We start from the raw sequence: 47,847 nt of genomic DNA on the forward strand, positions 1-47,847 counted from the left end.
CCCTCGTACCGGCGGGTATATTGTTTACCCACATCATGCAGCAAACAAGCCAATTTGAATACCGGCACTCGAGTGTGTACACGGGTAATGTAACCATTCAGGTAACCGGCGATATGTTCGGCAGGTACACCGGACAAAATCTCTGCCCACAGACCCTCCCCGGCACCTTTTTCATGTGATGGCACTGCGCCGTTGCCGACTGCCAGGCCCTGCTCCGACCATAACACTTCAAACTGCTTCAGTGTTTTCAAGCTGTGTTCCCAGGCGTCCTCCACATGATGCCCACCCTGGACCAGCCCTTTGAGGGGTTTTATTTCCGGTATAATCTGCTCCAAAAGCCCGGTTTCCTGCTCCATCCATCTAAACACAGGAGCAGACCGCAATTCAAGAATTGCGCTGAACTCATCCCACTGCCGTTCTCCGGCACAGCCGGTTACAGGCTGGCGGCAATGCTTAATTAAATCAATAGTCCCCTGCTCAATAACAAACCCCAATTGCGCTGCGAAGCGAAAGGCACGCAGTGCCCGCAGGGGATCACTAGCGATGGCATCCGTACCACAGGCGCGAATTAATCCCGCCCGCAGATCAACTAAGCCGCCCAGGGGATCAACCACCTGCCTTTCGTCAAGCTCTCCGCCCAGACCGGCAGATAAGGGCAAGGCCTGTGCATTAATGGTGAAGTCCCTTTTTTTTAAATTCGCATTCAGAGTACCACCGGCCACCACATCGATATCCACCTGTATTTTACCATCACCTGCAGGCAGCACCAGCCGGTACAGTCCGCGCTGCTCGTCCAAAACCACCAGGGTGCCGTTTAACCTGTGCGCAACTTCCGGCCATTCAGGCTCTGGCACATCCGCCGCCACTTCCACAACCAGGTCCACGTCCCCGGGTGACCGGCCCAGCAGCTTATCCCGCAGCCAGCCGCCGACAATATAACCCCGGCTACCGGCAGCATTAAGAATATCATTAATTAGCTTTAGTTTATTATTCACTCCCGGTCTCCCTACCAAGTTATTGTTATAAGAAGTTTCACCTATTAATCCTTCCAACCCAAAAGCAAAACCTCCCTTATGGGAGGCTCACTATCCAGACTCAGTTATTCTCTGGCCCGTGCTTCGTTGACGGTGATAACTCGTCCTTCGAAATCGGTACCGTTTAATGCTGCAATCATTCCTTCAGCGTCCTCGTCTTTTACCTCCACAAAACCAAAACCGCGTGAACGACCGGTTTCCCTGTCGGTAATAATACGGCTACCCAGAACTTCTCCGTATCTTGAAAAGGCCTCACCTAAATCTTCGGCTTTAGTACCCCATGGTAGATTACCCACATATAATGTGCGCGCCATCAGATCACCTCTTTTCCATTGCTGCTTTCAATTTACCCATGTGTCTGTATTATTAGCAAAAGAAAAATGCCTAATGCAATAATAGCGGGCTAAGATTTTACCAACTTGCAGACAGGTATAAATTATTTTGATAAATAAATTTTTCCACTTCATCAGGAAGTAAATATTTAATGGGTCTGCCTTCACGCACCCGTTGCCTAATATTGGTCGATGATATGGCCAGCGACGGTACTTCAATAGTTTTGATTCTAGCCAGAGCTTCTTTAGATAATCTGCCTAGCTTACATTCGACAGACTCAAGTTTGAAACCAGGCCGGGTAGCCGCAACGAAAAAACACTCCTCAAGCAATCCTTCTACATTTTTCCAAGTTAATATATCCAGTATCGCATCAGCACCGGTGATAAAATAGATTTCCCAATCAGGATTAGCTTGTTTCATGGCCTGTACTGTATCAATAGTATAAGATAGACCTGCTCTTTTTATCTCGATGTCGGAAGTGGTAAAATACGGGTTGGAGCTAACGGCAATTTTAGTCATTTCCAGCCTCTGCTCCGGTGTAGAGATATCATTTCTGGATTTATGCGGTGGTTTGCTGGCCGGGATAAAGATTACTTTTTCCATGGCAAACTGGTAGCGGGCTTCTTCCGCAGCCACTAAATGCCCGTAATGTACCGGGTCAAATGTGCCGCCCATCAACCCAATTCTTTTTTTTTCAGGCTGTTCGAGCCGGATATTCATCCTCAGCCAACTCCATTTCTCCCATGCACTATGGTCACGTACGTGATAGCACAGCTGCTATTCCCTGATTTGGCCGTCACCGAATACAATATATTTGTTGGTGGTCAGTTCTTTTAAGCCCATCGGTCCGCGCGCGTGCAGCTTTTGCGTGCTGATACCGATTTCGGCCCCAAAACCGAACTGCCCGCCATCAGTAAAGCGGGTAGAGGCATTGATATACACCGCCGCAGCATCAACTTCGTTTAAAAAGCGAATGGCCCGAGTGTAATTTTCAGTAATAATCGCCTCGGAATGCCTGGTGCTGTAACGATAAATATGATCCAGAGCTTCATCAAAACCGTCTACCACTTTAACAGAAATAATCAGATCCAAAAACTCGCTGGCATAGTCTTCCTCGGAAGCCGGGTTAACCCAACCGGCTACGTCCCTGGTGCGCTCGCAGCCCCGCACTTCCACTCCGGCGGTCTTTAACGCTTCCAGCGCAACGGGCAAAAATTCAGCTGCTACGGCCTGGTGAACCAGCAGCGATTCCAAGGCATTACAAACCCCTGGGCGCTGGCATTTGGCGTTGAGCACAATGCGCTGCGCCTTCTCTAAATCAGCATAACGGTCAACAAAAACGTGGCAGTTGCCCACACCGGTTTCGATAACCGGAACGGTGGCATTTTGCACAACGGTTTGAATTAAACTGGCTCCGCCCCTGGGTATAATCACGTCAATATAGTCGTTTAATTTGAGCATGAAGTTAACAGCTTCCCGGTCGGTAGTTTCTATCAGGTTGATGGCTCCCTCGGGCATTCCTTCACGGATAGCGGCTTCAGCAATAACATTGGTTATGGCCTTATTGGAGTTAATAGCTTCGGAGCCGCCCCTCAGCAGCACCGCATTGCCTGCTTTCAGACATAATCCCGCCGCATCCACCGTCACATTGGGCCGGGCTTCATATATGATACCCACCACGCCAAGTGGTACGCGGGTGCGCCCGATTCGCAGCCCGTTGGGGCGGGTCCACATACTTTCCACCTCGCCTACCGGGTCGGGTAGCGAGGCGACCATGGCCAGACCGTTCGCCATATCCGCCACCCGTGCCTGGTTTAATAACAAACGGTCAAGGAGTGCCTGGGAAAGGCCATTTTTAGCCCCTTCATGGACATCAAGCGCATTGGCCTCCAATATGTTATAAGTATTCTTTAGCAAGCTGTCCGCCATAGCCAGTAAAGCATCATTCTTAATATCTGTAGATAGGTAAGCCAGCTTACGGGCAGCCTCTCTGGCTTTTTTTGCCTTGGCGATAACCTGTCGTTCCATGGTTTTTACCCCCTTAAAAAGATTCATTACGGTATATGTAGCAGTTTACTCCAGCGCCAGATTATCCCGGTGGATGATCTCATCGTAATCCTTATAGCCGAGTACCCGGGTAATTTCGCTGGTTTGCTTACCCATGATTTGTTGTATTTCAGCGGAGGCATAATTAACAATCCCCCGGGCGATTTCTTTCCCGTCCGGGGCAATTACGCTCACCGTATTACCCATTTCAAAACTGCCCTCCACGCCGGTTATGCCTGAGGGTAGCAGGCTTTTGCCTTTCTCCCGCAGCGCCCGGGCAGCCCCTTCATCAATGTAGATTTGCCCGCAGACCGTGGCGCTAAAGGCAATCCATCTTTTTTTATTAACCAGTTTAATGGAGGGCCAAAATACTGTGCCGGCCGGTTCACCGGCTACCAACCGCCTGATTATATTGGGCTCGGCAGCCCGGGCAATGATCGTAACCAGCCCGGAATGCATGGCTATGCGGGCGGCCTGGATTTTGGTAGCCATGCCGCCGGTGCCCACTGCCGATCCCACGCCACCGGCCAGAGCTTCTACCTCATTGTTAATCTCGTGTATCTCGTGAATGATTCTGGCTCCTGGCTGACCCGGTTTATCACTGTACAACCCGTCTATATCCGAAAGCAGCATCAAAATATCCGCATCCACCAGCGCAGCAACCATAGCGGCCAGGTTGTCATTATCACCCAGCTTTATTTCATCTACCGCTACAGTGTCATTCTCATTGATTACCGGAATGATTTGCATACTCAACATCGTATGCAAGGTATTGCGGGCATTTAAAAACCGCTTGCGATCTGCAAAATCCTCCCGAGTCAAGAGGACCTGTCCCACCACCAGCCCATATTCGGCAAATATTTTTTCGTACATATGCAGAAGCAAACCTTGTCCCACTGCAGCAGCCGCTTGCTTTTCAGGCATGGTGCGGGGCCGCTGTTTTATACCCAGTTTACCCATGCCGGCCCCCACCGCCCCGGAAGTAACCAGTAACACGTCCAGCCCCTGGTTGTGCAGGTCGGATAATTGCCGGACCAGTGCTTCAATTTGGCCGATATTCAGTTTACCGGTCTTGTAAGTAAGCGAACTGGAGCCAACCTTGACCACAATACGCTGCAGGCGGCTGAATTTTCTATTTTCCATTAAAACACTCCGCTTTACTCGACAAATTCAAAGGTCATATCTTTAATGCGCACCAGGTCACCATTTTTGGCGCCATAATCGCGCAGTGCCTTTTCCAGGCCCATCACTTGCATAATTCGCTGCAGACGGTCAACCGCCGCCTCATTATCAAGGTCTGTCATAGCCACGTGTTTTTCAATTTCCCGGCCTGTGACAACCAGTTCATCATCCTCCCGGTGAATGCTAAACCGCGGCTCGGCACGGAACACCGTTTCTGTTGTTTGTTCCCCCGGGAGTTCGGGGACTGGTAATTCCTTCAGCAATACATTAACCCGGCGTATTAATTCCGGCACGCCTGCCCCAGTCACTGCCGAAATAGGGAATATCTCATACTCACCGGCCAGCGTTTCTTTTATACGGACCAGGTTTTCCCCACTGCCGGGCAAATCCATTTTATTGACCGCAATTACCTGAGGCCGCCCCGCCAGTGCCTCGTTATATAGCGCCAGTTCCCGGTTTATAATATGGAAATCATCCAGCGGATCCCTGCCTTCGGTGCCGGCACCGTCCAGCATATGCACCAGCAGCTTGGTTCTTTCCACGTGACGTAAAAAATAATGCCCCAGCCCTGCACCGGTATGGGCTCCTTCAATCAAGCCGGGTATATCGGCCACGACAAAACTTTCACCTTCGCCAAGACTAACAACCCCTAAGTTGGGTGTTAAAGTGGTAAAGGGATAATTAGCTATTTTTGGCCTGGCGGCTGATATCCGGGAAATAAGCGTAGATTTACCGGCATTTGGATAACCGAGCAGTCCCACATCGGCCAACAGTTTCAATTCCAAAATAAGATGGCGCTCTTCACCGGGCTCGCCTTTTTCCGCCAGGGTAGGTGCTTTATTTTGTGAGCTGGCGAACCGGGTATTACCCCTGCCGCCGCGCCCGCCCCGGGCAACCACCACTTCCTGACCATTAGCCGTGATATCCCCAAGCAGTTGGTTACTATTTTCTTCTCGGATTACCGTGCCCAGGGGCACCCTAATCACTAAATCTTCAGCCCCGCGGCCATGCATACCTTTACTCTGCCCGTGCTGGCCCCGATCGGCCTTATAATGGCGCTGGTAGCGAAAGTCAACCAGTGTGCGCAAGCCTTCATCGCCTCGGAAAATCACGTTACCGCCCCTGCCGCCGTCACCGCCCCAGGGACCGCCCTCGGGGACATATTTCTCACGCCGAAAGGCCACACAGCCGTTGCCGCCATCGCCCCCCTTGACATAAATCTTTGCTCTATCGTAAAACATTATATTTCACCTGTGCTTATAGATTAGAAACATTTTGGTATTACTACCATACTGTCTCACCTTTATTATTCTCGGCCATTCCCCTAATTATAATTGGTTATATAAAGGTTAAGCCTGCTCACTTCACTGCTAAAGCCAATCTGCCATTCATCGTCACCAGAAGTGCCGGTAATGCTGACTAATATTTCTCGGTTGGTAATCTCAGGCGCATTTAGGCCGGCGATCATATTGTTTAAAATATCCTCGACTACAATTGCTATTCTATCACCGGGCACGACACAGCCCCTTAGATTATTTTGCACATCGAATTTAATATCAACATTATAGTTTTCTGCCTGCTTATGGGCAATCAGCAATACCGCAGCCACTTCGTGAACTTCTAGATGCACAACCTTGCTTAAACTAATGATAGCAGTGGCAGCAGTGCGAATATATTCCCTGGCCTCGGGTTCTTTTTTCAATTGCAACAGACCGGATATAATCTGCAGGTGGTTGAGGAAGTCATGCCTTTGTATGGAAAGCAATTCTAACATTTTTGCAGTATACAAACAAAACTCTCCCATCTTACCTGGCCTGACAAAAGCCAGTTTGGCTGGTAGCATACCTAATATTATACCATAAAAACAAATTTTGCTGGGATATAATGCTCCATCGGCACTGCAGTTAAGGTCTATCCCATTAATAACAAAAAACAGCCTAAATCAGTAAGGCTGTTTTTTAGTTCAATAAATATTTTTATAGGTTAATTTTTTGCAGCTGCAGCTTCCTGACTGTTATATTAAATAACGGCTTCTTCAGCTTCTTTGATGTTAACAACCTTTTTATCTTTACCCTTGGTTTGGAAAGATACAATACCGTCTACCTTGGCAAACAAAGTATCGTCTCCACCACGACCGACATTTTGACCGGGATGTATCCGGGTACCCCGCTGGCGAACCAGAATACTGCCCGCGGTAACGAATTGACCATCGCCTCGTTTAACACCCAACATTTTGGGATTAGAATCGCGCCCGTTACGTGAACTACCTACACCTTTCTTATGTGCCAACTTATTTCACCTCCGCGGCTAAGCTAATATTTTTTCCACCACGACCCGGGTAAAGGGCTGGCGGTGACCTTTTTTTCGCCTATAATTCTTTTTTGGCTTATATTTAAAAACAATAATCTTCTTATCCTTACCGTGCTTTTCAACTTTTAACACTACCTTGGCACCTTCCACCAAAGGAGTACCAACTTGCAGCTGACCGTCTTTCTCCACAGCCAGTACTTTGTTTACTTCGTATGTTTGTCCGGGCTCAGCGGGCAGTTTTTCAATAAACAAGGTATCTCCTTCACTTACGCGGTACTGTTTACCACCTGTCTCAATAATGGCGTACATAATTTTCCCCCTTGTTTTCAGGACTCGCCGGAAACGGGTAAGGTTATTCAGCCAGCAAAGACTTTAGCCTGTTTAAAACCCTTTCCGAGCGGTATATATTTATGGCCTACAATAAATAATTTTACCACATCGACATCCTTTGTCAAGCTAGACCTGCCATTCCATTATGCCATTGCCGGAAAAACCTTAACCTTTGATTAATTTAGCACGAGCATAGGTGCGGAACACTTTGTTTACTTCCACAGTCACTGTTTCTCCCACCCTCGAACCGCCTTCCTCAATATCTATAATAAAACCATCGACTCGTGCGATACCATTATTCAGGTTGCTGGTATGGGGTTCTTCAACCACAACATCCAGCACCTGACCTAGCTTAACCGGTTGATTATTCGCCTGGATATCAGCCTGGTCATAGATGGGACGCATGGTTACCGACTCAATATGCTGCTCGGCTGAACCCCTAATGTAAAGGGTTTTACCGGTGCGGGCTTCCAAATCTCGCAGGCCGGCCCCCCCACTGCCGATAAGCCTGGCCGCCACCAGCGGGTTGGCTTCAACTAATATTGTATCCGCCCCGGTTTGTTTGGCCATCTGATAAATTTGCTGTTTAATATTAATACCCACTGTTTCTTCAGATAGCACTTTGCCCCGCCCTTCACAGTAGGGGCAAGCTTTTTGCAGCACTTCTGCCAAACTTGGCCGAACTTTTTTTCTGGTCATTTCCACCAGTCCCAGCTGAGTGATGCCAAGTATATTAGTTTTTGTTTTATCTTTGCGAATTTCCTGTTCAAGTTCAGCAAGCACCTGCCGCTGATGTTCCTCACTGTTCATATCTATGAAGTCCACAATAATTATGCCGCCGATATTACGGAGGCGAAGCTGTCGAGCTATTTCAACCGCAGCGTCCAAATTTGTTTTCAAAACCGTGTCCTCAAGATTGGTGCTGCCCACATATTTGCCTGTGTTTACATCTATGGCAGTAAGCGCCTCGGCCTGGTCGATAACTATATAACCGCCGCACTTGAGCCAAACGGTATTTCTTAAGGCCTTTTCGATTTCTAGATCCAAATTGTTATCTTCAAAAAGGTTTTTCCTGTCATCAAGAAGTACTTTGACTTTTAAACGAGGCCCCAGGATATCCAGCAAATCCAATATTTTTTCGTACTCATAGCTGGAATCAATAATAAGCCGATCGACATCCTCGGTAAAAATATCCCTTAAAATACGTTGTACCAACTCCAGATCCCGGTGCAGCAGATTAGGCACCGGCCCGTGGTTGGAGCGATTGACGATTTTACCCCACAGGTTGACCAACATTTCGATGTCCAGACCTAATTCTTCCTCATCAACCCCCTCGGCGACGGTACGTACGATTACCCCCATCCCCTTGGGTTTGACGCGAGCAGCCATTTCACGCAGGCGGTCCCGTTCCTTTTCCTCCTCGATACGCCTGGATATACCGATATAATCCACATTCGGCATGAGTACCAGGTAGCGGCCGGGCAAGGTTATATGAGTGGTCACCCGAGCCCCCTTTGTACCGATTGGTTCTTTGATAATTTGCACAATTACTTCTTGTCCTTGCTTTAAAATATCACATATATTAATGCCCAGGGCTGAATTGCCTGGACCGGCTTCCGGTGTGCGAGCTGGAATGGCATCCTCTACATACAAAAAAGCATTTTTTTCTAAACCAATATCAACAAAAGATGCCTGCATGCCAGGTAGTACGTTTTCCACCTGGCCTTTGAAAATATTGCCCACCAGCCGCTGGTTGGGCGCTCGTTCAATGTACACTTCAACTAGAACTTTGTTCTCCAGTACCGCTACCCGGGTTTCCTCTTCACCTACATTAATAATAATCTCTTTAAACATTTTCTTTCTCCACCATCTTTTCTTTCCGCTTGCCCGGTGAGTTTAAAGCAAGTTCTTATTTCAGAGGGAGATTCAAATCCCCCTGAATTTTAGAACTGCAAAATACATGACTTAGTTGGCGTTGTACTCTTGGGAGACTAACGCCAAGTTAGTCAGTTTAAAAAAGCCCTGTCCGAATTATTTGCAGGTCTGCTTTATCCACCGCCATACCGGCATGGTGGAAAAATGCCTCCACTACGTCTTCAGGGCGTACATTCATGGCACTGCCGGACTTTAATTTCATCTGCATGGTTAAACCACTTACCTGAGATAGCACATCCAGCTTAACTATACCTGGACGTATATCGCGTATTTTTTCCCTGCCGTCCTTGCCCTTACGGGTCACTTCTATATGTTCCTCACTTAGAAAATCACGTGCAGCCCCATCAGGCAGCGGACCGGGCAGATCGTGTTCATCAAGATGCACAATATATCCGGCTTCATCTAATTCTGCCATTGGTGCCGGAGTATTATCCTGTACATCACTCACCTCCAGCACCGCGAGCCCTGGCGGCAGAGCGGCATTTAATCGTTCGGCCAGCTCCTGGTGCGCAATGGGCTCCTGCATCTCTACATCCAATACCTCAGCTAACCCTTCGACTCCGACGGGTAGTGGTGCAGCAAAACTAAACCTGGGATGCGGATTAAAACCTTCGGAATAAGCAATGGGCAAAGCTGCCCGGCGAAAAGCCCGATCCAGTGTGCGCACTAGATCCAAGTGGGATATGTAACTGGCCGGACCCCTTTTACAGTACTGTATTCGATAACGAGGCAACAGTTTCACCTCCCGCAAAATACGGTTTTGCCTCCAGAGTGACACATAAGCCGCATCCCTGACACCGACCGTCGCGGCAATCGGGAGTAATTGCCCCTTCAAGAGAACGGCGGTGTTCGCGCACTAAGAAATTTTTACTCACTCCAGTGCTGATATGATCCCAGGGTAGTGTATCCTCATAACTATACTGCTTGTAGGCGTACCATTCAGGAGCTATGCCTGAACTGGCAAAGGCCCTTGTCCACTTGCTTAAATCAAAAAATTCCGACCAGCCGTCAAAACGGGCACCGTTGCGCCAGGCTGCTTCAATAGCACCGGCCAGTCGCCGGTCGCCGCGCGACAGCACGGCTTCCAAAAAACTGCCTTCCGGATCGTGCCATTTAAAGACCAGGCCCCGGTTACGTAGAAGTTCCCGCAATAAGGCTTGCTTGCGTTTTAATTCAGCTATAGAATTCTGGGGTTCCCATTGGAATACGGTATGGGACTTGGGTACAAATGAAGATACACTTACCGTCACCTTAAGCCGCCCTTTAGCCCTGACCAGCCGGCGTCCTCGCTCCAACACCTTCCGAGCCAAATTAGCAATCCCCTGCAGGTCCTCATCTGTCTCAGTAGGCAAGCCAATCATAAAATATAGTTTAATTGAATGCCAACCAGCCATAAAAGCTGCTTCGACAGCTGCCATCAGGTCATCCTCGGTTACACCCTTATTTATTACATCCCGCAAGCGCTGGGTACCGGCCTCAGGAGCAAAGGTCAGGCTGGAACGACGCACTTGTTGTACTTCCTTGGCCAAATCCACGGAAAAGGCGTCTACACGCAACGATGGAAGCGACACGTTAACACCGGCGGAGCCGTGTTTGTTAATAAGCTCGTGAACAAGGGGAGTCACCTGGGAAAAATCCGAGGTGCTTAGCGAGGTCAGCGATATTTCTTCCCAGCCGGTGGAACCGAGCAGATTGCTCGCCTGATGCAGCAACGTATCCGGTTCCTTTTCCCGCACCGGTCGGTATATTATCCCAGCCTGGCAAAACCTGCAGCCCCGGGTACAGCCCCGCTGCACCTCCAGCATCGCCCTGTCATGCACCGCTTCAATTGCCGGCACCACCATCCGGGTGGGGAAAACAGCGGCGTCCACATTTGTTACTGCTCTTTTTTGTACCCGGGCAGGTACACCTTGACTTAACGGGGTTACCGTGTTAATTGTCCCCAGGCTATTATACTCTACCCGGTACAATGCCGGTATATAAATACCTTCGATACCGGCGAGCCGGAGCAGCATATCCTGCCGGCTCTCGCCGCCGCGCCTCGAAGCCAGATAGGCATCCAATAAATCAGTAAGCAGCTCTTCACCCTCACCAATTGCGAAAACATCGATAAACTCCGCTATCGGCTCAGGGTTAAAGGCACATGGTCCGCCGGCCACAACCAGGGGATAATCCCCCTCCATACGTTCTGCTGAGTGCAGTGGTATACCGCCTAAATCCAACATGTTCACAATATTTGTAAAGCTTAATTCGTATTGCAGGGTAAAGCCTATAATATTAAAATCCCGCAGCGGCCTGCGGGATTCCAGGCTAAATAACGGCAGGCCATTATTACGCATTTGTTGCTCCATGTCCGGCCAGGGCGCAAACACCCTTTCCATCAGAGCATCATCACGGCTGTTGACCATACTATATAAAATCTGTAGTCCCAGGTGGCTCATGCCTACTTCATACACATCGGGAAAAGCAAAAGCCATCTTTACATCTATACTTTTCCAATCCTTACATATAGAGTTCCATTCGCCTCCGGAGTACCGACCGGGCTTTTGCACTCGCCGCAGAATCTTTTCCAGCTGTTTCTCCATATAAACATAGTCCCCCAGAATTTTAATTGCGCCATCGGATCAATAAATATTAAATACCAACAAATACTATTATTTAATATACCACAAAATATAGCCTAATGAAATTAGCGATAAGCGTCACAGCAACACTTACTTAATATTATTTTAACCATATAAAAGCAATAATACAGCTAACTTTCGTCTTTATCTCTCAATTAACTCGCCCACAGGTACATTTGAACCACGGTGCATTAAGCTATCAATTATGCTGGACTCAGTCACTGTGCCCAAATACTGACTTTGCTTATCCAGCACTGTAACCAGATGAAACCGGCGAGGCAGAAAAGACTGCATCAACTGTCCCAGAGGAACATTCTCGATAGCTACCAATTGTTTTACCGGTAGCACTCCTTCTCGGAGCAACTCTTGATGTTTCCGCATTAAGAGCTGCATAAACAGGTATGGCGCTGCACTGCGCTCCCGGGTAGCCGCATAAAAAAGGAACAAAGCAGTAACTAGAATATCCACGCCGCAAGCTCCCCACCATACCCCTAGCACGCTGAAAACTGCGATAATGACTGCAAAAACTTGACCCAGCCTGGCAGCCCGGTAGGTAGCCGGCGTTATACCAATCCGGGCAGCCAGGTAAGAGCGATATATACGCCCGCCATCCAGTGGCAGGGCAGGCAACAGGTTAAAAAAGGCCATTAACAGGTTGCACTGTAAAAAAAACGGACCCAGGTCAGCATGCCAGAGCCCGTAATTTTTTAATGCTATAGCAAAGGCAATCATTGCCAAATTGCTGACAGGCCCGGCCAGTGCAGTATAGGTTTCTCGCACTGGATCCACCTGCAACTCAGTACCCGCCCGAGCAACCCCACCAAAGGGCAGCAGTTCCACTTCATGGGCAGGGATTCCTAAACGGTTGGCCATTAGAGAATGGGCCATTTCATGCACCAGCACTACACCAAAGGCCACCAGCCCCCGGTCTAACACTCCGGCCACAAAAAACAAGGCCAGTAAAGCCAGAAAAAAGGGGTTTAAGTATATATCCACCCCCAGTATACGTCCTAGTCGCATACCGGTATCCTCCGTTATTCACCACTTATTGTCAAACGAGCCAGCGGATCAACCAGCTTTCCATTTTCCCGCAGTTCAAAATGCAGCCCCCCGCCAGCTACATCACCGTTTTCGCCAATCAGGGCAATTTTATGGCCTGCCTGCACTTTTTGGCCTTCCACCACACTCACGTCGGTTACACAGCCATACAATGTGTACCTGCCTTCACCATGATTAATTAAAACATATTGCCCTAGTTCTTTATCTTCGCCTATCCTTTCCACCTTGCCGTCTAGAACAGCAACGACGCCGGTACCAATCGGTGCGCTGATATCAATGCCGGCGTGGTATCTTTCCATGTCGTCAACAGCAGATTGCGTCCAGCCAAACTCCTCCACGACCTTGCCGGAAACCGGTAAAGCAAGCTCTTCATTAGTGAGCCCGCTACCCGTTACCTGCCGGGCATCAATTCCCGTACCCGGACCATGAATCACCGGGTTGTCCCAATTAACTAGTTGAGCAGCCAGTTGTACAGATTTATTCAGTACCGGTCTGAAATCCCACTCCGCTGTAAGCAGATGCCTTAAACTTTCCCGGGCTTGTTCACCCACAGGATGGGGGTATTGGCGCACTACTATAAGTAGGGCCAGTATAACCAGTACGGCAGTAATTCTGTAGAGGCCGTTCCACCTTTTTGAGCGCTGATATGATGATGTAACCGGGCGCCGGCCATTTATGGTCTGGTAATAGTCTGCCCATTCATCAAACCCCCTGCTTTTACGCCCGCCCAGACGCGATAACTTGTCCCACTTCAAAGTCTATTCACCCCCAACCGTTTACCGCTAACTAATGTCGGCGGCTTTATAATATATATATTTGCTGGGGTGGATAAATATGACAATCTTGTCGGCGTTATTTAACATCCATTTACAGTCGGGTCATAATACCTGGCCCGCAGGTAGTACAGGCTGCTTTCGTATACTCTCCGGCATATTTCAGCAGCTGGGGCAATTGTTCCTGCTTGGATAGGATGTTTCCCCATTCATCGTAGATGTAGCTGTTAACGATGTTGCCGGTCTGGTCGATTACCCGGGTTACGTCTCCGTGGCCGTTGTACAGGTAGTAGTAATAGCAGATAATCTATATAGTTTGAGAAACTTCCATTATACTGACTTTTACTAAAATTATACTGACAGTGAGAGCATTAGCAAAAGGTAGGTGACCATTAATGAGCTCTTTGCATTGATACGCAAGTACATCGCGGATATTACAATATAGTTCAACAGGTAACTTAGTATCATTTCACCTGTACTTGTATATTTTTAGCTTCATCAAAACCTGGTCTTAGTAAATAATGCACATTTTCATAATCTAATAGCCGCTTACTACTTTTGAACAGAGTAGCAAGCGGCTTTTGTAGTTCTGTTTTCAAGCATCCCATCTTGCCGATACTTGGCATATGCCTAAGTTGTGGCAATATACTCGTTTAATCAACAAACTTTTAAATTTTAATTAGCAATTTATTAATTAACACATTTTACCTTTTTGCGATTTAGCGATGTTCGTGTTACTGAATGTTTCCTTTATTTCTAGGTTATTATATGCGTTTGCTGTGATTCTTCAGAATAAATAATATCAATAAATACCTGCGCCAACATGGGATCATATAAGGTCCCGGAACACCGTTTAATTTCTTCAATTACTTCAATGGAAGTCATGTTCTTTTTGTAAACACGATTGGATGTCATAGCATCGTAACTGTCAACAATCCTTATGATTCTTGATAGTAACGGGATGTCCTCGGCTTTAATTCCCTCGGGGTATCCCGAACCATCGTAATTTTCATGATGATATAGTATTACCTTTGAAATTGGCTCTAGTTGACTAACCGATTTAACAATATCACTGCCCCACCGTGGATGTTGCTTAAGAACATTCCATTCATTTTCATCAAGACCACCTGGTTTATTTAGGATATCTCCATCTATTTCTATTTTTCCGATATCATGTAAAAATGAAGCATATTTTAGTAGTTGTATGTTAGTGTCCGAGAACTGTAACCTTTTGGCTACTTTTATGGAATAATCAGTAACTCTTTCTGAATGGCCGAATGTGTAGCGATCTTTGGCATTAATTATAGATATCAATGTTCGTATAGAATTAAAGGATTCTTTTTCATTTTCATTGAGCTCAAGATCCTCAAATACCGAGATGTAAAGTTCAACTTTATTCCTATTGAGACTCTTAGCCTTATAAAGTGCATAATCAGCGTATTTGATTAATTCCTTAGGATTAATACCATGAGTAGGACTTGTTGCTATACCACAAGAAACAGTAATTTTGCCTCCGGGTTGATATTCTTCTCCGTAAAATTTCTGTTCTTCTACCATTTTCTTTATATTTTCAGCTAATTGTACCGCAGTGCTACTATCAGAATGCGGAAGTAAAACAACAAATTCTTCACCACCATATCTTGCTGCAATCCCGCTTTTTATATTTTTCTTCAATAAATCACCTATAATTCCCAATACATGATCTCCTTCAAGATGACCAAAACTGTCGTTGTAGTTCTTAAAGTAGTCAATGTCGATAATAATTAAGGATAAAGGGTTTTTATCAGAGACAGACTTAAAATATTCTTTTAATTTTTCTTGAAAATAGCGGTGGTTATATAGACCGGTTAGCATATCAGTATTAGCCATTATGGTCAGGTGTTTCCGGTGTTTTGTTTCCATATCTGTTATTCCGCCGATAAACCAACCAACAACATGCATTAAACTTATGTAAATCAAAACAGATTCTATAGCCTTAAATGTGCTTCCTACAGGTTCTAAAATTACCTCATGAAGTATTAGAAATAAACTGCATATTGAGGCCATAAAAATACCGGTTTTTTTACCCATAACTGATGCGGTAATCAAGATGGGAAGCAAAAGAATTGCTTCAGAATTTGAAAGATCTTTATGAGAGATAAACAAAATTGATACAGATAAAATTAACGGTAAAACCATGTAAGTAAAGTCAATATATGATAAAGATTCTGAAGTTACTGGTGTTAATCGTATTTTAGTAATATATAATATTACAATAATTAGACCTATTAAACAAAACAAAAAGAAAAACTCGATATTGGCAAAAGGGTAAAAATATTTAGGTAATATGTTATGTCCGCTTAGAATCAAAGCAATTACAAAGATAAGAAGACAAAGCATATGTGTAGTTGTAATATATTCGTATAATTCTTTCTGCCTTTCTTCTTCCGTAATCAAAACAATACACCTCATTAAATAAAAGGTGGTATGGCACCACCTTTATTTGTTCTATTTCCTTAGCGATTTGGGGACTTCGGGTTGATAATGCCAGGCAAAACAAGTTGGAGTTACTATGATACTTGCCATAAACAGCATTGTAGTTACTGAAAAATAACATAGCTTATTAATAATCTTTTTCATAATCAATTCACCTCCTTTGTCTTTGGGTTTCTTAACCTGTCAATGTGTGACATTACAAGGTGCCCGAAATGAGTTAAATTAAAACTAGTCCATAATACAGATAAAATTATAGCTACTTGTACTTCCTGAGTATGTAACCACAAACTTTGTCGAAGTAGGACTATGACCACTGATATGAAACCAATAACAATTATCGATAAACATTTTAGTCTCTTCCTTCTATTAGCAGATGTAATAGGTGCAGAAGGTGAATCCACAGGGGCTAATCGGACAGTTAAAAATGTTCCTATAGCTATGGCTACAATTGCCATAATGTCTATATATATTTGTTTGATATGAGCTAGATATGAGGCTGCTATTGATATTGATAGGAAAACTATGGCAGTTATTAAGGCACAGCGCCACGGTGAATTAGAATGTGCTCCACCAGCAGTATGTCTTAACAATGCCACTGTAATTAAGCATGTAATAACTGCCGGCAATACATCAAATAATAGACCAAGAAAAAGTATATTAATAATATTAAACAGGTTAATTAAAGTTACCTCAATAACATAAGTGATAATCTCTTCTTTTTCTGCTGAAAGTCCCGTTTGGAAAGACAAATAACCGGCTATGCGTTTGCTAATTGGCAGGTAACTCATATCTTCCATCCATTCAAAACAGGTTTTTTAATTTTAGAAACTAATAAAGAGAGAATAAAAATTATTATAGCCTGTGGAAGTCCGATTAGGAACCATAATAAAGAATCGGTAGATGCTGCCTCAAGGCTTAGCGTTGTTAGTCTGGAAATAGATAAATGAATAACGATTTCAAAAAATATAAGAATGATTACACTTGAGATAGTCACTATAAAACTTTTGGACGGTGATATGTGAGTTGTTTTAGAAATGAATAAAACACACATTAAAAGCATAGCAACTGAATGAAGGCCTAATGTCAAAGGTAAAAGTTTAATTGCAGATCCAATAATAGATATAATTACCCCTCCCACTACTATGGGGAGCCATCGCAAGGAAATTCTGGCGAATGATAGACTTAAAGCTAGAGTTGCGATAGTCTCTGGTATACCCTGTAATAAAGATATAACTTCACTCATTACCTTTTCTCCTTAAAGACTCATAGTGTTATATGCGTCCTTTATTAGTTAGTTAATTAAACAAGTACATTTAATAAGCATATTATCTAATTTTTTTCATTATTATACCATATTTCTGCAGGAAAGTAGGATATCCTCCATTATTACAACTCTTTTTGTGGTGGGACGGTTTTAATGTTATCTAAACCGGTTTCTTTAATGAAGGATTCAAATTTTTATATACGGAAACTGATTTAGAACTTCAACTATTGGAGTGTTACGATAAAAATACAGTCTGAAATCGCAAGGAAATAATAAAATACATTTCTATAGCTTATGGCCGGTGCAGCATATAGTTACTCCGGACGAAAATCCGATGCTTTTTCCGCCCAGAAGCACATGGCAGTACATGCCGAGCACCAAAAAGACAGACTGCTTTAATTTAAAAACAGCCTGTCCTGGGTTTAGCCTAGATGCGCTTAATTAAAAAATACTTTTCTGCCTACGCATATTGATATTCAACAGTATCCCAATGGCAATCATAGTAGTGATCATACTGCTGCCTCCATAACTGAATAAAGGCAGTGGTATACCGGTGACGGGCATAATAGCTACAGCCATGCCAACGTTGACCAGTATCTGAAAAGTAATCATACTTACTATACCTGTCGCCATAAGGGTCCCAAACATGTCCTTAGCTTCATTGGCAATCCGTACTCCCCGGTAAAGAAAAATACCAAACAATATCAAGAGCAATGCGGCACCCAGGAAACCGGTTTCCTCTGCTAGCACCGAAAAAATAAAATCGGTATGCCTGATCGGCAAAAACTCCAAAAAACTCTGGGTTCCCCGCAGCAGTCCCTTACCCCAGAAGCCGCTGGAGCCAATAGCAATTTGGGACTGAATAACATGGTAGCCCGCCCCTTGAATATCAGACCAGGGGTCTAGAAAGATAATCAGCCGCTTAAGCTGGTATTCATGGAGGGGGATCCAGGTATCAAACCTAAGATGCGACCATATTAATCCCACCACTCCGGCCAATCCCGCTCCGAATAGACCGACAACCAGAAAAGGCTTAGAGCTGGCTACAAATAACATACCGAACAATATGGCAATAAAAACTAATGAAGTACCCAAGTCGGGCTGGAGTAAGATTAGCAGCAACGGTACTCCCACAAAAATAAAGGTAGGCACCAACTCCTTGATATTGCCCAGCTGCCCTTCCTTTTTGGCTAAAAAATCGGCCATGGTAATAATGATAATGATTTTAGCAAATTCGGAGGGCTGGTAAACAAAAGGACCGATCTCAATCCAACGCTGAGCCCCCATAGCAGTATGACCCAGGATAAGTACTGCTCCGAGCATTATCACATTTACCACATAAAGGTGCCTTGTGTAGCGTCGCCAATCTTCATAATGTATATATAAGACGGCCGCTGCGGCTGCAATGCCCAGCATTATCCAAACAAATTGTTTTACCGCGTATTCTTTTTTCATCCATAGTAATCTTTGAAAAATATTAGCCTCTTGTAATTTGTCCACATCCAAGCCAAGGCGCATCCACCAGCCATAATCGGTGCTGGCACTACTGATCATGACCAAGCTAAACAGCAGAATCACCCCGGTGACCCCAACCAGGGTTAAATCCAAATTTTTTATAAACCGTTTATTACTCAATCGTTGAATCACCGCCTTGCTTTTGAAGCAAGTTCTTAATTCAAGGGTAGATTTAACTCACCCTGAATTTTAGAACTGCAAAATGCATGACTTAGTTGGCGTTGTACGCCAAGTTAGTCAGGTTAAACAGTATAAGTTTTATTATATAACAGGCGATGGCACAAAAAAAGCCGGTTAGAATAAAGCTACCGACGAAACGTATCAATAAATATCGCACAACCGCTACCCCTGCAGCAGGCCCGGTCCGGATAAACCCGAACCGGGCAACAGTAGTTTAGGCGGTCTCAGTTTGTACGGTCCTTTTCATTTTCTTCACCGGTATATTAGCCACTAAGGCAACCTGGTTCTCGCTGCTGTCCAGCGATACTTCCAGTGAGTGTTCATCAATTTCCATATAATTAGAAATTACTTGAATTAATTCAACTCTTAAAGTCTGTAAAAGTTCCGGTGAAACACCAGCACGGTCGTGCACAAGCACCAAGCGCAATCTTTCTTTGGCCACATTTCTACTGGAATGGCTTTCACGGCCTAACAGGCGGTTAATAATGTCCAACATTGCGCTCCCCCCCCTTTCCGTTACTTAAGGCCAATTATCTGCCTTAACTTCCTAAAAAACCCACCTTCTTCTTCCAGATTCATCATCGGTATATCTTCGCCTTTAATACGGCGTACAATATTGCGATAAGCCTGCCCGGACCTTGATGAATCATTCATTACCACCATTTCGCCCCGGTTAGTACTTATTACTACCTGCTCGTCATCCGGTACCACACCGAGCAGGTCTACAGCCAGTATATCGATAATATCATCGATGCTCATCATATCTCCATGCTTGACCATTTGATAACGCATTCGGTTAATCACTAACTTGGGCTCGCGCAAATCCTCCTTTTCCAGCAAGCCTATGATACGATCGGCATCCCTGACAGCTGAAACCTCGGGAGTAGTAACCACTATAGCCTGATTAGCACCGGAGATGGCGTTGCGAAAACCTTGCTCAATACCAGCAGGGCAATCAATGATAACATAATCAAACTCGCTTTTTATTTCTTCAGTAAGCGCTCGCATTTGCTCAGGGCTAACTGCTGTTTTGTCCTTGGTTTGAGCAGCAGGCATTAAAAATAAATTTTCAAAGCGTTTATCTTTAATCATTGCCTTCCGGAAGGAACAATTACCGCTGGTAACATCCACCAAGTCGTATACGATCCGATTTTCAAGGCCCATAACTACATCCAAATTGCGCAGCCCAATATCAGCGTCAATCAGGCATACCTTGTCACCTAAAGAGGCCAGACCGGCACCCAAATTAGCACTAGTGGTAGTCTTACCAACGCCTCCTTTACCTGAAGTAATGACTATTACTTCCCCCATAAATATTACTTCCTCCCTTTTATGCATTTCACTTAAGTTAACTTCATATTTAGCGTTCCGAACCAGATGAGAAAGTCTCAATAACCACCGTACCGTCTTTTATTCTGGCTATCTCAGGTACAATGGGTCCATTATCATCCCCATCCGGGGCACGGGTGATATGATTCGCAATACGCAACTGGGTAGGTCGCATGCGAAAAGCATAAACAGCGGCTTTTTCATTACCACCTGCACCTGCGTGCACCACTCCGCGTAAATATCCCATAACCACCACATTGCCAGTAGCAACCACTTCCCCACCGGGATTAACATCACCGACAATTACCACATTGCCGTCAAAATATATTGATTGGCCGGAACGCAGGGTGCGTTGGACCAGAACTGTATTCTCATCCATCATCTCCTCGGGCTCTCCCCCTCCTTTACCGGGGAACTGCACCAAATTCCCACTAGTCAAATCCGGAGCCAATAATTTACGCCTCCCAGCATAACCAGTTTTTTCACTTTAAACAACTAACGTAATTATTTCTACACTCCATAAACCATATCCTGCCTAATTTTGTTAAAACCAAAATTTTACATAAAAATTTTTCATTGATATTTTTCAGGTAGACATCCATACCGCTAACGCGAACCGGAGTATGAAAATACAGGACACTTTTTGTCATCCTGAGCTAAGCGATTAATCTTTAGATCCTTAGCTTACGCTCAGGATGACAGTTCCCATAACTTATTTTCAGTGTAGCCAAAATTGCTTTACTAATTGATTAATCAATGTCTCCCATACAGCATAGAATAACCGGCAGCAGACCGTACAGCTAGTTCTATAGTTGTCCCTCAAGCGTCTGCTCCGGTGCCGGCACAGTCTGAGGTACAGCAGGCACTGTTTGAGGTGGCTGCTGTTCAGATTGGGGTTGTACAGGTTCTGGTGCCGCCTCATTGGGCGATGTCTCAACAGGCGGTTGTTGGCTATCATCCGGAGGTTGCCGGCCCTCATCTGGCGGAGTAGACGTTGCCGGTGGTGATTGAGGGACAGACGGCAGGGCCGTTGGTTGCTCCGGTTGGGTTGATACAACAGGCCGGCTCGGAGTCACCGGAATATGTTGTACTTCAGATTGTTCAGTTTGGGACGAATTAGTCACTCGCACTGCCTCACTCTCACCGGACAGATGTTCCCAGCCCGGCCAGCTTAAAGCAGGCAGCGCGTCCCAGCCCTCAGGAAGTTCCCCGGTATCGTCCGCTTGACGGCCGGGCGTATCATTTTGTATATCCTCTGGTTTTGTCTCTGTCTCAGCAAAATAGGCATCCAGTATTTGCCGGGCAATAGGCCCGGCGAATGAACCTCCCGCATAACCATATTCCAGCACCACCGCTACAGCAACTTCAGGTTTTTCAAAGGGTGCATAGGCTACAAATAAAGCATGGTTGCCAATTTTATTGCCTTTGGCATCCAACACCTCCGCAGTACCGGTTTTAGCCGCTGCGTCAAGCCCAAAAACTGCCGATGCGGTACCGTTGGGTGGCGTTGCCACCATATGCATTCCTTCCTGAATTATCTGCAAATTTGCTTTTGAGATATTTACCTCTCGCTTGGCCTCCGGCTTAAACTCTTTGAGAATCTTACCATCCGGGGTAACAATTTTATCCACTAAATAAGGCCGATATAATGTCCCGTTATTGGCTATAGCAGCTACATATGATACCAGCTGCATCATCGTGTAGGTATTATTGCCCTGTCCAATGGACATGTTAACGGTTTCAAATTGCTGCCATTCCAAATCCCATTCATGTTTTTTTAATTGCTTGTTAAGTTCAGCGTCCCTTTCTTTTTGCAGTTCCTGATTACGTGCTTCGTTGGTAGTCTTTTCGATTTGTTCATTGAGTTTGCGTACTTTGGCAAAGTCCTCGTTATACATGATTAACATATTTTTCACAAGTTTATATTTCCACTCGGGTGTAGGCACCACACCGCTTATTTCACCAGGCAGATTAATACCAGTTTTTTCTCCTAAACCAAATTCTTTAGCCATTCTGGCGATTGCATCTACCCCGGCCATACGCCCGTATTGATAAAAATAAGTATCACAGGACACCTCCAGAGCCTTGCGGAGGTCTACCATCCCATGACCGCCCGGTTTCCAGTCATTGAATATTCCCTTGCCCAGCCGGTAATAACCGGGGTCGGGAATATTAAAGTTGGGATCCACAATTTTATTCTCCAATATCGCCCCTGCCGTAACCATTTTAAAAGTAGAGCCGGGCGGATAAATAGCTGATATGGTGCGATTAAGCAGCGCACCTGTATCCTGCAGCTCTTGCCACTGGGCATTGGATAACCCATCGGTGAAGATGCCGGGATTATACGAGGGATAGCTGGCCATAGCCCGAACGGCTCCGGTGCGAACATCCATAACTACCGCAGCACCAGCTTTGGCACGACTGTGGCCCGCACTTTGAGCCCGGGCTACCCCATCCTCCAATGCCTTCTCCGCTGCCATCTGCAAATCAAGATCAACGGTTAGCACCAGGTCGTTACCCGGTACAGGCAGTTTTAAGCCCAAGTCCCGCACCGGCCGGCTACCGGCATCTACCTCCACCTGCCTGGCACCGTGTTCGCCCCGCAGGTAAGATTCATACATCAATTCCAGGCCGTTTTGCCCGTAAAGATCGTTCATAAAATAGCCTTCGTTTTTATGCTCTTCATACTGCTCCTGTTTGATATTCTGCACGTAGCCAAGCGCGTGGGCCAGCAGATTCTGATAAGGATAGTCCCGAACAGGTTGAATGTCCACGACTACCCCGGGCAATTCCATCTGTCTTTCCCGTAGTGTCACTACTGTTTGGGTTGAGATGTTTTCAGCTACTAGCACGGGTTCGTATGGCTTGTAGTATTTTTTCTCCCTGATTGCTGCCCGCACATCCGCTTCCACTTCATAAACGGTCTTATCAGCAAATACCGCCTCTTGGTGTAGCATGGCCACGAGTTCGCTTAACATATCGGTTTTCTTTTCCAACCTGACACCAAAGGAACTAAGGTTTTGCTGACGCAAGGTGGCCACTGTAGATGGATGATAAACTACGGCGATTTCCAGTGCTTCACCATTTTCCAATTTAACCTTGTTGCTGCTGACCCGTTCTTTGATAATCTCTTCAATAGCTTGCTTTTTAGCTGTATAGGTGGCCTCGTCACTTTTTCGGGTTACATGCTCATTAAAGTCCTCCGGCGTTTTACCGCTGATTTGCTGAAAATACTGTACCGCTTCCTCATCCCCGGCTAATATCCAGGCAAGCTTGTCAGCCATACTTACCGTTTCCGGGCCAATACGGTCCAGGTATAAGTGATAAGTAGTGCCCTCTAAATTTAAATCATTGATGGATACAGTATAAATAGGTTTGTTAGTGACAATTTTTTCGCCTTGCCGGTCGAAAATTTCCCCCCGCGGGGCAAAAACCGGCACGATCCGAATATAATTATTGCGCGCCATCGTACGATATTGTTCGGTTTGCACCAATTGCATAAAGGATAGCCTGGCAAGTAATAGCAGCAACACCAAAAGCACTGCACCCAATATAAATTTCATTTTATATTCAACTAATGCTTTTCTTTTCATAATGCTAACCTTTCTTGTTTCTCCGAATGATGAGCGAAGGTCTCTTAGGGGTTAAAAAATTCTGCATTATTAGACTGGTCCTTTTGGACATATCGATAAAAATAACCGTAAATAAGCAGTACCACCAGCGCATTATAGAAAGCAGTGGGCAATATAACATAAGCAAGTGCCGCCGGTACTGGCACTGATACATTAACCAGCAACAGCAAAAATTGAAAAACTAGCTGCGCTCCCAATGTGCATATCCAGGTCAGCCCGGCAGCAATTACACGATTATCCCTGTATAACCTGCCTTCCCCCAACCCTGCCAGATAGCCTGATGTCATCTTGGTTAAAGCATTTAAGCCAAAATAACCGCCGCTTACCAGGTCCTGTAAAATACCGGCTGCAAAACCCAAAAAAGCCCCCTCCCGAGGACCCCGGAGGAAGCCGTTAAGAATAACCAGTATCAGTACCAGATCAGGTTTTATCCCATAAATAGCTATATAATTAAAAGCTGCGGTCTGCAGAATAAATGCCAGCAGCACAAACAATAAAAAAGACAAAGGTTGCAAATTTTTCACCTCCGGGTGCTACGTAACCGGATCAACGTTGCTTGAGGTAATTACCAGAACCTCCTCCAACCGGTTAAAATCCACAAAGGTTTTTAATGTTGCCATTTTAAACATGCCGGATTCTTCACGGCGGGTCTTATGCACTGTACCAACTGGTATGCCCTTCGGAAAAACACTGCCAAACCCTGAAGTTACGACCCTGTTTCCTTTTTTAGGCGCCAAATCAGACGGTATGTGCACCATATTTACAACGCTACTCCCACCGGCTACTCCCTCAACAATACCCGGTGCGCGATTTTCTTGGACCAAACAACCGACGCCGCTGCGGGGGTCAGTAATGAGCAGCACCTCTGCCGTGTGGTTGGTAACATTGGTCACCCGGCCAACAAGACCGGCCGGGGTTATCACAGCCATATCCTGCTGGATGCCGTTAGCAGAACCCTTATTAATAATCGCTATACCGAACCAATTATCTGCCGCACGCCCAATGACTTCAGCCGATACTGTATTCAGCTGGCCCGCCAGGCTGGTTTTAAATGAAAGCTGCTCCTTAAGACGAACATTTTCAGCTTTAATTTCGTTATATTCAGCTAGCTTCTCCTGTAGTTCCGTCACCTGCTGCTCAAGCTGCCGGTTATGTTCCGAAAGTTTATATAAGCGGACGGGAAACGCAAAAAAATCAGTGACCTTACCACTAACTACCGATACTACCCGCTGTACTGGAGAGAGCGTCTCCCGAGTAGTTGACTCAAAGGGAGTCAACTCATCCGTATTACCTGCGGAAAAATGCAAGCCAATAATAATAAGCACTACCAATACACCTAATAAAAAAAGGGTTTTCCCAGTTGTAAGACGGGACACTCGACACACACCCTATAATATATATTATAGCTCATTTGATATTGAACCGTAATAGACCAGGCTCAAGCCAATTTTTTGGGATGTATAATAACTTTACGTAAAATATGAATATTATCCAGTACCCGCCCTGTGCCATAAGCTACTGCCAGTAGCGGTTCCTCAGCCAGGTGTACAGGCATACCGGTTTGCTCACTGACCAGGTGGTCCAGGCCACGAAGTAAAGAGCCACCCCCAGCCATAACTATCCCCCGGTCCATAATGTCCGCGGATAGTTCAGGAGGAGTTTGTTCCAAAGTGCTTTTTATTGCATCTACAATACTGGCAACAGGATCAGACAAAGCTTTATAAATTTCCTCAGAAGTTATCTCAATAGTTTTCGGTAATCCGCTGATCAAGTCACGCCCCCGCACCTCATACGTTTCCACCGCATCAAGGGGGTATGCAGTACCAATTTGTATTTTTATTTCCTCAGCGGTACGCTCTCCAATCATTAAGTTATAGGTTTTTTTAACATGCTGAATAATCGAATCATCCATCTCATCACCTGCCTTACGTACCGAACGGCTGGTAACTATACCTCCCAGAGAAATTACCGCTACCTCAGTGGTACCCCCGCCGATATCCACGATCATATTTCCGGTAGGTTCATGCACCGGCAAGCCGGCTCCGATGGAGGCCGCCATAGGCTCTTCAATCAGATAGGCTTCACGAGCTCCTGCTTGCAGAGCGGCTTCACGAACAGCCCGCTCCTCCACCGCGGTTACTCCGGAAGGCACTGAAACCACCACACGGGGTCTAATTAGAAAAGTGCGGCCACGTAAAGCTTTATTGATAAAGTATTTGATCATGCTTTGAGTGATATCAAAATCGGCAATCACGCCATCCTTCATCGGGCGAATGGCTATGATATTACCTGGTGTACGGCCAATCATTTGCTTGGCTTCCTCACCCACTGCCAGCACATGGCCGTTATCGCGCTGGATAGCTACCACTGACGGCTCTCGGAGAACAATGCCCTTACCTTTTAGATAAACCAGGGAGTTTGCTGTTCCCAGGTCAATACCCATATCTTTGGAAAAAATGCCTAAGCGCATTTGTACAGGCCCCTCTCTCTGTCATTGTTTCATATTAGGCCCTTGGCCTTAAAACTGGTAAATCTATTATCTCCAATAACCAGGTGATCTAAGACTTCAATACCAATAATATTCCCTGCTTCAATTAAACGGTTGGTCACCTCAATATCCTGGCGGCTGGGTGTAGGATCACCGCTAGGATGGTTATGCACCAGGATCACCCCGGCAGCACTGCGTCTAATGGCCGCTTTAAACAGCTCCCGCGGGTGGATAGCTGAAGAATTCAGTGTACCAATGGAAATCGTTTCTCGCACCAGCACCTGATTTTTGGTGTTCAGAAGCAAAGCACAAAAGTGTTCTTTGTCCAGGTGACGCATTTCCTCCATGACCAATGAGGCTGCGTTTTCAGGTGATTTAATGCAAGGCCTGTCCCAGGTAGTAGTCATAGCCACCCGCCGTCCTAACTCCAGTGCAGCCCTGATTTGAGCCACCTTTGCCGGTCCCATACCTTTAAAAGCACTCAATTCCTCGGCTGAAACACCAAGCAATTGCTTTATACCACCAAAATGACCGAGCAGTGCAGTTGCCAAATCCACCGCACTGGCAGCGGCATAACCGGTGCGTAGCATAATGGCCAATAACTCAATATCCGATAAGGCCTCCGGCCCTTCCTGCAATAGCCGTTCCCTGGGCCGTAAGGATAGAGGCATGTCCTTTATCGCAACACGATAGACCGGAGATACCATGGAATCTACCTCCAATAACTTGATACATCTACATTAAATTCTTTCAACATCTGAGTCAACTTAAAAAGAGGTAACCCCACTACGTTAAAGTAACAACCCCTGATCCCTGCTACAAACACAGCCGCTAACCCCTGAACACCATACGCCCCGGCCTTATCAAACGGCTCTTTGGTAGTTATGTATCGCATCAGTTCATCCCGGGATACATCACGCATCTGCACCTCGGTGCACTCGAAGTCCGAAAAAACCCGGTCACCAGCCAACTCCAGCAAGGTTATACCGGTAAGTACCTCGTGAACATTCCCTTGCAGGCGTTCCAACATGGTCAAAGCCTCTGCTTCATTAGCCGGTTTTCCTAACACCTGGCCATCCAACACCACCACAGTATCTGCCGCAATCACAATACCTTCTGAATATATTGTTGCAGCGGCTCTAGCTTTGCGCTGGGATAGCGCGACTACCTGTTCAATAGGAGACAGACCAGGCAACAGACTTTCATCAACATCAACTGTAACTATAGTATAAGGCAAGCCAATTTGTTCAAGCAGTTCCCGCCGTCTGGGAGACGACGATGCAAGATAAATGGTGGGCAAATTTCTTCCTCCGTATAAGTAGCGTATTTTTCTATCCAGCAAAAAACCGTTCTATTCAGAATGACTATATTTTTCTGTAAACGATATATCCCAGCACCAACCCTAAAGCAGTAGTCAGACCTATATCCAAGGTAAAACCAAAAGTTAACTGAATAAACTGCAAATCCAGGGTGGTCGGTTGTAAACCAATTTTACCTGTGGCTGCCAATAAAGGCACAGACTTGGCAAGGCTATTAGCAACAGCGCTACCAACAAGACCACCGGCTAATAACAGCAACAATAGTATCCCGACATTGCTGGCTCCGCGTATAATTTTAGCCATTCACTCACCTCAAATGCGCACTTACAAACAAGTTAACTGTTTCCTTGCTCTATATTCTATCATACATATAATAACCAGTCTTCTGCAAACCACTAAAAAAAATCCCATATCCCTTTTGGGTACGCAGGGATCGGGTTTAAAGCAGGGGTATTAAATATGCTAAAGCTAAAATACAAACACCCTGCGTTGATTTAATTTGGCTATTACCAAAGTTAATAATGGAGCTTTTTTCCATTAAAGTCTACCCCAAACAGTTTAATTCGTCAATAAATTTTACTGTTCCACCCTAAATTATTTCTTGTTGAACAGACCACGTACAACTTCCCTGGCCTCTGCAACCATATACAAAGAACCGGTGATACACACCAAATCATCCACCCCGGCCTGCTTCATACCAGACAACACCGCATCAGCTATACTCTCTACCACATCCACATCAGATATATACTCGCGCGCTTGAGCGGCTAGCTGCTGCCAGTCGCCAGCCCTGGGGCTATTGGGCTTTGTAATGATCACCTTGCGAGCCCGCGGGGCAAGTTCAGCCACCACCCGAGCCCGTTCCTTATCGCCCAGCATACCTAAAATCATAACTATCTCCCGCTCTGGGAAATATGTGTCAAGGGCGAGGCGCAAACTGCGGGCGCCCTCATAATTATGCGCACCATCAATAAGTACCGGCGGTTTACCCCCAAGCAATTCCAGGCGCGCCGGCCATACTGTTTTACTCAGCCCGTCCCGCAGCGCACTTTCTTCTATATGTACGCCCAGGCCGGCTAGCAGTTCCAGTGCCGCCAGAGCTGTGGAAGCATTGACCACCTGATGCTGGCCAAGCAAAGGAAGCCATAGTTCCATAAAATGCCATTTAAGCCCCTGGTAGTCAAAGTATTGCCCGCGCAATGAATGCTCCCCGTATTCCCAGGTAACATCCCGGCCTACTTGAATCAAAGTGCAGCCTTTCTCACGGCAGATTTCCTGAATAATGGCCAGCACCTCAGGGTTATCTGAGGCAGTAACCACTGGAACGCCAGGTTTAATAATCCCCGCTTTAACCCGGGCAATATCAGATACAGTACCACCCAAATAATCCATGTGGTCCATAGTTACATTTGTAATAACTGACAGCAGTGGGTGTACTACATTGGTGGAGTCGATAGCACCGCCCAGCCCAACCTCCAGCACCAGATAATCCACCGCCTCCTCAGCAAAGTAACAAAAAGCCAGGGCAGTGCTGACCTCAAACTCCGTGGGGTGTTCAAAACCATCCTGAACCATAGTTTCTATGTGCGGACGCAGATAAGTGATTAATTTAGCTACCTGGTTCGGGTCAATTTCCGCATTATTAATTCGGAAACGCTCTGTGTAACTATGCAAGTGGGGAGAGGTAAATGTGCCCACCCGGTAACCTGAACTTTGCAAAACACTGGCCAGTATCGCCGTGGTAGAACCTTTACCATTAGTACCGCCGACATGAATTACATTAATCTTCCTGTGTGGCTCACCCAGGCGGCGCAGTAATTCACTGATCCGTACCAATCCAAAGTTCATCCCAAACTTGGTAAGGTTTTGCAAGTATTCCATTGCCTCTTCATATAACAATGCTATCACACTCCGGGTGAAAAATGTAAAAAAACCACTAACGTAACATATAACCTTTTTCCGTGCTACTATTAAAACATAAATAAAAAAAAGGTACCAGGTAAAAAACTTAAATTCTTCATCACATTTGTACTCCTACATATATTGTAGTTGACAAACTAAATCATCACCACTAAAATGATAATGATAATCAATGATAATGATTATCATTTAATTTAACTACTCAATTAAGTGGAGGTGCTTGATATGACATTAGGTAACGCTAAGCGTGGTCAGCATGTTAAGATTATACACATTCCAGATGAAAATATTCGCTCCCAGGCTATCCGCTTTGGTATCGGCGAGGGAGCAGTTGTATTTTGTGAGGAAGTATTACCCGCCGGCCCTATCGTACTGAGAAAAAACAGACAGGAAATTGCCATTGGCCGGGAATTGGCTAACAGAATTACCGTAACTTTGAACTAACATGCATTACATAATTCTATGCAAAGGTGGTGTTATTACTTGGCTCATTGTCATGACACAGGTATTAAAATAAATATGCCCGAAAACGCCCGAAGAATTGTTTTGGCCGGTAACCCCAACGCCGGTAAATCAGTAGTTTTTAACTATTTAACTGGGTTATATGTGGACGTTTCCAACTACCCTGGTACGACCCTGGAAATATCTTATGGACGCTTGAGCAATAATGTCATTATCGATACCCCGGGGATATACGGTATTTCCTCCTTTAATGACGAAGAACGCATCGCCAGGGACATCATTTTGTCCGCTGATATAGTAATTAATGTGGTCAACGCCGCGCACTTGGAAAGGGATTTATTTTTAACACGCCAGATAATCGATACCGGTGTATCGGTTTTGGTCGTCTTAAACATGATTGACGAAGCCCAAAAACAAGGCCTTAAAATTGATACCGATTTACTGACCGATTTGCTGGGAGTGCCGGTCATTCCCACTATAGCCACCAAAAAACAGGGGCTCGCCCAGCTAAAAACAGCCCATATATTGGCACAAAAAGGACATGTTGACGGGGAACTGCAACAAAAATTGACCCATCTGGCAGACAGGTTGGGCAGTCAGGGAGAGGCGTTGTTGGTATTGGAGGGCGATGAAGTAATAGCGTCCCGTCACGGTTTGGAACCGGGAGATGAACGGGAACAGATTTACCTAAAACGCCGGGAGCAAGTGAACAATATTGTAGGTCATGTAGTCAGTGAAAGCTCCCGCGGTGCAGGAATTGGTGTTACATTGGGGTGCTGGATGATTAAGCCAATTACCGGTATTCCCTTATTAATTATAACCATGTGGGCTATGTTCCAGTCTATTGGGGTGTTCATTGCAGGTACGGTAGTGGGAATAACCGAGGAAACAATTTTAATTGGCTTTTATGAACCGGCAGTGCGCAGTTTCATAGAACAATTTATTTCTTTAGACAGCAATCTGGGCTTCATTTTAACCGGCGAATTTGGCGTATTGACCATGACGGTAACCTACGTGCTGGGCTTATTGATGCCGCTGGTGGTGGGCTTTTACTTCTTTCTGGCCATGTTTGAAGACTCGGGCTACCTGCCCCGTATAGCCACACTGGTAGATCGGGTACTTACGGGTATCGGCCTTAACGGTCGGGCAGTGATACCGCTCATACTGGGTTTCGGTTGTGTCACCATGGCCAGCATTACTACCCGGTTGCTGGGTTCCGATCGAGAAAGAAGAATCACTATTTTCCTAATGGGACTGACCATTCCCTGCTCAGCTCAACTGGGCGTCATTGCCGGACTGCTGGCAGGATTTGGCCCCGGGTATATAGCGCTGTACGCACTGGTAATCCTTGCTGTATTAGTTATTACAGGTACGCTGCTGAACACTCTAGTGCCGGGCAAGTCCACCGAGTTGTTAATCGACCTCCCACCACTGCGGTTACCCAGGGTTGATAACGTATTACGCAAAACCGGTACTAAATCCTATCACTTCTTAAAGGAGGCCACCCCACTGTTTGCCCTGGGTGCTCTAATTATCAGCACCTTACAAATTACCGGTGGTTTAGCTGCGCTGCAAAAAATGCTGGCTCCGCTAACCGTAGGCTGGTTAAGGCTACCGCCGGAAACAGCCACTGCCTTTATTATGGGTATAGTGCGCCGCGACTTTGGGGCAGCCGGCCTTACTGATATGGCGCTGACACCTATGGCAACGGTTATAGTCTTAATCACCATTACCTTATTCGTACCTTGCATAGCATCAATATTGATCATTTTTAAAGAGCGGGGCTACCGGGAAGGTGCCATTATGTGGGCCGGTACATGGGTAGTTGCTTTTACCGTGGGTGGCCTGGTAGCACAGATGTCGGCTATCTTCGGCGGCAGCAGCAATACTCTGGGTATTCCCCTGGTGATCGCCGTCTTTATTGCCATAACCATATCCGTACTGCTAACCTGCCGGCTGCTCCAAAGATCAAAACCGGGGTCAGGCTTGTCATAACTACAACCAACTAACCTATATACGTCATAACTTGGTTAAGCCAGTCAGCAATGAAAAAATATCTTTACACAACCAAGGAGTTTTCAATATGCAAGAACAAATTCAACTAATAACCTGCAAACAGTGCAGCTATCGGTTTAATCCAGAGATTGCCTTGCGCTGCCCCCGTTGTAATAAGCCCGTGATTAAATCCGGTGGCTGTTTTGGCTCATGTACCAAATGCATAAACGCCGGGGTGTGTGAAAGTTATAAAGAAAAATAAATTTAACACAAGAGCACAATAAAATTCAGTGGGACACAAGAAGACTTCGAGTGTTTAAAAGCATTAAAGCTCTAATGTTGTCAAACGCCAAGACTACCTATTAATAATCAGCGAGCCCTACAACACGTACAGGCTCGCTGATCAATATTTATAGACCTATCTTCCCCCGAATATAGCTAGGCGTTCATTAATCGCATCTAATTTCGAGGAAAGCTCTGCCTGTTTGCCGCGTTCCTTTTCCACCACTTCGGCAGGTGCCTTATTAAGAAAACTTGGGTTATTAAGCTTACCCGCCACCCGGGACAGGTCTTTCTCCAAAACCTGCCTATCCTTGGTAAGCCGGGCCAGTTCTTTATCTACATCGATTAGTCCACGCAGGGGCACAAATATTTGTATGTCCCGGGCCACAGCAGTAGCTGCCTGCTCGGGTACTTCAATAAGCTCCTCCAGCACCTGGGCCTGGCAGTTGGCCAACCCCTCTATATAAGCCAGGTTATCCGCCAGCATCTCACGCAATCCGGACACAGCAGTGACAATTAACGCTTCAGCCTGTTTGCCCGGCGGCACGTTCATTTCACTGCGTATCTGCCTGATACCCCTGATTACCTCCATAATTATCTCCATTTGTTCTTCGGCCTCATCATCCACCTGCTCCTGCCGGTATTCCGGCCAGGGTGCACGCATCACAGTAGTACCCCGGTGTGGTAAACGCTGCCAGATCTCCTCGGTAATAAACGGCATGAACGGGTGCAGCAGTTCCAGCGCCCCCCGCAGCACTCCGACCAACACCTGCTGGGCTAGCTCCCGATCAGTAGCCCCGGTTTTACCGTAAAGACGCGGCTTAACCAGTTCAATATACCAGTCACACAGTTCACTCCAGATAAATTCATAAAGCACCCGAGCAGCCTCACCCAGTTCGTATTTTTCCAGAAATCCGGTGCATTCCTGCACTGTCCTCTGGAAACGGCTTACAATCCAACGGTCAGCCAGTGTGTATTGCTCATGCTCGGGTGACTTTTTCGGTGCATAATCCTGCAAATTCATCAGGGCAAACCGGGAGGCGTTCCAAATTTTATTGGCAAAGTTACGGGCTCCATCCAGGCGTTCAAAATGGAAGCGCAGATCGTTGCCGGGAGCATTTCCTGTTACCAGCATGAACCGCAGGCTATCCGCACCGTGGCTTTCTATAACCTCAATGGGGTCAACGCCATTGCCCAGCGATTTACTCATCTTGCGGCCCAGAGCATCCATAACCAGGCCATGGATAAATACCTCCCGGAAAGGCACATCATCCATGTGTTCCAGAGCGCTAAAAATCATCCGGGCCACCCAGAAAAATATAATGTCTCGGCCTGTAACCAAAACCGAGGTGGGATAGTAATAAGCCAGGTCCACCGTCTTATGAGGCCAGCCCAGGGTAGAGAATGGCCACAGTGCCGAGCTGAACCAGGTATCCAACACATCGGGATCCTGCTCCAGATTGGTCGAACCGCAGCGACATTGGTCCGGGCGGGTCTTGCTGACAATTACTTCCTCACATTCCCGGCAGTAATATACCGGTATCCGGTGACCCCACCAGAGCTGGCGGCTAATGCACCAATCCCGGATATTCTCCATCCAATTTAAGTATACCTTGGTAAACCGCTCGGGGATAAATTGTACCCGGCCATCCCTGGCCGCAGCTATAGCAGGCTCGGCCAGCGGCTTCATACGCACAAACCACTGTTTGGAAAGCATCGGCTCAATTACCGACGAACAGCGGTAGCAGTGCCCCACGGCGTGGGATAAATCCTCGATTTTAACCAGCAAACCCTTTGCCTGCAAATCCTTCACAATGCGCTTCCGGCATTCCCAGCGATCTTGGCCTTGATAGCGAGCACCGGCCTCTTTGGTCATTCTGGCTTCCCGGTCAATTACCTGCACTGAGGGCAAATCGTGCCGCCGACCTACTTCGAAGTCGTTGGGGTCGTGAGCCGGGGTAATCTTTACCGCACCAGTACCATACTCTGGCTCGACATACTCATCGGCAATGACAGGAATCTCCCGCTCCACCAGGGGCAAAATCAAGGTCTTACCAATGAGATGCTTATAGCGTTTATCCTCGGGATGCACCGCCACCGCCGTATCGCCCAGCATGGTTTCAGGCCGAGTAGTAGCCACGGTAATGAATTCCTCCGGGCTGCCCAGGATCGGGTATTTAATATAATAAAGCTGGCCCGGCTTGTCCAGGTGTTCAACCTCAATATCGCTAATGGTAGTCTGGCAGTGGGGGCACCAGTTGGTAATATAATAACCTCGGTAAATCAAGCCCCGTTCATAAAGACGGACAAATACCTCCCGCACAGCCTCGGAACAGCCCTCGTCCATGGTAAACCGTTCTCTGTCCCAGTCACAAGAAGAACCCAACCGGCGCAGCTGGTGAGTGATACGATCACCATACTGTTCTTTCCATTCCCAGACCCGCTCTAAAAATTTTTCCCGGCCAAGTTCATACTTATTGGTTCCTTCTTTGCTTAGCTGCTCTTCCACCTTGGCCTGGGTAGCAATACCGGCATGGTCGGTGCCAGGCAGCCACAGGGCGTTGTAACCCTGCATACGGCGCCAGCGGGTTAGGATGTCCTGCAGAGTATTATCCAGGGCATGTCCCATATGTAATTGTCCGGTTACATTAGGGGGTGGCATAACAATGCAAAAAGGTTCTTTTTCAGGGTCGACAATAGAGCGAAAATACTTATTTTGCTCCCAGTATTTGTACCACTTATCCTCCACAACATGAGGGTCATAAATAGTGGGCATGTTATACTTATTGGTCATATTAGAAAACCTCCGTTAGCAATTAATAACCCTATAAAAAATAAAACCTTTTTCGTTTAAGGGCGAAAAAGGTTCCGCGGTACCACCTTAGTTCCGGCAGGGATAACAGCACCTATCCCACACACGGCTCTTCATCAGCTATAACGGGCTGAACCCGGCAAGGTTCTAACAAGCTTATTCCTAGTAAATAAACTACTAGAATAACCGTTCAAACCGGCGGCTCCGGGGCGACAACGACCGCTGCCGTCGGGATACCTCACAGCCTCGGATATTCCCTCTCTGAGATCGCCACTTACGGCCAAACTCCCCTTCTTTGCCTTATTATTAACTCCTATTATCTTAATTATTTTCTTTGATCTTGTCAACCAGTGCGATACTAAACAGGAAAACGTTTCCTCTGCCTGCTGTTTATTGACGAGCTACGACTTGCCGCAGATATGTTTACTCCGGCAACACCTCCGGCAGCAGACAATAATAACAAGGCCAGACCATAACCAAACCAAACCGGCAAAGTAGACAGCCCATTACTCCAAACAATTAAAAGCAACAGCACAGCCAGGAAATAAATAAAACCCACCGTCACACCGTGCAGCCAACCCAGATACCCTGCCGTTTTACCGCTAACCGCCCCACCCAGCAATGCACCAATTCCTATACCCGCTTTGAGTAGAACGCTAAAATGATAAACCTCGCCGGCTGTCATAAAAACCCAGAGCATCAACGCCGTGCAGATAAACACCGTACTCATTAGAGCCCAAACCAACCCCGACCAAACTGCACCTGGATTTAGTAAACCGGCCTGTCCATTTCTACGGGACCAGCTAACCAACGTTATACCTTTAAACATACAATCTACCCCCGAAAAAAAATTTACTATATCCTATGCGCTAAAGGTATTTATATGCTTGTTAACAGTTAATGATTTTAAGTTCTTAAATATCTATTAGCACATAGCTATAAATAAATTGAATACTTGTGTTTTAGGGGTGAGTCAATATGTTTAATCTAAAATATGTTTTAGTGCTGTTGCTAATATCAGGCATCATAATAAGTGGCGGTATTTTTTTCGTACTTAGTAACCAGGATGTAGAAAAAAATGTGGTTTTCATAAAAGTATGGGAAAAAGAAAAAAATATCTTGCACCTTCCGCTGTATGTAGCCATGCAAGAAGGTTATTTCGCCGAACAGGGAATCAAAGTACAACTGCTCAACGGTTCCGACTTGGCGGCCAAAGATCTATATGCAGGTGATCTAGCCGATATCTTACTGACTGACCCAGTGGATTGCATATACCATCAATCGGTAAATCAATCAGCACCGTTGATTGTGGCATCGCTAGCCCATCGAGACGGCACCTTTATATTAGCTAGAGAAAAGGAAACTATATCCTGGGAGGGTTTGAGGAACAAAAACATTATCTGCTATCCTCCTGAAACAGGACCGGGGCTGGTTATGGAAAAAATTATTAGAAACAATGGAATGGTACCCATGCGCGACCTGTGCCTGTATAACCGTATCCCTGATGAATTACGTTTAGGAGTTTTTAAATCAGGCAGCGGCTCATATATCCAACTCTCTGGTACTCAAGCCTTGATAGCCGAGGAAAACGGTGCCGGTCATATTATTGCCAGCCTGGGTGAGTCTGCTAACAGCTTCCCTTCTGTGCTATGCACAGTTAAACCGGAGGTAATCAGTACCCGTACCGATTCTGTACAAGGGTTTGTCAATGGTATCTATAAAGCACAATTATGGATGCAGCACGAGCCCCAAATTACAGCCAGAGCAATCAAGACTCACTTAGGTGATCTGGATCAAAAAATATTGAATCAAATCCTCCAAAAATATTTGACCATGAAAATGTGGACACCAGACCCTCAGATTGATGAACAAACTTTTAACGACATTAAACAACTAATGTTAACTACAGGTCAATTAGATGTGCCCGTAACCTATACCTATGAAACTGCTGTCAATAACAGTTATGCTTGCCAGGCGGTTAAAACTATCCAGTACACGCCAAAAGATGAACAGGGAAAAAGCTGGTTCAGGGAAATTTTTGATTAACACCTGGTGTTATATCGCGTTCGATTGGCAATAATACTAATATTTATTCACCAAATCACTATTCATAAAGGAGCAGTGAATTGTCATGAATGTTTCGAGAGCTCAGCAAATATTTAATTCCAAACAAAGCCATCAGGTGCTATTTAACGGTTCCCCGATATGGATCGAAAGTATAAGCACCGATAACCGAACAGCCAGGGTAAGGCCGCTGGATGGCGACGGGCAGATCCAAGAAGTACCTGTTACTGAACTGGTTGAAAGCTAAATTAATAATATGATATAAAAGTAACCTCCTGGCCTATAGTTTTAACTAAACCACACAGGGGGTTTCTTATTGTTTTCATTTTGGATTGTTCTCATTTTGGAAAAACTGCAACCACCGACACTCCTTACATTATGTATTTTTTTTATTAGGATAGCCTATAATATCTATTAATCAATTTGGAGGTGATTATATGGCATTAGTACCCTACAATCCATTCAACAGCATGGATATCATGCGCCGTGAAATGGAGCGGTTTTTTGAACCTATTTATGGGGACATGAGGCATCATCTGGACATTGGACCTCGGGTTGATGTTTATGAAAACGAGAACGAAGTGGTAGCCCTTTGTGAGATCCCGGGTGTTGAGAAAAAAGAGGATATTCATATTGACATAGACGGTAATACACTGTCCATCTCGGGTGTGATAAACCGGACCAATGAAGTCAAGGATGAAAATCGCTACCACCGCACTGAAAGGTTTTATGGCCGGTTCCAGCGCAGCGTTTCTTTACCCGCCAGCGTACGCCCCGAGGGAGCCAGGGCTAGTTATCGTAACGGCGTTCTAGAAGTGCATATGACTAAGGATACCCACGGGCGTAACAGATCAATAGATGTGGAGTTCCATTAATAGCAAGCCATTTGACAAAATCAGGACAATGCATTCTTATAAAACCACTCAATAAAAAAAGTGAGAGGCTTTTTAAAAAAAGCCTCTCATCTACAGCAAGACAAACAAAGCTACTCACTATTGACTTTCCAACTTTTCACTTTAAACATCCGGCACCAATAGGTTGTTTTGCTCTGTCCAATTTTCGATAACAGCCCATATGTCATCTTTACCCTGACCGGAGACAGCAGAAAATAATATCAGGGGATCCCCATCCACCAGCTGCAGGGTTTGGCGTACCACGGCCAAGTTTTGCTTAGCCCGACCCCGGCTCAGTTTATCAGCCTTGGTAGCCACCACTGCAGTAGGAATATGGTAGGTCTTAAGCCAGTTATACATCTGCTGGTCATCTGTTGTGGGTTTGTGCCGTACATCTACCAGCAATAATAATCCCCGCAACTGTTTACGACCGGCTAGGTAGCTATTTACCATCTTGCCCCACTGGGCTTTAACCCGTACCGGAACTTTAGCAAAGCCATAGCCCGGCAGGTCTACCAAATGAAGTATATCGTTAATAATAAAAAAATTGATAAGCTGGGTCCTTCCAGGTGTATTGCTGGTGCGGGCCAGCCGTTTTCGGTTAACCAGGGTATTAAGCAGGCTGGATTTACCCACATTAGAGCGTCCTGCTAAAGCCACCTCAGGGTGGCTCCCAGCAGGACATTTATCCAGTCCCGTCGCACTAGTCACAAATTCAGCTGAAATTATTTTCATTAGGTAGCTCGGTTCCTCCATCAGTCTCTATAACGTTTCCGTACTGAACCTGGGGTGGTGGCTCAATCTGTTCCGTTTTTGGCGAAAATTCAATATCCCGCAGGGCAATGCTAAGCACTTCGTCCATGTGCTCTACCGGGATTAGTTCGAGCTGCTTCCTAATATTATTGGGTATTTCCTCAATATCCTTACGATTATCCACCGGCAGCAGCACTGTTTTTATACCCGCCCGGTGCGCAGCCAGCACTTTTTCCTTAAGCCCGCCAATAGGCAACACCCGTCCCCGCAATGTGATTTCTCCTGTCATGGCTAAATCATGGCGTACCGGGCGACCGGTTAACGCCGAGGCCAGGGCAACCGCCATAGTTATACCGGCAGAGGGGCCGTCCTTGGGTATGGCTCCTTCAGGAACATGCACGTGAATATCATATTTTTCAAACATCTCATCTTTAATGCCTAACTCCAATGCTCGGCTGCGCACGAAGCTGTAGCTGGCTTGAGCAGACTCTTTCATGACATCGCCAAGTTTACCCGTCAGGGTTAATTTACCGCGTCCTTTATAGGTAGTTATTTCAATAGCTAGCGTATCACCGCCCACCTCAGTCCAGGCCAGCCCGGTGGCAACGCCCACCTGGTCTTCAAGCTCCGCAATGCCATAACGATACTTAGGTCTGCCTAAGAATTGCTCCAGATTTTGCACCGTTATCTTTACCTTCTCAGCCTTCCCGGACACAATTTGCTTGGCTGCTTTTCGGCACAGAGATGCTATATTACGTTCCAAACTGCGTACGCCGCTTTCCCGGGTATATTCCCGAATTACCCGTCTAATGGTATTTTCGGAAATCTGCAGCATATCATCATTTAAACCGTGTTCCTTAATCTGCTTTTGCAACAGATGGCGCATAGCAATTTGCACTTTTTCTTCCTCAGTATACCCGGATATATTAATTATTTCCATCCGATCTAGCAAAGGTCTGGGAATGTTGTGCTGGATATTAGCGGTAGTAATGAACATAACGTTACTTAAGTCATAGGGAGTTTCAATGTAGTGATCGCTGAAGCAATTGTTTTGTTCAGGGTCCAGTACTTCCAACAGCGCTGAAGAAGGGTCGCCTCGAAAATCCATGCTCATTTTATCAATTTCATCAAGTAGAAAGACGGGGTTTTTGGTTCCGGCAGTCTTCATGCCCTGGATAATACGTCCCGGCATAGCGCCAACATAAGTACGGCGATGTCCTCGAATTTCAGCTTCATCACGCATGCCGCCCAGAGAAATACGTACAAATTTGCGATCTAAAGCACGGGCAATAGAGCGGCCCAATGATGTTTTACCAACGCCAGGAGGACCCACAAAGCAGATGATCGGCCCCTTCATTTTCTTGGACAGCTTACGAATGGCCAGGTATTCTAAAATACGCTCTTTAACTATATCCAAACCATAATGATCTTCATTCAGAACCGTCTCGGCCAGATTGATATCCAGCCTATCTTTGGTGCTTTTAGACCATGGCAAAGCTAACAACCAATCCAGGTAATTACGCACAACCGTAGCCTCAGCGGCCATGGGAGGCATTTTCTCCAGCCTCTCTACTTCTTTAATTGCCTTTTCTTCAACTTCCTTGGGCAGCTTGGACTTGGCGATTTTTTCCCTTAACTCCTCGCCCTCAGCCACACGGTCATCCTTTTCACCCAATTCTCGCTGGATAGCCTTAATTTGCTCCCGCAGGTAATACTCCTTTTGGGTTTTTTCCATCTGCTTGCGCACCCGGACATTGATCTTACGCTCCATTTCAACAATTTCCAGCTCCCGGGCTAGAATAGCGCACAGCTTATCCAAACGTTCTACAATATCAATAGCTTCTAAAATAGATTGTTTATCCTCAATCCTCAATGTCAGGTGCGAGGCCACTATATCAGCTAGTCGCCCCGGATCATCAATATTAACAACCGTAACTACAGTTTCCGGCGGTATCTTTTTACTCAGTTTTACATACTGCTCAAACTGAGTTACCAGGTTACGCATTAACGCTTCTACCTGGGGACTTTTGTCAGGCTCTTCAATATACTGGTCTACCTCAACGCTGAAAAACGGCTCATTGCTAATATATTTATTAATCTTAGCCCTAGCTATACCCTCGACAAGAACCCTGATCGTGCCGCCGGGCAGTTTCAATAACTGTTTCACCTCGGCAACCGTACCAACGGTGTAGATATCTTTTTCTACGGGATCGTCCGTCTGGGCCTCTTTTTGGGTTGCCAGGAAAATGGCCTTTTCCTTGACCATAGCTTCTTCTATGGCTTGAACTGATTTTTCCCTACCTACATCTAAATGAATAACCATATATGGAAAAACCAGTATTCCCCTTAAAGGTAATAGAGGTAACACTCGTGTTTCAACAGGACTCATGGAGCACCTCCTTCGATGTTGATCCCTATTAGTTCAAATTAACATATTCATGGGCAAGATTCATTGTTAATTGTAACATAACAAAATGGACATCGCCATAGCAATAAGTCCCATGCATACAGGAAACTGCATATGGTGGTGGAATCCACATTATAGCACCAAAAACTGCTATTTACAATCTTTTTATACCTTAATATTTCTTGGCATCAATAACAAAAGCTTCAAATGCTCTATGCATCGTATGTTAATATTCACCCGTTACAGTAGCACCGGCAGCGGGTACAAAATTACTGCTGCCAAGAGATTCCCTCGACTGACTGTTAATTACCGCAAACTTATCCTGGCTGCGCTGATGTAGAGAACCTTTGATTACTTCTTCAAGTGTTTCAACCGGCAGTACTTCCAAACCCTTTATATTACTGAACATTTCCTGATAGTTATCAGTCGGAATATATACCTTTTTCGCACCTGCGTGCCGGGCGGCCTCTACTTTGGCTACAACGCCACCAACAGGCATAACAAAACCCCTAATCGAAACCTCACCTGTCATGGCCACAGTATTATCTACCGGCACACCGGTAATGGCAGAATACACCGCAGTCGCAACCGCTACACCTGCCGATGGCCCATCTACCGGAGCCCCGCCAGGAAAATTCACATGTAAATCATAATTCCGCGGATCCACATTCATCGTCCGACGAAGTACAGTAAGTACATTTTCTATTGAGCCCCGGGCCATGCTTTTGCGTCTAATTGTTCTGTCCCGGTTGCCCAGCTCCTCTTCATCCACTATACCAGTTACGATCACTTTACCCTGCCCAGGAGTTGCAGGTATCGCTCCAACTTCAATTTCAAGCAGCATACCCAAATTGGGACCATATACTGCTAAACCGTTAACCAAACCCACCTGTGGCTTAGCGGGCACTTTTTTCTCCGGGCGCGGGGCATACTGACCGCTATTCACCACCCATTCAATATCAGCGGTTTTTATTTCGGTGCTACCCTCAGTGATGGCAAGACCTGTAGCCAACTGTACAATGTTAACCGCCTCTCTTCCACTGGTAGCGTATTTTTTAATAATTTCCAAACCCTGTGTTTCGATGTTAAAACCAATTTTTTGCACAGCATTAGCGGCTACTATACCAATTTCTTCAGGCATCAATGGCCGGAAGAAAATTTCCAAACACCGTGAACGAATAGCCGGGGGGATACTGTCCGGTGTGCGGGTAGTAGCACCAACCAATCGAAAATCAGCCGGTAAACCATTTTCAAATATATCATGAATATGCCCCGGAATATTAGTGTCTTCAGAACTATAATATGCACTTTCCAATAGGACTTTGCGATCCTCCATAACTTTGAGCAGTTTATTTATTTGAATAGGATGCAGTTCTCCTATTTCGTCAATAAACAGCACACCACCGTGTGCCTTAGTCACTGCTCCTGGCTTAGGCTGCGGGATACCTGCCATACCCATAGGACCGGCGCCCTGGTAAATGGGATCATGCACCGAACCAATCAGTGGATCAGCTATACCACGTTCATCAAACCGTGCTGTGGTAGCATCAATTTCAATAAACCGGGCGTCATTCTTAAATGGGGAAGCGTTGTTTTTCTTTGCCTCCTCGAGTACTAACCTGGCCGCAGCAGTTTTGCCTACACCTGGTGGCCCATAGATAATTACATGCTGGGGGTTAGGTCCGCATAAGGCTGCTTTTAAGGATTTTAAACCTTCCGACTGACCGATAATTTCAGCAAAACAAGCTGGCCGAGTTTTTTCTGCTAACGGTTCAGAAAGTGATATTTGACGCAAGTTCTGGAGTTTCTCCAATGCTTTGCGGGATTCCATTTCCACAACTGTTTTATTACCTTGTTGCGTTTTAAGTAAATTCCAAAAATATAACCCAATAATTACAGCGAAAAAAACTTGAATAAATGTAATAAAACTAGCTATGCCATCAGAAAATCCCATGTTTATACCTCCTGGATTAAACTATTATATATTACGACCTATTACAGCTATTACTAACAATATTTATATTATTGCTAACTTTTTCATATTTTATCCGGGTAAGTTTCGCGGTCATTATTCCATGCTGGAAACAAGAAAAACGAGCCCCTTTGGTTCCCTTTGCGCGCTTTTCAGTAGCAAGTATAATTCCATAAAGTATAAAAAAACCACCCTAAGTGGGTGGCTTTTATTTAGGCAGATTCTTCTTTTTTCTTTTGACGTTCCATAGATATAACAATGGGTTTTTCTTTATTAAGTATGGTATCCTTAGTGACTACACACTTAGTGATATCTTGCTGGGATGGAATATCATACATGATATCCAACATAATATCCTCAAGTATAGAACGCAACCCCCGTGCACCGGTATTCCGCCGTAACGCTTCCTGGGCAATGGCTTTCAGGGCATCATTCTGGAACTCCAGACCAACACCGTCCAGATCTAAAAGCTTTTCGTATTGTTTGACCAGCGCGTTTCTTGGTTCGGTAAGAATACGCACCAGCGCATCCTCGTCCAGCGCGTCTAAAGTAACTATGATGGGTAAACGCCCCACGAACTCAGGGATCAATCCGTACCGTAACAAGTCTTCTGGTAGTATATGAGAAAGTATCTCCCCGATACGCATTTCTTGCTTTGGCTTAATTTCAGCACCAAATCCCATTATCTTTTTACCAGTACGATTCTGGATAATCTTTTCGATACCGTCAAACGCTCCGCCACAGATAAACAATATATTTGTGGTATCCAGCTGAATAAACTCCTGGTGCGGATGTTTACGGCCACCTTGCGGGGGTACGCTGGCTACAGTACCCTCCAGTATTTTAAGCAATGCCTGCTGGACACCTTCCCCGGATACATCCCGGGTAATGGACGGATTTTCAGACTTACGGGCGATTTTATCAATTTCATCAATGTATACTATCCCGCGTTCAGCTTTTTCTACATCGTAATCAGCCGCCTGAATTAACTTAAGCAAAATATTTTCCACGTCCTCGCCCACATAACCGGCCTCAGTGAGCGATGTGGCATCGGCAATAGCAAAAGGTACGTTTAGTAATCTGGCCAGCGTCTGGGCTAACAGGGTTTTACCGCTACCGGTAGGGCCCAACATAACAATGTTGCTCTTTTGCAATTCCACGTCATCTATTTTACCGCCCAGGTTTATTCTTTTGTAATGATTATATACAGCCACAGCCAAGGATTTTTTAGCGCCTTCTTGCCCAATGACATACTGGTCCAAGATTTCTTTTATTTCCTTTGGCTTGGGAATATCACCCAGTTCCAGACCGATATCTTCACTTAATTCCTCTTCGATAATTTCATTACACAGTTCAATGCATTCATCACAAATGTAAACACCCGGCCCGGCCACGAGTTTTTTTACCTGATCCTGGAGCTTTCCGCAAAAGGAGCATTTCAGCTGACCTTTTTCATTAAACATATTTCCACCTCTTTTAGCTTTGCTTGGCCCTCACAAACACCTTGTCGATGAGGCCGTACTCTTTTGCCTCTTCAGCCGACATAAAATAATCACGTTCTGTATCCCGGGCGACCTTATCCTTAGGCTGGCCGGTATGTTGTGCCAGCAAACCATTTAAGGTATCTTTCATATGCAATATTTCTTTGGCATGAATGTCAATATCTGTTGCCTGCCCCTGTATGCCACCCAATGGTTGGTGGATCATAATACGGGCATAGGGTAGTGCAAAGCGTTTACCAGGTGCCCCTGCCGCCAGTAAAAATGAGCCCATACTGGCTGCCTGGCCAAGGCAAATTGTGGACACATCGGGCTTAACATATTGCATTGTATCATAAATAGCCATGCCGGCAGTTACCACCCCGCCAGGCGAGTTGATATAAAGATTAATATCTTTTTCAGGATCCTCGGCTTCCAAAAACAACAACTGAGCTATAACCAGGCTGGAAACTGCATCATCGATGGGACCGCCAATAAAAACAATCCGATCTTTTAAAAGCCTTGAATAAATATCATAGGATCTTTCGCCCCGGTTAGTTTGCTCTACTACAATAGGAACAAGAAAAGACAATACGGATCCCTCCTTTATTATTATACGATATTGTTTACGAACATACCACAAAAAATAACCCTTTGGCAAACTCCTTATTCTTCGACCGGCTGATTTGTGTTCTCAAGCAACACAGCCTGCTCGGCAATTAAATCGATCGCTTTTTTTTGTTGCATGCCTTCACGGATGAGTTTAATTTGATTCCTGCCTTCAAGTATTTTACGCAAAAGCTTTGCATCCTGTTGGTAATTATTAGCCATTGATTCGATTTCCTTGTCCAGTTCTTCTTCGGTTATTTCAATATTTTCAGCCTTAACAATAGCCTCGAGAACCAGAGACGTTTTGACACCCTTTCGAGCATCATCGCGAAAACTCTCTTTCAAATCATCAATATTGGACCCAGTGTATTGCATGTAATTCTCTATTGTCAACCCCTGGGACATAATACGATTTTCCATATTCTGTATCATTTCATCAACCCGGGCATCAACCATTTCTTCCGGGATATCAACCGTAGCGTTATCCACGGCTTTTTGCAGTGTTTCACTCATAATCTGTTGTTTGGCCATATTTTCAGCAGCCTCGTTCAACTTATTGAACAAATCTGCCTTTAATTCCTCTAAAGTATCAAACTCACTTACATCCTTGGCAAACTCATCATCCAAAGGGGCGATTTCTTTACGCTTGATACCTTTTATAGTAACGGTAAAGACTGCTTCCTGACCTTTAAGCTCTTCATTGTGATAGTTCTCCGGAAAAGTAACAGTAATATCCCTGGTTTCACCGACCGCAGCACCAATCAGCTGTTCCTCAAACCCAGGCACAAAAGAGCCTGACCCAATTTCCAGGGAATAATCGGTTCCCTGCCCGCCTTCAAATTCAACCCCGTCCTTACGTCCAACATAGTCAATCAGAATGCTATCGCCATTTGCGACAGTACCTTCTTCCAGGTTAATTAATTGAGCATGTCTATCCTGCAATCTAGCAAGTTCTTTATCCACATCCTGGTCGGTAACTTCTACCTTGGGCTTAATTGCTTCAAGACCTTTGTACTGACCCAGTGTAACCTCTGGTTTGACACGTACGGTTGCTTTAAATTTGACTTCTTTTCCTTCCTCAACCTGCTCAACGTCAAATTTAGGTTGGGCAACCGGCTCTATACCGGTTTCATCAACAGCCTGCATATATGCATCGGGAATAACATATTCCACTGCTTCGTTATATAGTGCGGCTTTACCGACGAAATTTTCGAAAACCACTCGCGGTGTCTTTCCCTTGCGAAATCCAGGTACGTGAACATCTTTAACCAGCCTGCGATATGCTTGTTCAAGTGCATCGGCTAACTGTTCCGCATCAACTTCTACATCAAGTACCACTGTATTGTTCTCCAGCTTTTCTGCGGTCGCTTTCATTAAGGCTCCCCCTTTTAAGTTGTCATATGTAATGTTTTCCATAGCACAGTATTATTTTATCCAAATCCAGCATAATTACAAATACTATTTCTACTAAAATGCTAACATTTCCTCCGACCGGCAATGATTTCCACTTTGCCTTGCATATTGTAGTGAGAAAAAATAAATTGCCGGTATTCCTTGCCGGCATTACTTAAGGTTATATTTTAGCATGGTTTTTATAAAATAACAAGAAAGCATTGTATTTGACCCTATTTTTTAATATATCACAAAACAGCAACATAATTACACTGTGATACCAGCTATTACTTTTCACACTCACCATTGACACAAAAAAAGCCGAGCCCCAGCTTCAAGTAAAGTCCGGGACTCGGCTTAAAGAATTAAGCTTGGTAGTTACGGTTCAACCTTTTCGGAACGCTGCAAATATTGGTGGAAAAAGTATTCCCCCACCGCAACAAGCACAGCAAATAAAGCCAAAGCAGTAAAACTGGTTTGGAAAGCAGTAGGTACCAGATAATCAATAATGTACGCTGTCAAAGCAGCCATCACGCCATCAGCAACTGATGCGATAATGTTACCAAACTTAGGTAAAACAAGCAGGTCTCCAACCAGATAATTCAGTGCTGTAGCTACCAAGGCCACCCCAAAAACCCAATTCCATGCATTATTGTCTACAAGAAAAGTTAGGGTGATAAGAGCAAATGCAAAAGTCATAATAAATTTAAATAAAAGTGCGGTTGCAGTTTTACTCATGCTATTATTTCACCTCCATTCTAATACCCATCAAATATTTTCTCCACATTTTAATATGTTTATACATAAAGCAAACCCCCCCGGCACAAAACCAGGGGGTTCATTAAAATTAATTCCGGCAACTACCTACTCTCCCAGGGACAAGCCCAAGTACCATCGGCCTCGAAGAGCTTAACTTCCGTGTTCGGGATGGGAACGGGTGTATCCTCTCCAGTATGGTCACCGGAAAACTATATATACTA

At 45.5% G+C, this 47,847-nt stretch carries 45 protein-coding genes and 1 rRNA gene (1 of these 46 cut by a window edge); 6 read left to right on the plus strand and 40 right to left on the minus strand.

Going from position 1 to position 47,847, the window contains the following annotated elements; all coding sequences use genetic code 11:
* From SPSYN_RS08640 to SPSYN_RS08790, 30 genes are all read right to left on the minus strand, one after another.
* Positions 1–995: the 5' portion of a tRNA nucleotidyltransferase/poly(A) polymerase-related protein gene (locus SPSYN_RS08640; RefSeq protein WP_161822046.1), read on the minus strand. The gene continues 526 nt to the left of window position 1, outside the view; the window shows 995 of its 1,521 coding nt (coding positions 1–995); the start codon lies at positions 993–995; its stop codon lies beyond the left edge, outside the window.
* A 104-nt stretch (positions 996–1,099) separates the two neighbouring features.
* Complete coding sequence (locus SPSYN_RS08645) at positions 1,100–1,348, minus strand: RNA recognition motif domain-containing protein (protein ID WP_161822047.1); 249 nt, start codon at positions 1,346–1,348, stop codon at positions 1,100–1,102.
* Between the two features lie 97 nt (positions 1,349–1,445).
* Entirely contained in the window at positions 1,446–2,087 is a 642-nt protein-coding gene (gene nadD / locus SPSYN_RS08650; protein WP_161822048.1) for a nicotinate-nucleotide adenylyltransferase, read from the minus strand.
* Between the two features lie 57 nt (positions 2,088–2,144).
* Positions 2,145–3,395: a glutamate-5-semialdehyde dehydrogenase gene (locus SPSYN_RS08655; RefSeq protein ID WP_161822049.1), complete on the minus strand. Its 1,251-nt coding sequence runs from the start codon at positions 3,393–3,395 to the stop codon at positions 2,145–2,147.
* A 45-nt stretch (positions 3,396–3,440) separates the two neighbouring features.
* Complete coding sequence (gene proB, locus SPSYN_RS08660; RefSeq protein WP_161822050.1) at positions 3,441–4,556, minus strand: glutamate 5-kinase; 1,116 nt, start codon at positions 4,554–4,556, stop codon at positions 3,441–3,443.
* 14 nt (positions 4,557–4,570) lie between these two features.
* The gene (gene obgE, locus SPSYN_RS08665; RefSeq protein WP_161822051.1) at positions 4,571–5,836 is read right to left on the minus strand and encodes a GTPase ObgE; all 1,266 of its coding nucleotides are present in this window, start codon (positions 5,834–5,836) and stop codon (positions 4,571–4,573) included.
* Between the two features lie 83 nt (positions 5,837–5,919).
* Entirely contained in the window at positions 5,920–6,384 is a 465-nt protein-coding gene (locus SPSYN_RS08670) for a Spo0B domain-containing protein (protein ID WP_161822052.1), read from the minus strand.
* 230 nt (positions 6,385–6,614) lie between these two features.
* Positions 6,615–6,884 (minus strand): 50S ribosomal protein L27, encoded by a 270-nt coding sequence (gene rpmA, locus SPSYN_RS08675; RefSeq protein WP_161822053.1) that lies wholly within the window; start codon positions 6,882–6,884, stop codon positions 6,615–6,617.
* Between the two features lie 18 nt (positions 6,885–6,902).
* The gene (rplU, locus tag SPSYN_RS08680) at positions 6,903–7,214 is read right to left on the minus strand and encodes a 50S ribosomal protein L21 (RefSeq protein ID WP_161822054.1); all 312 of its coding nucleotides are present in this window, start codon (positions 7,212–7,214) and stop codon (positions 6,903–6,905) included.
* 186 nt (positions 7,215–7,400) lie between these two features.
* Positions 7,401–9,089: an Rne/Rng family ribonuclease gene (locus SPSYN_RS08685; RefSeq protein ID WP_161822055.1), complete on the minus strand. Its 1,689-nt coding sequence runs from the start codon at positions 9,087–9,089 to the stop codon at positions 7,401–7,403.
* 157 nt (positions 9,090–9,246) lie between these two features.
* On the minus strand, positions 9,247–9,903 hold the full coding sequence (locus SPSYN_RS08690) for a TIGR03936 family radical SAM-associated protein (protein WP_161822056.1): 657 nt from the start codon (positions 9,901–9,903) through the stop codon (positions 9,247–9,249).
* Entirely contained in the window at positions 9,875–11,755 is a 1,881-nt protein-coding gene (locus SPSYN_RS08695; RefSeq protein ID WP_161822057.1) for a TIGR03960 family B12-binding radical SAM protein, read from the minus strand. The genes SPSYN_RS08690 and SPSYN_RS08695 overlap by 29 nt, the downstream gene beginning before the upstream one ends.
* A 183-nt stretch (positions 11,756–11,938) precedes the next feature.
* Entirely contained in the window at positions 11,939–12,814 is an 876-nt protein-coding gene (locus tag SPSYN_RS08700; RefSeq protein WP_161822058.1) for a M50 family metallopeptidase, read from the minus strand.
* A 14-nt stretch (positions 12,815–12,828) separates the two neighbouring features.
* A complete protein-coding gene (locus SPSYN_RS08705) occupies positions 12,829–13,608 on the minus strand; it encodes a M23 family metallopeptidase (RefSeq protein ID WP_161822059.1) in 780 nt (259 codons plus the stop codon).
* Positions 13,609–14,382: 774 nt separating this feature from the next.
* On the minus strand, positions 14,383–16,062 hold the full coding sequence (locus tag SPSYN_RS08715; protein WP_161822060.1) for a bifunctional diguanylate cyclase/phosphohydrolase: 1,680 nt from the start codon (positions 16,060–16,062) through the stop codon (positions 14,383–14,385).
* A gap of 51 nt (positions 16,063–16,113) precedes the next feature.
* Positions 16,114–16,245: a cyclic lactone autoinducer peptide gene (locus SPSYN_RS16320; RefSeq protein WP_341478865.1), complete on the minus strand. Its 132-nt coding sequence runs from the start codon at positions 16,243–16,245 to the stop codon at positions 16,114–16,116.
* Positions 16,246–16,247: 2 nt separating this feature from the next.
* Positions 16,248–16,889, minus strand: a complete 642-nt coding sequence (locus SPSYN_RS08725) for an accessory gene regulator ArgB-like protein (protein ID WP_161822061.1) — start codon at positions 16,887–16,889, stop codon at positions 16,248–16,250.
* The gene (locus SPSYN_RS08730) at positions 16,886–17,344 is read right to left on the minus strand and encodes a hypothetical protein (protein ID WP_161822062.1); all 459 of its coding nucleotides are present in this window, start codon (positions 17,342–17,344) and stop codon (positions 16,886–16,888) included. The genes SPSYN_RS08725 and SPSYN_RS08730 overlap by 4 nt, the downstream gene beginning before the upstream one ends.
* A gap of 462 nt (positions 17,345–17,806) precedes the next feature.
* Positions 17,807–19,000: a rod shape-determining protein RodA gene (gene rodA, locus SPSYN_RS08735; RefSeq protein WP_161822063.1), complete on the minus strand. Its 1,194-nt coding sequence runs from the start codon at positions 18,998–19,000 to the stop codon at positions 17,807–17,809.
* A 274-nt stretch (positions 19,001–19,274) separates the two neighbouring features.
* A complete protein-coding gene (gene minE, locus SPSYN_RS08740; RefSeq protein ID WP_161822064.1) occupies positions 19,275–19,556 on the minus strand; it encodes a cell division topological specificity factor MinE in 282 nt (93 codons plus the stop codon).
* A gap of 20 nt (positions 19,557–19,576) precedes the next feature.
* Entirely contained in the window at positions 19,577–20,371 is a 795-nt protein-coding gene (minD, locus tag SPSYN_RS08745; RefSeq protein WP_161822065.1) for a septum site-determining protein MinD, read from the minus strand.
* Positions 20,372–20,420: 49 nt separating this feature from the next.
* On the minus strand, positions 20,421–20,771 hold the full coding sequence (gene minC / locus SPSYN_RS08750; protein WP_243152998.1) for a septum site-determining protein MinC: 351 nt from the start codon (positions 20,769–20,771) through the stop codon (positions 20,421–20,423).
* Positions 20,772–21,195: 424 nt separating this feature from the next.
* Positions 21,196–23,982, minus strand: coding sequence for a penicillin-binding protein 2 (gene mrdA, locus SPSYN_RS08755; RefSeq protein ID WP_161822067.1), 2,787 nt, complete (start codon positions 23,980–23,982; stop codon positions 21,196–21,198).
* A gap of 44 nt (positions 23,983–24,026) precedes the next feature.
* Positions 24,027–24,536 carry a rod shape-determining protein MreD gene (gene mreD / locus SPSYN_RS08760; protein ID WP_161822068.1) on the minus strand — a complete coding sequence of 170 codons (510 nt, stop codon included), beginning with the start codon at positions 24,534–24,536 and terminating at the stop codon, positions 24,027–24,029.
* An 18-nt stretch (positions 24,537–24,554) separates the two neighbouring features.
* Complete coding sequence (gene mreC / locus SPSYN_RS08765; protein ID WP_341478866.1) at positions 24,555–25,406, minus strand: rod shape-determining protein MreC; 852 nt, start codon at positions 25,404–25,406, stop codon at positions 24,555–24,557.
* A gap of 53 nt (positions 25,407–25,459) precedes the next feature.
* Entirely contained in the window at positions 25,460–26,491 is a 1,032-nt protein-coding gene (locus tag SPSYN_RS08770) for a rod shape-determining protein (RefSeq protein ID WP_161822070.1), read from the minus strand.
* Positions 26,492–26,520: 29 nt separating this feature from the next.
* Entirely contained in the window at positions 26,521–27,216 is a 696-nt protein-coding gene (gene radC, locus SPSYN_RS08775) for a RadC family protein (RefSeq protein ID WP_161822071.1), read from the minus strand.
* Positions 27,217–27,221: 5 nt separating this feature from the next.
* Entirely contained in the window at positions 27,222–27,809 is a 588-nt protein-coding gene (locus SPSYN_RS08780) for a Maf family protein (protein ID WP_161822072.1), read from the minus strand.
* 64 nt (positions 27,810–27,873) lie between these two features.
* Entirely contained in the window at positions 27,874–28,131 is a 258-nt protein-coding gene (locus SPSYN_RS08785; RefSeq protein ID WP_161822073.1) for a DUF4321 domain-containing protein, read from the minus strand.
* A 291-nt stretch (positions 28,132–28,422) separates the two neighbouring features.
* Entirely contained in the window at positions 28,423–29,727 is a 1,305-nt protein-coding gene (locus tag SPSYN_RS08790) for a bifunctional folylpolyglutamate synthase/dihydrofolate synthase (RefSeq protein ID WP_161822074.1), read from the minus strand.
* Between the two features lie 246 nt (positions 29,728–29,973).
* On the opposite strand from SPSYN_RS08790, the gene SPSYN_RS08795 reads away from it, so the two are divergent.
* The 3 genes from SPSYN_RS08795 to SPSYN_RS08805 all read left to right on the plus strand — a co-directional run bounded on the left by SPSYN_RS08795 (position 29,974) and on the right by SPSYN_RS08805 (position 32,467).
* Entirely contained in the window at positions 29,974–30,192 is a 219-nt protein-coding gene (locus SPSYN_RS08795) for a FeoA family protein (protein ID WP_161822075.1), read from the plus strand.
* 39 nt (positions 30,193–30,231) lie between these two features.
* On the plus strand, positions 30,232–32,205 hold the full coding sequence (gene feoB / locus SPSYN_RS08800; RefSeq protein ID WP_161822076.1) for a ferrous iron transport protein B: 1,974 nt from the start codon (positions 30,232–30,234) through the stop codon (positions 32,203–32,205).
* Between the two features lie 88 nt (positions 32,206–32,293).
* On the plus strand, positions 32,294–32,467 hold the full coding sequence (locus SPSYN_RS08805; protein WP_161822077.1) for a hypothetical protein: 174 nt from the start codon (positions 32,294–32,296) through the stop codon (positions 32,465–32,467).
* 156 nt (positions 32,468–32,623) lie between these two features.
* Here the strand turns inward: SPSYN_RS08805 and SPSYN_RS08810 are convergent, their stop codons facing one another.
* Together SPSYN_RS08810 and SPSYN_RS08815 are read right to left on the minus strand one after the other, a co-directional pair.
* Positions 32,624–35,281, minus strand: a complete 2,658-nt coding sequence (locus SPSYN_RS08810; RefSeq protein WP_161822078.1) for a valine--tRNA ligase — start codon at positions 35,279–35,281, stop codon at positions 32,624–32,626.
* Between the two features lie 376 nt (positions 35,282–35,657).
* Positions 35,658–36,128: a TIGR04086 family membrane protein gene (locus tag SPSYN_RS08815; protein ID WP_161822079.1), complete on the minus strand. Its 471-nt coding sequence runs from the start codon at positions 36,126–36,128 to the stop codon at positions 35,658–35,660.
* Positions 36,129–36,277: 149 nt separating this feature from the next.
* Between SPSYN_RS08815 and SPSYN_RS08820 the strand changes: the two genes are divergently transcribed.
* From SPSYN_RS08820 to SPSYN_RS08830, 3 genes are all read left to right on the plus strand, one after another.
* Positions 36,278–37,345 (plus strand): ABC transporter substrate-binding protein, encoded by a 1,068-nt coding sequence (locus tag SPSYN_RS08820; RefSeq protein WP_161822080.1) that lies wholly within the window; start codon positions 36,278–36,280, stop codon positions 37,343–37,345.
* A gap of 85 nt (positions 37,346–37,430) precedes the next feature.
* Positions 37,431–37,610, plus strand: coding sequence for an H-type small acid-soluble spore protein (locus SPSYN_RS08825; protein ID WP_161822081.1), 180 nt, complete (start codon positions 37,431–37,433; stop codon positions 37,608–37,610).
* A 190-nt stretch (positions 37,611–37,800) separates the two neighbouring features.
* Positions 37,801–38,238: an Hsp20/alpha crystallin family protein gene (locus SPSYN_RS08830; protein ID WP_161822082.1), complete on the plus strand. Its 438-nt coding sequence runs from the start codon at positions 37,801–37,803 to the stop codon at positions 38,236–38,238.
* 141 nt (positions 38,239–38,379) lie between these two features.
* On the opposite strand, the gene yihA is transcribed toward SPSYN_RS08830, so the two are convergent.
* The 8 genes from yihA to rrf all read right to left on the minus strand — a co-directional run bounded on the left by yihA (position 38,380) and on the right by rrf (position 47,832).
* Complete coding sequence (yihA, locus tag SPSYN_RS08835; protein WP_161822083.1) at positions 38,380–38,991, minus strand: ribosome biogenesis GTP-binding protein YihA/YsxC; 612 nt, start codon at positions 38,989–38,991, stop codon at positions 38,380–38,382.
* Positions 38,972–41,398, minus strand: a complete 2,427-nt coding sequence (lon, locus tag SPSYN_RS08840) for an endopeptidase La (protein WP_161822084.1) — start codon at positions 41,396–41,398, stop codon at positions 38,972–38,974. The genes yihA and lon overlap by 20 nt, the downstream gene beginning before the upstream one ends.
* Positions 41,399–41,642: 244 nt before the next feature.
* On the minus strand, positions 41,643–43,370 hold the full coding sequence (gene lonB, locus SPSYN_RS08845; RefSeq protein WP_161822085.1) for an ATP-dependent protease LonB: 1,728 nt from the start codon (positions 43,368–43,370) through the stop codon (positions 41,643–41,645).
* A gap of 230 nt (positions 43,371–43,600) precedes the next feature.
* Entirely contained in the window at positions 43,601–44,851 is a 1,251-nt protein-coding gene (gene clpX / locus SPSYN_RS08850; RefSeq protein ID WP_161822086.1) for an ATP-dependent Clp protease ATP-binding subunit ClpX, read from the minus strand.
* 13 nt (positions 44,852–44,864) lie between these two features.
* The gene (gene clpP, locus SPSYN_RS08855; RefSeq protein WP_161822087.1) at positions 44,865–45,458 is read right to left on the minus strand and encodes an ATP-dependent Clp endopeptidase proteolytic subunit ClpP; all 594 of its coding nucleotides are present in this window, start codon (positions 45,456–45,458) and stop codon (positions 44,865–44,867) included.
* 74 nt (positions 45,459–45,532) lie between these two features.
* The gene (gene tig, locus SPSYN_RS08860) at positions 45,533–46,849 is read right to left on the minus strand and encodes a trigger factor (RefSeq protein ID WP_161822088.1); all 1,317 of its coding nucleotides are present in this window, start codon (positions 46,847–46,849) and stop codon (positions 45,533–45,535) included.
* Positions 46,850–47,245: 396 nt separating this feature from the next.
* On the minus strand, positions 47,246–47,605 hold the full coding sequence (locus tag SPSYN_RS08865; RefSeq protein ID WP_161822089.1) for a DUF2512 family protein: 360 nt from the start codon (positions 47,603–47,605) through the stop codon (positions 47,246–47,248).
* Between the two features lie 113 nt (positions 47,606–47,718).
* Positions 47,719–47,832, minus strand: a 5S ribosomal RNA gene (rrf, locus tag SPSYN_RS08870).
* Between the last annotated feature and the right edge of the window lie 15 nt (positions 47,833–47,847).

It is taken from the genome of Sporotomaculum syntrophicum (assembly GCF_009932395.1).
Classification (GTDB): Bacteria; Bacillota; Desulfotomaculia; order Desulfotomaculales; family Desulfallaceae; genus Sporotomaculum; species Sporotomaculum syntrophicum.

Coding starts and splice junctions, on each gene's coding strand:
- SPSYN_RS08645 (WP_161822047.1), bottom strand. CDS start 1,348: ATGGCGCGCACATTATATGTGGGTAATCTACCATGGGGTACTAAAGCC.
- nadD (WP_161822048.1), bottom strand. CDS start 2,087: ATGAATATCCGGCTCGAACAGCCTGAAAAAAAAAGAATTGGGTTGATG.
- SPSYN_RS08655 (WP_161822049.1), bottom strand. CDS start 3,395: ATGGAACGACAGGTTATCGCCAAGGCAAAAAAAGCCAGAGAGGCTGCC.
- proB (WP_161822050.1), bottom strand. CDS start 4,556: ATGGAAAATAGAAAATTCAGCCGCCTGCAGCGTATTGTGGTCAAGGTT.
- obgE (WP_161822051.1), bottom strand. CDS start 5,836: ATGTTTTACGATAGAGCAAAGATTTATGTCAAGGGGGGCGATGGCGGC.
- rplU (WP_161822054.1), bottom strand. CDS start 7,214: ATGTACGCCATTATTGAGACAGGTGGTAAACAGTACCGCGTAAGTGAA.
- SPSYN_RS08685 (WP_161822055.1), bottom strand. CDS start 9,089: ATGTTTAAAGAGATTATTATTAATGTAGGTGAAGAGGAAACCCGGGTA.
- SPSYN_RS08695 (WP_161822057.1), bottom strand. CDS start 11,755: ATGGAGAAACAGCTGGAAAAGATTCTGCGGCGAGTGCAAAAGCCCGGT.
- SPSYN_RS08700 (WP_161822058.1), bottom strand. CDS start 12,814: ATGCGACTAGGACGTATACTGGGGGTGGATATATACTTAAACCCCTTT.
- SPSYN_RS16320 (WP_341478865.1), bottom strand. CDS start 16,245: ATGAAAAAGATTATTAATAAGCTATGTTATTTTTCAGTAACTACAATG.
- SPSYN_RS08725 (WP_161822061.1), bottom strand. CDS start 16,889: ATGAGTTACCTGCCAATTAGCAAACGCATAGCCGGTTATTTGTCTTTC.
- SPSYN_RS08730 (WP_161822062.1), bottom strand. CDS start 17,344: ATGAGTGAAGTTATATCTTTATTACAGGGTATACCAGAGACTATCGCA.
- minE (WP_161822064.1), bottom strand. CDS start 19,556: ATGTTGGACATTATTAACCGCCTGTTAGGCCGTGAAAGCCATTCCAGT.
- minD (WP_161822065.1), bottom strand. CDS start 20,371: ATGGGGGAAGTAATAGTCATTACTTCAGGTAAAGGAGGCGTTGGTAAG.
- minC (WP_243152998.1), bottom strand. CDS start 20,771: ATGATGGATGAGAATACAGTTCTGGTCCAACGCACCCTGCGTTCCGGC.
- mrdA (WP_161822067.1), bottom strand. CDS start 23,982: ATGAAAAGAAAAGCATTAGTTGAATATAAAATGAAATTTATATTGGGT.
- SPSYN_RS08770 (WP_161822070.1), bottom strand. CDS start 26,491: ATGCGCTTAGGCATTTTTTCCAAAGATATGGGTATTGACCTGGGAACA.
- radC (WP_161822071.1), bottom strand. CDS start 27,216: ATGGTATCTCCGGTCTATCGTGTTGCGATAAAGGACATGCCTCTATCC.
- SPSYN_RS08785 (WP_161822073.1), bottom strand. CDS start 28,131: ATGGCTAAAATTATACGCGGAGCCAGCAATGTCGGGATACTATTGTTG.
- SPSYN_RS08795 (WP_161822075.1), top strand. CDS start 29,974: ATGACATTAGGTAACGCTAAGCGTGGTCAGCATGTTAAGATTATACAC.
- SPSYN_RS08805 (WP_161822077.1), top strand. CDS start 32,294: ATGCAAGAACAAATTCAACTAATAACCTGCAAACAGTGCAGCTATCGG.
- SPSYN_RS08810 (WP_161822078.1), bottom strand. CDS start 35,281: ATGACCAATAAGTATAACATGCCCACTATTTATGACCCTCATGTTGTG.
- SPSYN_RS08815 (WP_161822079.1), bottom strand. CDS start 36,128: ATGTTTAAAGGTATAACGTTGGTTAGCTGGTCCCGTAGAAATGGACAG.
- SPSYN_RS08820 (WP_161822080.1), top strand. CDS start 36,278: ATGTTTAATCTAAAATATGTTTTAGTGCTGTTGCTAATATCAGGCATC.
- SPSYN_RS08825 (WP_161822081.1), top strand. CDS start 37,431: ATGAATGTTTCGAGAGCTCAGCAAATATTTAATTCCAAACAAAGCCAT.
- SPSYN_RS08830 (WP_161822082.1), top strand. CDS start 37,801: ATGGCATTAGTACCCTACAATCCATTCAACAGCATGGATATCATGCGC.
- yihA (WP_161822083.1), bottom strand. CDS start 38,991: ATGAAAATAATTTCAGCTGAATTTGTGACTAGTGCGACGGGACTGGAT.
- lon (WP_161822084.1), bottom strand. CDS start 41,398: ATGAGTCCTGTTGAAACACGAGTGTTACCTCTATTACCTTTAAGGGGA.
- lonB (WP_161822085.1), bottom strand. CDS start 43,370: ATGGGATTTTCTGATGGCATAGCTAGTTTTATTACATTTATTCAAGTT.
- clpX (WP_161822086.1), bottom strand. CDS start 44,851: ATGTTTAATGAAAAAGGTCAGCTGAAATGCTCCTTTTGCGGAAAGCTC.
- tig (WP_161822088.1), bottom strand. CDS start 46,849: ATGAAAGCGACCGCAGAAAAGCTGGAGAACAATACAGTGGTACTTGAT.
- SPSYN_RS08865 (WP_161822089.1), bottom strand. CDS start 47,605: ATGAGTAAAACTGCAACCGCACTTTTATTTAAATTTATTATGACTTTT.